Genomic DNA, 56,832 nt, shown 5'->3' on the forward strand with positions numbered 1-56,832 from the left:
GAGCGAAGAAGAGTACCTGGTGTACACGACGGAGGAATCCGAGAAGCTGGAACTGCAACGGCTGGCGGACGGGCTGGACGGCGACCTGGAGCTTGCCGTGCGCCGCCTTGCCGGAAAAAGACGCGATGAAAAGAAACTACCCTAAAAACAGAGACAATCATGAAAAAGAACAAACAACTGCCGAAGCTGGCCGCCTGCCTCATGGGGGCGGCAGCCCTGATGCTGCAAGGATGTGCGGACATCAAGGGGCCGGAAACGGAAAAGCTGTGCGGGCCGTGGACAAGCGTGGAAGGGAAACCCGACGTGCTGGTTTACCGGGAAGGGGATTCCTACAAGGTGACAGTGTTCGCCCGCAGCGGGAAGACTCGCCGCCTGAGACCGCAGACCTACCTGCTGGTGGAAGAGGACGGGAATCTCTTCATCAATACCGGATACCGCATTGACGTGGCCTACAACGAGGCTGCCGACGTGCTGACCTTCTCGCCGGGAGGCGACTATGTGCGGAAGGAGGTGCAGCCATGAGGAACGGAAAAATCCTGGCATTCGGCCTGGCGGCGGCACTCGGCACGTCCGCCGCTCAGGCACAGTGGGTGGTGAGCGATCCCGGGAACCTTGCCCAGGGCATCATCAACATGGCGGAGAACATCGCCCACACCTCGAAGACGGCCGTGAACACGGCGGAGAGCTTTGCAGAGACCGTGAAAATCTACGAACAGGCCAAACGCTACTACGATGCGCTGAAAAGCGTGAACAACCTGGTGCGTGACGCCCGCAAGGTACAGGAAATCATCCTGATGACCGGTGAGGTGTCGGACATCTACGTGACGAACTTCGGGAAGATGATGGACGATGAGAACTTCTCCCCGGAGGAACTGGACGCCATCGCCTTCGGCTACACGAAGCTGCTGGAAGAGAGCAACGGCGTGCTGCAGGACCTGAAACAGGTGATCAACGTGAGCACGCTCTCCATGACGGACAAGGACCGCATGGACGTGGTGGACGGATGCTACCGCAACATGCGGCGCTACCGGAATCTGGTGGGCTATTACACGAACCGCAACATCGCCGTCAGCTTCCTGCGTGCCCGGAAGAAGAACGACCTGGACCGCGTGATGCGGCTCTACGGGAAAGCTGACGCCAAATACTGGTAGCCCATGACGTTGCTTTCAATCGACTTCACCAACCTGCACACCGTGCTGGAAAGCCTCTATGAGGAGATGATGCCCCTGTGCGGCGACATGCTCGCCGTGTCGAAAGGGCTTGCCGGGCTGGGCGCCCTGTTCTATGTGGCCGTCCGCGTATGGCAGTCGTTGGCGCGGGCCGAACCGATAGACGTGTACCCGCTGCTGCGCCCCTTCGCCATCGGCATCTGCATCCTGCTGTTCCCGACGCTGGTGCTGGGCACGCTGAACAACACGCTGGGGCTCATCGTGCAGGGGACGCACTCCATGCTGGAGACACAGACGATGGACATGGAGAAATACCGGGAACAGAAGGACAAGCTGGAGCGGGAAGCCATGCTGCGCAACCCCGAAACCGCCTACCTGGTCAGCGACGAGGAGTTTGACCGGCAGCTGGACGAGCTGGGATGGTCTGTCGGGGACGCCGCCACGCGGATGGGCATGTACATGGAAGTGGGGATGTACAACCTCGAAAAGAACATCCGGGACGCATTCCGCAGCCTGCTGGAACTGCTGTTCGCCGCCGCCTCGCTGCTGATAGACACGGTGAGGACGTTCTTCCTCGTGGTGCTCTCCATCCTCGGCCCCGTGGCCTTCGCCTTCTCCGTGTGGGACGGGTTCCAGTCCACACTCGCCCAATGGTTCACCCGGTACATATCCGTCTATCTCTGGCTGCCCGTGAGCGACCTGTTCAGCTGCATGCTTGCCAAGATACAGGTGCTGATGCTCCAGAATGACATCCTGGAACTGCAGAGTAACCCCGACTATTCGGTGGACAACTCCAATGCCGTGTACATCATCTTCATGCTGATAGGCATCATCGGTTACTTCACCGTGCCGACCGTGGCGGGATGGATCGTGCAGGCAGGCGGAGGAGGGAACTACAACCGCAACATCAACCGCAGCGCCGTGAAAGGCGGCGGGCTGGCTGCAGGAGCCGCAGGCTCCGCGCTCGGCAACGTCGGAGGCAGGCTGCGGGGGAAATAACCCAAGAAAAGACAGATTATGGAATTCAAGTCATTGACCAACATTGAGACAAGCTTCCGCCGCATCCGCCTGATGCTGGCCGTGTTCATCGGCTGCTGCACGCTCGTCACCGGCTATGCCCTGTGGAGCTCGTTCCGCTTCGCCGAGAAGCAGCGGGAAAAGATCTACGTGCTGGACGGCGGGAAGTCGCTGATGCTCGCCCTTTCGCAGGACCTCTCCCAAAACCGTCCCGCAGAGGCCAGGGAGCATGTACGGCGTTTCCACGAGCTTTTCTTCGGCCTCTCGCCGCAGAAGGACGCCATCGAGCACAACATCAACCGTGCCCTGCAGCTCGCCGACCGGAGCGCCTACCGGTACTATACGGACTTCGCCGAGAAAGGCTACTACAACCGCCTGATATCGGGCAACGTGAACCAGGTGCTCCAGGTGGACAGCGTGTCGTGCGACTTCTCCGTGTACCCTTACCGGGTGAAGACCTACGCACGCCAGCTGATTATCCGCGAGAGCAACGTGACGGAACGCTCGCTGGTGACCGGATGCGAGCTGCAGAACACCTCACGCTCGGACGCGAACCCCAACGGGTTCATCATCGAACATCTGGTGATACTGGAAAACAGGGACCTCAGAAGCGCGGAACGATGAACAGGCGGCGGAACTTTTGGAAACGGGCGGACATCCGGCTGCGGATGTCCTGCCGGAAGCTGACGGAAAGGCAACGGGCCGCCGTCCTGCTGGCCCTGTTCCTGCCTTTTCTTGCCGGATGCGTCTACACCGTAGGCACCGCCCTGCAGGGATTCGGGGAAAGGGACGGTCCCGGGCCGGAGGTGGAGCACATCCGCCCCATCGGCATCACATACGGAATCAAAAAAATGAACGAAAAAGAACAAGCGGAAAACAGACATGAAAATGAACATCGGAAAACTCAGGACGCTGCTGAAGCTGCCTCCGCCCAAGGAAGGCGGCAAGCCGCTGACTGAAGAACAGAAACGGAAACGGGCCGGATACATCGTCTATCCCGTCCTGGTACTCCTCTGCGCCGGGTGCGTCTGGCTGGCCCTGTCCCCTTCGGAAAAGGAACAGGCAAAGGCCGGGCAGGGCAATGGCTTCAACACCGAAATTCCCCTGCCGGAAGACTCCCGGATGCAGGAGAGCAAGGTGGCCGCCTACGAGCATGAGGAACTGGAGAAAAAAGAAAAGGAACGCAGGAGCACCTACCGGGAGATGGCCTCGCTGCTGGACCGGAAACAGGCAGACACGGTGCGGTTGCCCGACCTGCCTCCGGAAAAGCCCCGGAAAACAGCCGGGCAGGAAACCGCCCGCTCGCCGTCCGCCGCCTACCGCGACATGAACCGCACCCTGAACAACTTCTATGAGCCGGCCTATGACCGGGAGAAGGAGGAACTGCGGAAGCGCGTGGCGGAACTGGAACGGCGGCAGGCACAGCAGCCGGAGGCTTCCCCGGAATACTCGATGGAAGAGAAACTGGCACTGATGGAGAAATCCTACGAACTGGCCGCCCGCTACAACGGAGGGCAGACGGCACAGGCCCGTCCGGCAACGGAAAGGCGGAAGGCGGAGGCCAGGCCGGTGACGGCTGTCCGGCACCAGGTGGTATCCTCCCTTCCCCGTCCGTCAGACGACCAGGAGCGTGCGACGGCCTTTGCCGGGGAAAGGAACACGGGGTTCCACACGCCGGTCGGAAAGACGCTCGCTTCGGCCAGGAATACTATCGCCGCCTGCGTGCACGGCACCCAGACCGTGGCGGACGGGCAGACGCTCCGCATCCGCCTGCTGGAACCGATGGCGGTGGACGACCGGCTCATCCCGAAAGGGACGGTGCTGACCGGAGGCACACGGATGCAGGGGGAACGCCTGGACATCCTCATCTCTACCGTGGAGCATGACGGGTCAGTCATCCCCGTGGAACTGGAAGTGTATGATGCCGACGGGCAGCAGGGCATAGCGGTGCCGAACTCGATGGAATACGATGCCCTGCGCGAGATAGCCGCCAACATGGGAGGATCGATGAACAGCAGCATCAACATCTCGACGGATGCCGGAGCGCAGATCGCCTCCGACCTGGGGAAAGGCGTGATACGGGGCGTGTCGCAATACGTCACCCAAAAGATGCAACGCGTGAAAGTGACGCTGAAAGCCGGACACCGGGTGCTGCTGTACCCGCCCGGACAATAATATAATGAAGGAGAACCAAAGGACATGGAACAAACGATTATTCACCAAACAAGCAGATTTATGAAGAAAATCCTGATTCTGACTGTCGCCCTGTTGGGCATGAACGCCGCGCAGGCACAGCAAAGCAGCGGCGACTGGTTTGAAGGGCTGAGCCGCAAGATCGGATTCAGCCGGATGATTCCCCCGCACGGGCTGGAAATCACGTACGACAAAACGGTGCACGTCATCTTCCCTTCACCGGTGAGGTATGTGGACCTGGGGTCCACGGACCTGATAGCGGGAAAGGCGGACGGCGCGGAGAACGTGATCCGCGTGAAGGCCACCACGAAGAACTTCCGGCAGGAAACGAACATGAGCGTGATTACGGAAGACGGGAATTTTTACAGCTTCAATGTGAAGTACGCGGACGAGCCCCTGCTGCTGAACGTGGAGATGTGCGACTTCATCCATGACGGGGAAACGGTGAACCGCCCGAACAACGCGATGGAAATCTACCTGACGGAACTGGACAACGAGTCGCCCCGCCTGGTGCGCCTGATCATGAAGTCCGTGTATGAACGCGACAGGCGCCGCATCCGCCACATCGGGTGCAAGCGTTTCGGGGTACAGTTCCTCCTGAAAGGGCTGTACAGCCACAGCGGGCTGCTCTATTTCCACACGCAGGTAAAGAACACCTCGCACGTGCCCTTCGATGTGGATTTCGTGACTTTCAAGATAGCGGACAAGAAACTGGTGAAGCGTACCGCCATGCAGGAACAGGTGGTCTATCCGCTGCGGGCCTACAACTACGTGACCCGTGTGGACGGGAGGAAGTCCGAATGCACGGTGTTCGCCCTGCCGAAATTCACGATACCCGACGGGAAGAAACTGGTCGTGGAAATGTACGAGAAACAAGGCGGGCGTCACCAGACCTTCGAGCTGGAGAATGAAGACCTGGTACAGGCTGAGACCATTAATGAACTGCGTGTGCGATGAAGGGGAAGGTATTGTTTATAACCCTGCTTCTGTCCGTCCTCCTGGCAGGACGGGCGGAAGCCCAACGGTGCCTGCCGGGCATGAAAGGCATACAGGTGTCAGCGGAGATGGCGGACGGATTCTATTCGCAAAGGAACCGGAAGGATGCCGGCTATGCCTTCTCGCTTGCCCTGTTCACCTATGGCAAAGGGGGCCACAAGTGGATGTACGGCATCGGGATGATGAAACGGCATTATCCCTACCGGAAAACCCGGATTCCGCTCGCGCAATATACGGGGGAAGCGGGATACTACTACAATTTCCTGTCCACACCGGGCAAGACGGTGTTCCTGAACGCCGGACTGTCGGGCCTGCTGGGGTATGAGCGCGTAAACGGCGGGAAACGGATGCTGGAAGACGGGGCTGTCCTGCAGGAAAGCGAATCCTTCATTTATGGAGGTTTCGTGACCCTCGAAGCGGAAGCCTACCTGAGCGACTGCACCGTACTGGCTTTCCAGTTGCGGGAACGCATCCTGTGGGGCAGTGCGGCCGGACATTTCCATACCCAATACGGAATCGCCCTCAAATACATATTCTGAACCCTACTTGAAAACAAGAAACAATGATGAAAATGATGAAAAAGACATTTGACCGGATGAGAGCCGCCTGCTGCCTGGCAGCGGCGGTATGTTGCCTGGCTTCCTGTGACGAAGGGCCGGAGGTGCAGCAGGAATACCCGTTCACCGTGGAAGCCCTGCCGGTAACGGATGAACTTATGGAAGGGGAAACGGCGGAAATCCGCCTGGAAATCATTCCTGAAGGGGAATTCAACGGCACCGTCTACACGCTGAGGTATTTCCAGCCCGACGGAGAAGGCACCCTCAAGCTGGCGGACGGCACGGCACTGAAACCCAACGACCGCTATCTGCTGGAAGACCTGAAATTCAGGCTGTACTACACTTCGGAAAGCAGCGATGAGGCACAAGCCATCGACCTCTATTTTGAAAACAACTGGGGGGCCGTCTGCCAGCTCAGCTTCAGTTTCAATGCGGAGGACGGCGCTCCGGAAGAAAGCGTGACGGAGCCTGCCGGGACAGGAACGGAAAACGGAGAGGAGGGCACGGAATGAACATCCTGCTGTATGCCGACATACCCGGATTGCCGGAGTATGTCCTGCTGACCCGGAAGGCGGTGACCGTGCCTGCTATCGGCGACCGGCTCCGCATAAACGCGGACCGGCTTGCCTGCAAGTTCTCCCGGCAAGTGCTGGAAGAAACGCCCGCCTGCCATTGCTTTGAACGCAACGAAAGGACAGAAAGCATGAGTGTGGGGGATTTCCTGAAAGAGTGTGAACTGGCCGTAAGCAGACGGGAATGGAGTTATGAGGGCGGCACGCCCTGCTGCACGCTGGATGTGGAGGTGGTGGAATGGTAAGCAGGATGAAAAGAGCCATACCCGCCCTTTGCCTGCTGGGGCTGTTTCCCTGCCTGCTGGCGGCGCAGGATATGGAGGGACTAAAACGGCTGCCTCCTTTTGAACGCGCCATCCGACTGGTCATGCGGTTTGAAGGCTGGCACGGACCGGACAAGGCGCCGTACATCGCTTACGGGCACCGCATCCTCCCGGGTGAACAGCTGTCCTACGGGATGAGCCGCGAGGAAGGGGAAGCGTTGCTAAGGAAAGACCTGCTGGAACGGTGCGCCCTCTTCCGGCGCTTCGGGGCGGACAGCCTCCTGCTGGCTGTGCTGGCCTATCAGGTCGGCCATAACCGGCTCCTGGGATACGGAAAGATGCCCCAAAGCAAACTGATACGGAAGCTGGAACGAGGGGAGCGGGACATTGGGCAGGAGTACCTGTCGTTCCGGTGCTGGAAAGGCAGGGTCATCCCTTCCATCGAAAGGCGGCGCCGGATGGAACTGGCACTGCTGTATGAACCCTTACCTCAGTAGCTTGAATCCTCCGGAAAAGTTTCCGGGGGATTTTTCATTCCATAACGGTTAACTTAAATCCTTATGAACATACAGACAACCAAACAAATACGCATTGAAGATTATTTGCACATGCTGGGACATCTCCCGGTGCGGCAATGTGGGGCGAACTTGTGGTACCGCTCGCCGCTGCGGGAAGAAACGGACGCATCGTTCAAGGTAAACACGGCCCTCAATAAATGGTTCGATTTCGGCATCGGAAAAGGCGGGGACCTGATTGCCCTTGCCTCCGAACTGTACGGGTCAAAGGACGTGTCCTATCTATTACGGCAAATAGGAAGCCAGGCTCCACACGCCTGTCCTATGACCGACCCATTCCCCAAACGGGAAAAGCCGAAACCGGCTTTTCAGGACGTGGAAGTGATGGAACTGGCATCGCCTGCCTTGTACCGCTACCTGAAAGAAAGGGGCATCGAGGCGGAAACAGCCCGCAAGGAATGCCGGGAAATCCGTTACGGACTGGGCGGGAAACGCTATTTCGCGGTCGGATTCCCCAACATGAACGGCGGGTATGAGATACGGAACCGGTATTTCAAGGCCTGCATTTCCCCGAAAGCCGTGTCGTATATCCGGGAACCGGAAGGGAAAAGGCCGATGTGCTGCCTCTTTGAGGGGTTTATGGATTACCTGTCGTTCCTGACATTACAGAAGAAAGGTGTTGAAGGCTTTCAGCCGGGCTGTGACCATATCGTGCTGAACTCTGTTGCCAACCTGGCAAAGGCTGTGCCGCTTTTGGACGGTTACAAGGAAATCCGTTGTTTTCTGGATAATGACCGTGCCGGGAAGGACGCCTTGAAGAATCTCAGGGAAACATACGGGGGACATGTGAAAGATGAATCTTTTAAGTACTCAACTTGGAAGGACCTCAACGATTATTTGAAAAGTCTACTGTAAATCTGTTGCGAACTTTCCCGCATCCTGTTTTGAAACATAGAAAGAAATTCTGATTACCACACAATTATACCAACCAATCTTTTTATATTTGCAGAAAATAATTGTTGCAAAGACTTTTGCCAACATCCAGCTAACTTATACCTGACAGATATTATGGCCTATCAAGTGACTCTGAGAATGCAAAATGGTGTAGAAAGAGATGTGGCATGCTACGGCTATGAATGCCATATCGCCCACAGTGACCGTCCTGATATCGGACGGATTATTGCCGCGCATATGGAGGTCTGTCAAAAACTTGGCACCGTAGAGTATCTTCCTGTAGAGGGGGATTTGATTGCACTGACCTTTGAATCGACCGATCATGACAACTTTTTCTATGAATGGCTACTCCAAGGTAATATGGCAAACGGTGAAATCGAATTTGCCACAGGAGATGACATCGTGGACATATTCCGTTTTTGGGATTGCTATTGTATAAGTTTGAAAGAAACCTTGTGCACAGGAGAAATGCCCATGCTGATGACTGTGCTCCTGTCACCTGGCATCCTCAAACGTATGAATTGTGAACCGCGAGAGAAAGTGTGGAAAGTTTCGGATATTAGCGTGAAGCCAAGGGTTGTGAATAATGATGAAAAGCAAGAAATCTTCATAACGGATGCTTATTGGATTGATGAATATGGTAACAAGCAAAGGGATTTTATTCTAAACAATCTTGTTACATTATATGTCACATTTGATCAAGAATTACCAGAACAAACAATATCCTTAGAATTTGTTTTATGTGAAGATGGTAAAGAACGACATGCCAAATGCTCTGGGATGATGAATAAAAACAAAACACTGATTTTTGAAAATTTTAAGTTTGAGTGATATGGCGAGAGTAAAGATTCGTGCACAAAATTCCAATGTCCTAGGACACGCTTACATCAATATTATAAATCCAGAAATAAATAATGGATACTGGGTAGATGAACAAGGGAAACAAATAGTACAAGCTTATTTGGGAGAAACTGTGAGATTTAAATTAGCAACAAAAGATTTAAGAGGAAAAACTCTGTTATTATCTTTATACGATTCCCAAAAAGAAACTTTTAATGGAACTATAAAAGAAACTATACGGGTATCAACTGATTCATTTGTCTTTTCTATTAAACTGGATAAAGAGTGGAATGATAAATTGTTACAAAATGGAGGAAAAGCTTTTCTATATTGGGACATAAAAGTGAAAGAATACCCTAATGTAAAGAAACGGCTACCTGACAAGAAAGAAGATTACCTTGAAATACGTCCAAAATGTTTATATGTTAATTCATATGGAAAAGATAATTTACCGTATATTTATTCTAGAAGTGGGGAAAAGTTATCTTTGGGAGAATTATCAGGAAAAGCGTCAAGTGCAATAAAAGATGTTTTAAAAGATGATATAGACAGATTTAAAGATAATGCATTTGAATATTTTATAACAAGGAATGAAGGGACTAAAATAGCTAAAGGGTTAAAAGTCTTTCGTAAAGTTCTCAATGCTGCAGACAAATTAGAAGATACAAAAGACATTGTCAATATGGTCTTGACTAAGGGGAAATCTGTTTCAGATATGACCTTACCTTTAGTCGGTCCATATTATCCTATAGCAGTAGCTGCAAAACTGGTTATAGATGATATGGATGAAGACATAAAAGAGTTTTGTGAAAAAGCAGAATTGGAGAAATTAAACCATTGTATAGAAGAAGGATTATGGACCGTTAGAAATTATGTTTCAGATATTGATCCTTATGAGAATAAATATAAATTAATCAATATATCTGTTGATGTTTTTATTGACATTTTAAATGGTAAATTCAATTCTTTAAATGAAGTTGAGCGTACATTTATGTCACAAACAGAATATGATAGAGATATTGTTATGCTCTGTTATACATTTGATCGTGACGAAATTGCAATTACTATTATTAGAGCATTTTTTACAGAAAACATATGATACGTTTTTTTTAATCATAGTATTTTTTCCTTTTATGGGATTAGCTTCTCAGGAACAGATTGTTCAGAAGGTTTCTGAGAGATTCCCAACATTTGGTTATAATTCCAACAAAGAAAAGGTAGTATGGATTGATTTTCCTATTGAGATTATTATAAGGAATAAAACAAATAGTAATCTTTTTGCAAATTCAGCTTCATATTATGGATATGTGAAACATTTCGATATACATCACAAAAGATGGGATTATCGATTACTATATATATGCAATAAAGATTCTATTATTGGCTATGTTGATAATAACAGCTACATATCTCCCGGAAATGAAAAAGAATATTTAATATTAACACGACATCCTATGGAGAAAAAAGAAGAGTTTCAAAAAATATTCAAAAACATTATTGATGAAAAATCAAGTAGTATGACAAGCTCTATTTGGAAAGTCTCATCCTCTATTTTATCAAATTATCAAATAAAATACTTACGGAGAATGATTTCAAATGATTCAATAAGAATCAAACTATATTCAGAAGAAAAAGATGTACATTATATAAATATACCGATAGATGTTGACAAAGTTCTTCCGGAAACAAACTAAATTGTAGGTTATTAATGTAAAAAAACATTCCTTTTTTTAACATGAATACAAAACGTTATTATTTGTATTGAAACTAATATCAACATTGTTATTGAAAACTGATTATTTTTTGATAATGACAATTGGTTTTGAAATATTATCTCAATTTTGAATTGAGCCTTAAAAATGTTGCATTTTTTAGATTTCAGTTCAAAATTGAGATTCTTTTTATGCTACAACTACAACATCAGGTATGTATGCTCCATCCGTGAAAAGGCTCTAACAGAACCGCAAAGGACTGGTCCGGCCTGCCATGATAGAGCAGTCCGCCCTCAATGCCAATCCTGCCATCCGGGTAACGCTCTCTGAAACCGAACGAATAAGGAGCAAAGTCATAATACAACTCAATCTCACAGGGACGGTTCGGATTTTTTTCCCAACTCTTCAGCCGCTCCAGACATCTTTGAAGCGTAGTGTCGCCGATGGATTCGGCATACTGCACCACCTTGTCGTAGTGCTCTTGGCTACATAAAATTTTCATACCCGTTTTCTTTATAAGGTTTATACTCAATCAAGGACAAATTCGTCCTCATAAACTTCCAGTTCCAATCCGCTTCCGCAGATACGCACCAGCCATGTGTACGGCAGGTGCTTGATCAGCTCGATGTTGCGGTATCCCTTATAAGGGCGTACCAGCGTGGCAAAGTCCCCGGCTTTCATTTCCGCATCCGTTTTTCAGTTCACCTTTACCCGGTTCAGCAGCTGGCCGGAAATCTCATGAAGTTCGCGGCAGCGTTCCGGCTGCTGTGCCCGTGCGAATGCCGTGATGCCCTGGGTCAGTTTCCAAAGCGTGGCACCGCCCGTCACCCCGTCGTCCGGGTTATTGTTCATCAGCAGCTTTTCCACCTCGCGGCCCTCGTTCTTCAGCAAGGCGCCCCGCTGTACCAGCTGTTTCAGTTCCTTATCGAAATCCACATCCACCTCAGCGGCTCCCTGAATCTCCACCGCCTTTTGCATAAGGGTGTCCCGGCTGTACAGCCCTTTGGTCAGGTCGGAAACCGCAGAGACGGTAGTCTGCGTGTCCAGTTCGTAAGTCTTTTGGGAAAGGGCCATTGAGTCCGGCAGTTTCGCTCCCAGATGTACCTGCCGCATGACGGACTCACGCACCATCCCGTTGAGGCATGCCCCGTTGAGCAGGAAGGAACGCATGTCCACCGAACCGTTTCCGTAATCGGACGTGGAGAAACGTGCCCCGGCAAAGATGACGACCGTACCGTTCTTGCGGGTAGGAATCTCTATGGGAGCGGGCAGGATGGTCTCACACCAGACCTTTGTATCGTTCATGTAGGCATCTGAAACGACAGCCCCCTGGTTTGCCGCTTCCCGGATGAATGCGGTCAGGATCTCCACCGAATTGAGCCTCCGGTAGGAATCGGACAATATGCCCCGTACCTCGGTCCCTACCGCCCGGACCAGCACACGCGTTCGTTCCGTCCAACCCGAATGCTCGTTCAGGATGGTGGCGCACAACTGTTTCTGCCATGCGGCTCCCGCCGAAAGTTCGCGGAGGTATTTGGCCGGGATGCCCATCTTTTCGGAAACCTGGCCGATGGCATTGGCGTGCAGGCTGAAATCCCCTTCGGGCATCGAAAGCTGTACCCGGTCCGCCGCCTTGAACGACACGACAGGACGCTGTTCGCCATTTCTGCGGCTGACCCCGATGGGGGCCATGTAATCTTGTGCAATTTTCCCTTCTTCGAGCAGGCGGGTGATGGCGGCCATCACATCCGGCTGCCTGCCTTCGACCATCCGCCGTACCTTGTTGATCACTACCTGATTCAGTCCCTGCTGCTTCTGTACCGGCGCAGCTGCCGGCATTGTCAATGTTGCTTCCATCATGATTCTTGTTTTAATATTGTTAGATAAAGTCTTTCTTCAACGGTTTTCGGGAGCAGCCGTTTTTGAACCACCTCACCATCCGCTGGTATTCTTCCTCGCTGTACCCGCTGATGCCGAATGCTTCATAATATCCGGGAAACGGGCATCGTTCCGGTTCCGGCGAATGGACGCTGACCGTCTTGTGCGCAACGATGATATGACGCACTAAACGGTAGCACTTGTACAGGTCTTCCAGTATGGTATATTCACGGTCCGTGTGCGGCTCGTAGTACCCGCAGGAGATATTGGCGCAGGAAACCGGAAGTCCCCTTCTTTTCAGCACATACACGTCCGTCGTGGCGCCTTCGGCCGGCTTGTAGCCGTATTTCGGGAGGTCGGCACATCCGACAAAGTCGCGTGTACAGAGTTCCGTGCCATGTATGCGGGTGATAAAGTCCGAATTCCCCCATCGGTCGCACTGGAGCACGAAGCGGCAGTCCGAAAAGAAAGCCATGTCCGCCCCCCGGCTTCCTATGCAGCCGTTCTCTTCCTGGACAAAGAAAACGCATTTCATCACCTTGAAATCCTCCAGGCATTTCAGGCAGATCCAGATGCCGTTCTTGTCATCGGCACCGATGCCCGTCACACGCTTGTGGCGATGGTCGTAACCTATCACCATGGCATCCGCCACCACGTGTGCCCCGTAAGTGCCTGTCCTGTGGCGGTGCACCTCGTCCACATGCGCCACGACGCACGGATAAGTCTTTGCCCGGCCCTTTACGGCATAAAGATTGCCCTGCCGGTCCTGCCTGCAGGAAATGCCCATACGCTTCAACTCCGCCTTGAGGTAACGGAGCATGGGCTTTTCCTTCCCCGACGGGGAAGCTATATTATAGAGTGTAACCAGTCTTTCCATAAGATTAAGTATTTGAATGTGACACATCAGACACAGGCGTACACCCTTGCGGATATACGCCTGCGACAGCCTTTATGAGATGAAAAGTTTCTCCAGCTGCAAATAAGTCCTGAACGGCGGGATCGGCCGGCCTTTCTTGAACAGCACGGAAGGATAAACCTCTCCTTTGTAATCCCGTACAGTACCTTTGATCACTTCACCGAAAACGGTGCTGGCATAAAGGGAAGACTTGCATGAGGAGCAGAAAACATTCCCGAAACCGCCGTGTATCTTGCCGCAGCCCGGACATACCTGCATTGTACGGACGGCGCTTCCCCCAATATTCCGGCAGGTGGCAATCTGCCCGTCCCCTTCATAATTTCTCAGTTCTATTTTCCCGGCTTTCATGGCAATGCTGTAAAACGTGTCCATATAAGGCACCCCTTTCTTATGCCAGCGGAAAGCCGGCACATCCACGATGAGTGCCAGTTGGAGTTCTTGCCCTGCCACAATGCCTGTTTCTTGCAGGCTGTTCAATGCCACATATTCCTTGGTATGGTGATAATCGTTGAACTTTCTGCGCAGGAGGATCCCGTTCCGGCGTGCCTCATGCTGCATCATTCCTATGACAAACGCATGGGACGAATATATCCGGTCCGTCAGTGAAACCGTGTCCAGCCCGTAATCATTAACCGGACAGCGCACATGCTCCCACACGATGGCACGTCCGAGCACATTGTTGCTCTCGTCCCTTGCCACCAGGATTTTCGCCCCGGCGAAGTTGGCATAGAAATCCGCGGCATTGCGTGCCTTGTCCGGATAACGCATGCAGGAATTGTGCAGGGTTGATGCCGTATCGTCCGCTATCGGGGAATAATTATCCCCGTCATACGCCTCATAAATGTCCTGCATCCCTTCCAACAGGCGCACGGTCACCTTGCTGTCCACGCAGATGGCGCTGGCGAAATAGGCCATGTCTGTTTCCGGATACTCCGGCAGGTTCTTGAACAGCCTGATGAACGTGGACGGCTCCATATCCACCCGGTTTTCCGGGAACAGGGGCGCCTGCGGATTGTTGCGGTCCGGGAAATTCCCGTTGGACAGGTCCTTGTTACAGGCGGTGAACACGATGCGGATTTTCTGGAACCCGTCGCAGGATGTCCGTTTGCGCTTGGTGGAAAAATGGTTGCAAAATCCCCGCACAATCTCTGTGACATCCACATTCTTCTTCAATTCGGCAAGGATGTCCCTTGCGATGACGCTCCCGTTTTCTGCCGCATGGGCCAGACGGGATTTCAGTTCGCTGCTTGCATTTACTTTCATAATTTGTCTGTTTAATAATGGATTATTCATAAATTCAACACATACTGAGCCGTTCGATGAAATACGGGATAAAGTCATGTTCCAGACCCAGGCTGTCGCATGCCTGTGCGAAATCCTCCGCACGGAGGTCATCCGCATCCCTATAGTCCAATAAGTTGCGTATTTCACCGTCCAGATACTCCTTCGCTTCTTCCGGAGTGCAGCCGCATGAGTTGCAGATCCGGGCAATAATGATTGTTGCCATAGCTGTCATTTTTTAGAATTTATTGTTCTGTTTACAGGAAGTTCCCGGCTTTTCCGGTATTCTTCTTCACTCATCTTGCGTATAGTGGGGATGCCGGTATGGGTAAGCACCGGATTGACCAGCCAGCCGTCGTTGAACTTCTCAGGTTGGAGGCTATCGTGCCAGATAACCTCACCCACACCACCGTGAACCAGCATGTTGCATACGGTCATCAGGCAGCAAGTGCGGTTGATGTCCTCACCGACCAGATAGCCGCCGAGGTTGCGTACGTGCCAGGCAAGCAGCAGGCGTCCGCTGCCACAGGTCGGATCTCCCATCCGCTGTCCGGGCTGATGTTCTCCCGTACCGGCACATGCGGTCATGAGTTCGCAAATTGGCGCCGGAGTGAAGAACTGTCCTTGTGCCTGTTTGGAACCGGCGGAAGAGAACGCCATGTAAATGTCACCGAAGGGGTCATACCAGCTGTCATCTTCTTTCAGACGGCTTTGCATGAGCCGCACCCATTCACGCACCATGCCCATGAATGCGGCATTCTGCTGCCGCTTGTATTTCCAACTCTTGAGCGGTGGCGCACCGGGCGAGAAACCGTGAATGACAAATGTCAGGAAATCATTGAATACGGTCAGCGGGTCATAGCCGCAGGCATGGGCAAAATCCGTCATCAGCTTCGCCAAGGGCTGTATTTCTTTGGGAACCGGGTATTGTGCCATAGCCTTCAATTTTTGAGGGTTGTCTGTTTCCGGTTATGAAGGTAAAGCTCTACCTGCCTTGCCACCATGTCACAGAATTTCTGCCCGTTTTCCTCCTCGCTCCTGAAATAGGTCAACATGTCCCACAGGTTGCGGTTGAAGTAAAGCGTCCATTTCTCATAATAGTGCTGTCCGTAGACTTTCCCGAAAGTTTCCTGAAAAAGCGGAAGGGTCAGTCCTTCGCTCGCATGATGATTGTACTGCCATAGGGATACAACCAGCATTTGTCTGTAGTTCATTGTAATCATATATTCTAATTTTTAATGAGACATCTGCCTGCTTGCAGGCATTCTTATTTCTTGTCGCAAATGTTGGCGTTTGACCCGGGACCGCGCAAGGCTTGGCGGGAAAAAATACCGCAGCGGAGCGAGGATGATTTTTTCCCAGCCAACCAGCCCCATGGGGGCCGCCTTGCCCGGTCAGTCGGGCAAACGACTATATTTGCCGCAAGAAATGAGGATGACATTCTATCTTCTGTTTTTTGTGCCTGGCATTTCCTGCAAAAATCTCAAAATGAAGGATGCCTGTTATGTAAAACTCTTCCAGACCGGGAAAAGCGAGTGGCTTGAGGCCTTCCAGTCCGTTGCAATAGAAAAAGAAGCTGTCGTCCGTGTCCGGATCCGCCGTTTCCGAAAGCCGGATATTGACTTCCGGATAGCTGCCGCCGTCATTCCAGGCAATGGAACAGACGGCATAATCCGGTTTGCAGCCGTTATTCCGGACAAACCTCCTGAAACCGTTCTCCATGTCCTTTTGGACCAGGCCCCGGCTTTCACTCGACGGCGGGTCAATGACGGACAGTTCTTCCGCATAAACTTCCGCTTCACTCATGCCGTTCCCTATCAGCAGTACCCGGGAGTCAAAGCCCGGAATTTCCGCTTCCGTTATTCCTGCATTATATTCTTCATTCGTATCAAGCACCTCATAGACGCCTGATGTTTCTCCGGCAGGGTCGTTCCAGTACACTGCCTGTTTTTCCTTGAATTTTCTCATCTTATATTTCCAATCATTATTAGAATTACGAAAGCCCCATCCGGCTGGACAGGGCTTTCGTTTTAATCACACTCAGGTCATTATGCGTTCCGTATGTTCCGTTTCTCTCTTGACGCCCCGGAGGCGCTTCAAGAGGTGCAGGAAAATTTCACGGTCGTAAATACGGTACAGGAACCTTTTGCCTGTTTCCTTAATTTTTCCCGTGAAGGTGACGGACTCCCTGTTTATCGGGTATTGGAAGAATGTCCCGGCTGACAGCAAGGTATAATCGTTCTTTTCCATATAATCCATGAACCGGTCCAGGTCATCGATGCCTTCCGTTCCTGCATAGTAAGTGAAATGATGCCTGCGCAGGCTTCGGAGGATACGGGCAACATCCTTGCGTGCCTCCTGAACGGATTCCGCCTCTCCGGATACGGTCAGGTTGCAGATGAAGCGCTGGCAGCCCTTGTCTGTCACGAAGAAATAAGCGGTGCCCATTCTTCCGCCGTTCCCGTCCGTTCCGGAAACGGCGATGTTCCATTTGCGGATTACCGGCCTGCAGGTGACACGCCGGTAATGTTCGCCTATCTGACGCTGCAGTTCTTCGTAGGGCAGGTTGACAGGACGGATACCGGTAAAGCACCGGCCGGACACTTTGAAATAAAAGTCATGCAACTCCCAATAATAAGGCTCCGCTTCAAAGAAACTATTGCGGTTTTTACGGATGTTTGAATAAAACGACAGTTCCTCGTACCGTTCCGGGGAGATTTCTCTGAACAGTGTACAGAGAGATTCCATATAGATACGTCCTTTCTTGCGCAACTCTTTCACCCCGAAAGCACACAAGTACGGGTTGCGTTCCTTTTCACGCAATTCCATGAGGGTGTGTCCGGAACCGTCACAATGTACTCCGTCAGACATGACGGTCAGGACATCTCCCCGGAAATACCGGGAATCTGCCACATATTTTTTGCTACTGCCCATATTTTATACGTCTTGAAGGTTCAACATCCTTTTTGCCGCCCGCACTGCATTCATGGTCAGCTGCCGTTGCCACGCCTTGTTCTTGGGGGACCAGCGGAAGCCGTTCGACTTCAGCTCCCTGCGTCTGGCATCGTCGGGGATGCCGTCGAAAAGGATCTGTAACCGGTCGGCCTGTCGGTTCCACACCAGCCTGCCTCCTTCAAAAAGGATTTCACTGTTTTCCTCCTGCCTGGAAGCCTGCATTTTCTCCCGTACGCGGACCGCCATTTCGGGGAACTGGAAGAAACGGTTGCGCGGGGTAATGACCGGTTTCTTCACGCCTGCGTTACAGATACGGATAAAATCGACGGCTTTCTGTACGGTTTCCACTTCACCCCGGTTGACGTAGGTCATTACCTTGTTCAGGATGCTGCTAACAAAAAGCGCCCGGTTATACCCACGGATTTTCCCGGTATCCAGTTCGTGAATGGTCCGGACACTGTCTGCGATGTCTCTTTTCAGGCTTTTCCAGGCGGCTTCCAGTTTCTCCTCTTCCGGACGGGCTTCCTCCTGCATCCGCTTCATGGCGGCAAGGAAGCGTTCCCGCCAGTTTTCAAACTCCTCCTGCCTGTTCTGGCAGGCCTGCTCCGCCTTTTCCTGTTTCCGGCGGTCGAAGCCTGCCGGTCCGGTCACAGCCGGGCTCGCACACCGTGACAGGCTGCCGAACAAACCGGCAAGGCGCTTCCGGTAGCCTTCCTTATACTGTTCCCGCTTTTCTTCGGGAATGGAAGTCAGGTCGGCACACAACTGCTCCTCATGGCGGCAGATGTCTGTCTGGGCACGCTCTTCCGGGTCAAACGAATTCCACCGGTAGGCGCTGCATGCACTGCCATACAGGTCTTCCAGATAGCCGGGATATCTGCATCCGGTAATTTCCCAGTCCTTGAAATCTGACGGGCGGATTTCCCGTTCTGTCCCGTCTGCCGCCTCTATGGTATGCACATACGAATGCATGCCCATACAGCGTTTCCGGAAATGAAAAAGGACGGGAGCTTCGTCCGTCCCCGTCCTTCTGATGCTTTTCGCACGATAGGCATTGCTCTCCGTGAGCATGACAGCCTGTTCTTTCGGAAAGCCCGCTACTTGTCCTTCACGGGGTTTCGGTGTCGTTGTTGTCATCATTGTTCTGTTGGTTTAGTTAAACATAAGTCCTGTCGGGCTTTTTATCTTATCGTTTTCATATCGGTCATAACCTGTTGATAAGCCTGTATATTTCCTCGTCGCTCAACGAATGGAACAGTTCTTCATCCAGGAAATAGAAAAAACCTTCCAGTATGTCTATCGCTTCCATAAGGAGAAGGCTGTCACGTCTCAGCACAGACTCAAACTGTTTTGTGGATACATGCCATCCGTCCACTTCCCGGACCGGATACCTGACTCCGAAATAGCACAGGTAGTTTCTGTCCGTTTTCTCTTGATTCTTTTCAGCTTCCATATTTTTCATTTTTTTGATACGGCCGGCTCCCGGAGCCGGTATTTCTGTTTCTTATATGCGAGGTAGTCCCGTGCCGGGATTGTGCAAGGTTTGGCGGGAAAAAATACCGCAGCGGAGCGAGGATGATTTTTTCCCAGCCAATCTGACCTTGCTCAATCCAAAGGCACGGGGCTATCTTTGCTATAAGAAAGAGAAATATAAATAGAATGTCAGGGGTTCATGTCCGCATATTTCGGAGTGATTTGCCGTCATACAGGCTGACGGCCCGTTCTACTAAAGGCTCCCGGTATGTGTCCGACAACTCCGCATAGAAGCGTTCAGCCGCGCCGAATACGCCTTTGTCAGACAACAGGCACCATTTTTCCCAAAAATGACGGGACATGTTTCCGTACACGATTCTGCACTCTTCCTGGCTCCAGGCATTCCACATATAGTAGAAGAAACTGGAAACTGCACTTTCTGCTTGAAAATTCATAATTCTTCTATTTGAGGTTATATATAGTTCACTTCAGAAAAGTTCTTTCTTCCTGTCATATGTCCAGCGGAAAAAGCGGTCTCCCTCAGCCCATTGCATGGCCCGTATGTACAGATAGAACGCTTCTTCCACTGTCAGTCCGTCCGCCGGTACGGATGCCAGCATTTCACCCATACATACTTCACTGTCACCATAACCGGATTTTATTTCCTCCAGTTTCTTATCGCAAAGGGTACTTTGCAGAGGGCTGTTGCCGGAACAATACAATTCTTCTTCAAAATAGCACTGTCTGCTTTCGGACATTCCTGTCCGTCTTGGCTCTGTTTTATTTTCCATTTTATCCGCTTTTGAGAATTATACAATGATTGTCAAATTGGTCAAGAGACAATCCTCAATGTTTCACCGAAGAAGGAGTCACATGCTCCATATACATGTTGAATGGAACATTCGGTCTCTGACTTTTCGTTGTCAAGTCTGAAGCGGAAACCGTAACGGTCTTTTGGTTTCAGTTCCAACTTTACATCCTGTTGCAATTCCATTCCGAACAGGCTGCCGCCACCGTATATGGAACTGAATATGCCGCAATAGTTACCTTTGGGAATAATGACTTCCTTGAATGAGAATCCGATGTCATATAGGTCTTTTAGACTTACTTTCCCGATATAGGTCAGCAAGTTCGCACCGCAACAGGAATTGATAAGTTCCTGATAGAAATGTTCGTAGGTCACCTGTTCCTTACCGTCACGGCTTTTCCTGTTCGGAAAGCAGCCATGTACCGTGTAGCCCTTTTCCACAAGCATCTTCTTTACCCTGGCAGGATTGAGCCTCAAGGCGTCCACCATGTCACCGAAATAGGACTCCTCGTAACGGTACCCTCCTTGTGATTCCCACCAGTTGGAATTGATGCAGTCATAATCGGAAAGCATCTCCACCCGGACCGGAATGTCATCCGTATGTTTGATCAGCTCCATCAAAACGTCTGAATCATCACGGGCATAAATCTCGCCCCGTATCTCATCATCGTGTTCCTCAAAGAAAGATTCCACTTCCTCCTCATCGGAATCATGGAAAAGGACGCATCTTTCCTTGAGCTTTTCCATAATCTCTTTGGCCGCCTCCCATTCGGAATCTCCGCACCATTCTTCCGCCTTTTCCCAAAGAGGTTCCGGACTTCTCTTATCCAGGCATTCCTGGAGCAGGTCGCGGTTGCCGTCAAGATTGTCCCGGTAATCCGTCCATACCAGCGTATAGGATTCTTCCATCAGTGATTTCACCAATTCCATTGTCAGTTTTTTCTTCATCAGAGTTACCTGTGTACGGCAGGATTTGATTTCCCGTACATGATGTGTATGAAAGTGCATAAATGAAAAAAGGCGGCCTTGCGGTCGCCCTTCCGTTATTTTTCTTCTAGCCTTATTTTGACAAGCTGCCTGAAACGTGCGGCTATTTCCCCGCATTTGCTCCAGGCAAGTTCCTTATACTTGCGGCGAATGGCGCAATATTCCAGCCAGGATTTGCCCCTGAGTTCATCCCGGTAGGAATCCATGCGCAGTTCGGGGTATTCCCGGAACAGCGTTTCAAATTCCTTGTGCCATTTGCGTGTCTGCCACGAGCCTTCCGCCACCAGGGTAATGAAGCGGAACAGCTGTTCGTCTGTCCTTACATCCAACGCACGGAAGTGGTCAATCCTTGGCCATACATTATTGGAATGCTGCCACGTTTCTATTTGGTGGGTATGGGCGTTATAAACCATTTGGGTAATTATCTGATAACTCATATTTGCCTGTTTTAATTATATTGTCATTCCTGCAAATCTTCATAGTAAGGGACATTAAAATGCGCCGCCGCTTCGTCCATCTCCTCCAAACGGATTGGTTCCATATCCGGTGTTTCACCGGCATTGCCGTTTATCCGTCCGTTAATCTTCCGGTGCATACGGCGGACTATCTTGCGCATTGCCTCATCATCCGTATCCTTTGTACAGAACGGGCAGGAAAGGTTTTCAAGGTCGTAACGGGTCAGGACGGTAGTGCCATAGCGGAAAGGCTTTTTGTAAAAGGCATCGTCCGTGTCAGCCGGCTGGGGCTCGGGCGCGGGATCGAGGCTGTGGCTGAAAACAATGTAATTGGCGCCGCCCCGTTGGGTCTGGTTGTTTTCCCGGAAGAAGTCCAGGTCCCATTGCGTCAGCCGGAAGCGCTTGCGGTTGCCTGTCAGGTAATCCGTCACGGCTTCCTTGGAGGAAAAGGGCGCGACCAGTTCCATGCTGGCCGTGCTGAGCCAGGCATCGCAACGGTAGAGTAGCCAGACTTCCTTTTCTTCTGAAGAGGACTTGCTTGCCCGTTTGCTAAATTCATAAATCGCGTTGTCCATGCTGCCGAATACGAAACGGACCTTGTCTATCAAAGGAAAGTCCGCTGAATGGATGCTAAAACGTCTTTCGACAAAACTGCGGAAAGTGCCGTTGTTCAAATATTCCTGCGCCTCCTTGTCTTCGGGAGCCAACACGATATCAACACCGATGAAGTCATTTTCGGAGAGTACGTGTCTTGTTAAATTATATTCCTCCTCCACTTCATATACGGCAAGTGTGGGATTTTCCGCTTCCACCGTCACTACACGTCGGAGCAGTTCTTCAATGGCGATTTTATATTCCATATTACTTTGTTTTATGAATGGATGATTTCAAGTATTTCTTTATCACTCAGTGCGTGAATGTCCTCATCGCTCAGGAAACAGGCGAATTCTTCCAGCATTCCGGCCGCTTCCATCAGCAAAGAACCGTCAAATTCCAGTCTGGCTTCCAGCCGTTCCGTGGAAACCTTATATCCGTCCACTTCACGCACAGGATATGCTATTCCGAAATAATATACGCTGCCTGTAGGATACTTGCCGTTAATTCTCGTTTGGTTTACTTCTGTTCTCATATTTGCTATCTTTTATACAGTTAGACATGACCGGCTCTTGGAGCCAGTATTTCTGTTTCTTACGTGCAAGGTTGCTTCCTGCCGGGATTGTGCAAGGCTTGGCGGGAAAAAATACCGCAGCGAAGCGAGGATGATTTTTTCCCGGCCAACCCCAACGGGGCATGGCCTTGCTCAATCCAAAGGCAGGGGGCTAGATTTGCTGTAAGAAAGAGAAATGCAGGATTGATTTTGTAAATAATGTGAAGGATAGAATGAAGGGATGTTTTGCAGAGCTGACTGCAATATACAGATTCAACAAAACAATAGCGACTACAACTATTTGGTTTATAGTGACAGTCGCTATTGTTGTATATAAAGGTTTTAATACCTGTAGTTTACCAAATGCTTACCGGTATACTCTATTGGAAAAATATCTCGTTAGCATATACTTTTCAATGGATGACTAATTCGCAATAATTGGTGGCTAATTCTATAGTATTTACAGAATGTCCCTCGTTAAGGACTTGCACCAGTTAGATGATACTGACAGGCAAACAAAAATATCCGTTTATGGATACTGCGAACAGCTGAATCTTCCTTGACATATTTTTTAGCGAACAGCAATTATATTGAATTCTCATTATCAATAATTTCTAAAGTCATTCATTTTTAAACATATCTCAACATTGTGGAGAGTTGCCTAAAACATGAACAAAATAGAACACAATTACCACATTTTACGCAATCTCTTTTTTATTTTTTCTTCGGACGATATTTTATCTATTGCATCTTTATCAAAACCGTTACTTTTCAAGTATGACGCAACTCCTGCGCAGAGTTTCTTGCATTTGTCCCACTCAAAGATGCTTCCACGGTCTTCAGTGAAAGGTTCAATCCTTTCCCATTCCTTTTGAGGGAATATGTTTTTACTTAACGCAATGTAAATCCTATCAAATGAATGAGATAAGAACAATAGCGAGTTTTCATCATGCCAATTAAATGACAGGGAAAAAATGAAACTATAATAAGTATAATCCAATCCCTCTTTATCCGAATTAAGATACACCATCCACATAGAAGGATGTGATTGTCTCACCTCTAAACATGATGGCTTTATAGTGTTGGATACAAAACGTATAGTATTGATGCCGAATGAACTTTGGTGTTCTATCCATTGTAGACATTTTTTTACATATAACTTGCATTCCTGCAAGAGATTTTGAGGCACATCTTTTACATTGGCATAATCCAATATCTTAATCACTGAATCATCCGCATGCTTTACTATATAAGCAGCCCATTCCTCTTCAGTTGCACAGTTAACAGAAAGTATCTTGTCAAGCAATTCATTCCACTTCGTGATTCCATCCGCCACATCTAAACTTAATGAGCGGAAGAAAATGCTGAAATGCTCGTTGTTAAAGTCTAGCCAATAACATTTTAATATAAAATCCTTGTCTTTGGAAATTAGGGGAAACATTGTCTCCCAATGCGATTCAATGATAGGATTTATGGTTTGCTGATTCAACTGCTCTAATGCATAGGTGAGGATTTCTATAGTTGCATCATTGATTTCTTCTATGGAAGCCACATCATTAACTAAACTATAGAAATCAGATATATCATCATCTTTCAGATTCTGAAGCCGTTTAGTGAAGCTCATCAAAGCCATATTTGCTTTGTCCATGCCCTTATATGTGACGACATCATATAAGAATTCACTTTCCGAACAGAATAACTTTACTACACGTTCGCTAAGAAAATTATCTTTAACGATGATGCCATCTTGTGATTTTGGGAATGCTGTAAATATATAATAAAGAACATCATTATAGTCCGGACGCTCAGTGTGAACATCATGCGTCATTGCTGCATCAAGTAGACGCAGTAGATTGGCAACAGAAATAAACTTATTTTCACTGCTTCCAATATCTTTGGAAAACAGACGGATTAGATACGGGGTTTCATCATCATTCTTTAAAGATTCATTTATAATATAGCGAATTCCTTCATTGAAATTTTCTTCACTTACTTTCCCTTCCCATGGGGAATCTTTGTCTATGGACACAGCCCGTCCCCCAGTAACAAATTGCAAAGAAAATAATTCGTTTTCATATTTCCTTGGGGTATCTGTTCCTGTACATAGCGACGTATATTGTAGATATTCTACAGGGAGGTATTGAAGAAAGGATAAGATCAGTTCTTGCAATTCACACTGACTACGCTCAATCTTCAAACAAGCACCCTTATTTTTTGAAATCAGAAATGTATACAAGAATATTATTGATAAAAAATCAAAGTTCTTGAAAACAGAGTTCTTATTCAAACTTTTCATCTTTCTGTCCTCAATTTCAATCGACAAATTATAATCAGAGAAATTTTTGTTATTGGGTCTGTGAAATAAATCAATGATTGTTCTGAAATCAAATTCTTGCGATATGCCGTCAATAGGTATCAGTAATGTATGTGTCCACACGCATCCGGACCTTTCCATTTCATCCGCATACCATGTTTTCGCTATGGCATAATATTTCTTGCTGGGTAGGGGGTAGGCTGTCAGATAGCAATCTTCCTCATTAGCATTCAAGACATGGAAGCCAGTCCAATCACTCAACTTGAATAAAAGAGCCTGGTCTTCTGGGGCAAGATTTGGCAATGAGGAAGCCAACAGCCCATGCCCCATATCGTATCCATGAAGTGTTTGTTCGATAACCATCATTCGTTTATTAACATATATAGCGGCAATGACAAGTCATACTTAATTTCATCGCCAATCTCCACAAAAGCACGTTCCCCGGATTTGGTTTTGTTGGTGATGACAGCATCATCGTCTATTCCTTCATAGTCAAGCCCTTGAGCACTTATGCCAATAATTAGGCTATCAGGCTGTTGGTCTTTAAGAAAATTGTATAAAACTGGTGAGTGGCTCTTCAACCAAGATTCAGGATTTTCAGGATTTATTCCATTTCCAGTCACTTTATCCCAGCATGATATGGCAAAAATCATTTTCTTAAACTGCTTTCTTCCCAAAAGATACTTCAAGACCATAATGTTTTGCGCACATGCAGACATTTTCTGCGAATTGAAAGGTGGCACTTCATCATTCTTCTTTTCGCCTTCAACTGTGCCTATATTGTCATCATCTTCAAAATGTCCTGGGTCTAAATTATTTGCCATGTAAAACAGGGTATCGGCAGCTTCACACCAGTCGTCCAAGTCCTTACTATTCGTCATCTCGATGATTTGGCGGAAAGTTTCACCGGAGAAATCGGGAATGTTGATGTTCAGAACATTTCCGTTGTCTTTCTGCTCTATCCTCAGTTCTACACTGGATGACTTGTCTTCTGTCGTTCTGTCAACCCTTACACCTTCTAACCATTTGTCACTCAAAGATTCCAAATGTTGTGTGTCATCAACCAACTCCCGGCTTGCTTTCATCTTCATTTTCGAGGATTGGTTTTCCAGGTTGTACCACAACCCACCAATATAAGTTGATTTTCCTGTGTCAGGTAATCCAGCCAATAGGCAATTCATCTGTTTCATAGTTCCCTAATTTTTGTATTAATCCAATCAACATCAGAGAGAGTAGGAATATTTATAAGCCTGCAACTTTCTACGAAATAATCAAATACCTCGTATAAATCATGATTATTCTCCATATTGTTCGAACAGATTTTAAATTGCTTATTGATTTTGGTTTGTGAAGTTTCTTCTATCATTTGTATTATTTCTTTTGCATTTGATTCAAATAATTGACAAACGTTTTTATCTTCCTTATTCAATAGGTCTATCTTGTTAAAAATCACGTCAATAATCTTCTCGTTTTTAAATACGCCTGCACTATAGAACCTTGAAATTAAGGTGTTGAATTTACTTTTAAATCCCAAGTAATTTTTGTCTATTATTAAAGCCGAAACATCTATAAAGAACACGATATGTTTGTTATAGATAAGTGACTTGTCTGCTTTTACAGCATTTGCATTGGTCGTATATTCATTTCTATAAGTTTCACCGGCTCTGTCAGAAATCACCAAAAGCAGCTTTTCATTTCCCTTTTTAAAATACATGTTTAAGAAATATCCTTCCGTATTGGTGGTTCTGTTAAACCTCTTATTAAGCTTTAATCCCACATCTCGTATGTATGCTCTTCTTTCAAAGCCAGAGAAAGTATCAGAATCATAAAAGTCATATCCGTCTATTTGTCCTTGCGTCATAACCCTATGATACATCGAAGCGACAAAAGTTGATTTTCCAAATTCAGAAAAGCCTATCAGTGTTATCAGATGTGGATTGATTGAACGGATGATGCCGTTTATTTGCGAATCGTCCAAGGCGTCTGAATAAAACCTGCCGGCAAGATTCGGTTCTGTTGCAAGAAGTTCACTTGTATTAACCCCTACAATGGATTCTTGAGATTGCTCGCTTCCCTTTAATATGGCTGATTTATTGTTTTCCATTTTTAATTCAGTATAGATTCCAACAATAGTTCGTAATACACACAGACAAAGAATTCTTTTGGAGTGAATTTCTCCTGAAGGAATGTGTCGTCTGTTATATGTTCTTCAGATATTAGTCTCAATATGACTGAGGACTTTGACCGTTCAGTCTCTTCGTTAATAATTTCTGCATCCCTTATGGTTTCAAGTATCCTGTCCAAAGTTTCTTTTTTCTGACTCTGTAGGAATTTGGATTCTCGAATAAGTTCAAACACACCGTCATGAATGAATACACTGGGACGATTCTCGAATAAATATTGAAGAAACACCATAGCTTTCAAGTATGGATCTTGATATTGAATTTCTCCATTCCTAATCATTTCTTCCAAGTGATGTTTCCAAGCATATTTCCCTATGATTTTTAGCTTCCTCTGCTCTTCCTCTGTATTTAGAGTTGTCTTTAGTGAATTAATGTCACCAAACATTTTTCCTAAAAAATCATTGGGAAAGTCGCCACTACCGACCTCGTTGTTTTTTAAGTATGCATCCATGAAACCATATAGTTTCAATAGATAGGATGGAAATCTCAATTCTTCCCAATGTCCTTTACGTTGCACGAGGATATTTTGCAACATACAGGAGTAGATGGCTTTCTCTTTCTCATCCTCTTTATCAATAATAGCAATATAGATAATGTAAAAAACCAATGTGTTCCACACGCATGGGGAAAGTTTCTCGTTTTCATCAATTAGTTCCCATATATGGCTTTTTAACAGGTCTGGACAACTGTTTTTTGTGTAGTTCATAGCCAAATCTGCAAAAACATCAAAGTTCAATTTTTCATCAATAAAATTTCTACATCTTTCTTCCATCACTAAAGTAAAACTCTTATTATAAGGTATAATGAGTCCACTTTGCATGAGAAGTTCGTTTAATACGTTCTCTTCATTTATTTCATTTTGTTCCATAACTCTATCCATTTATTGTCTTCATTAATCTTTTTCAGAAAGTTCACATTGTTCGTATGGGATGTTTGTGTTTCATCGAAAAAGCCGTGATAAACACTATTGATGATACGTTTGGTGTCAAGTCTGCTCACAAATTTTACACGTATATCCCTTATAGTTACGCCATCAGGCAGTTTTGGCAGTACGGGAGCTGGAGCATTTTCCCAACGGGATGGATTAGCGTTTATTTCTATATCAAACTCTTTGGACGCTTTCTTATCATCTTCAAACTTCTTCGTTGCGTCATTCCAGCGGTTTACTCTGAGATTCATATGCAGAAAATCTCTTCCATCCATATTTTTATTGATAGATAATTCTACAATGTTGAAAACAGGGCAATATTGACAATCTTTTTTGTCTAATGCGCCTGGAGGCTGCATGGCTCCAGAGAATACCCTAACAGTACTTTTATCAGCATTTTGGAAAGCATTAGAAATATGTACATGCCCATAAAACTGTAGTTGGAAAAACTTATCAAATTCTTCCTCAATCTTACTTCCGTTAGCCAAGTACTTGGTTGGATGATGCATCATTGAAATATAGATGTGTTTCCCTTTTTTCTTATGAAAACCATTGTAAGCGAACTTGGGCAAAAACATCTTATGGCCATTTCTCTTTGTTTCCCAATCGTCCCAATCATATTGGTCACAACTCAAAGAGGTGTTAAAGCCGTACAAGTGAACTTGATAACCGTCTAAGTTGTCGGATATTATAGCCTCCCAATACGTGTGGTCGTTGTCTGCGTCTATTTCCTTGCGTTCGATACATTTGTCCATCATCATTTCCACACTATCATAACCCGCGCTGAAATCACGATACTCTTTAAAAGGAACGAATAGATCGCGAAATGTTTCAATATCCCCTTTCATCAGATCATAGAACATTTTGTCATTGGCTGATTCGCACGCCAATCCCGATTGGATAAGATTTCTTAATGCAGGTTTTCCTGCATTCCTTTGTTTGTCATGGTTGCCAGGAACAACATACACCTCCGACTTTTTAAGTTTGATTTTAGTGCAAATATTTTCAATGTAAGTTTGAGCTTTTGTATACTGATCTTTTTCACCACTAAAAGCTATATCTCCGCAGATTAACAAATGGTCAAAGTTCCCATTCCCATTCTTGCAAAAACTTTCTATATCTTCCAAAAACTCACGACGCATCAAACTGTAATCGTCTATTGCATCGGGAATGGATAACCAGTGAATATCGGAAATTTGTAAAATTTGTATTTTCCCCATATATTCCTCAACTAAAATTATTTCAAACCTGCCCTAAATAACGGTCGTAAGTTCGATAAAATTAAATTAAAAATAGAAGTTGGTAAACAACAAAATTTGTTGTATCATTATAGTATGAATTACAAATACAAACAAGCAACACATAGCTATATAAACCAATGGCAAAGTTACAAAAAATCTCTGGAATAACCTCGAAAAACGGGTGAAATGACGCTAAACGACTTAATATCAGAGTTGTTACGGTGTCAAATGATGACAAGCCGAAAAAGCGGAAAACGCAAAGAAAAGCGGATTTAAGAAGAAGAATGGTTTGCAAATCATTACCCGTGAAAGAGTAAGATTTAACATATGGGAGATGCTATTGCACCGTTTGTCACCGATTTGCATATCAAGGTCTAACTCGTTGATATTTAACTTTGCAAACAAAAAAAACGAGTATGGCAAGAAGTACATTCAAAGTGCTGTTCTACGTGAACGGCAGCAAGGAGAAAGACGGTATTGTCCCCATCATGGGACGAGTGACAATCAACGGTACTGTGGCGCAGTTCAGCTGCAAGCAGACCATCCCGAAAACCCTTTGGGATGCGAAAGGCAACCGAGCCAAAGGCAAGAGTGCCGAAGCACGGAACGTCAATCTGGCATTGGACAACATCAAGGCGCAAATCATCAAGCACTATCAGCGCATATCCGACCGAGAGGCATACGTAACGGCTGAAATGGTGCGCAATGCCTACCAAGGGGTAGGAAGCGAGTATGAGACACTGATAAAGGCTTTTGACAAGGATTGCGCCAACTTCCTGAAACGTGTCGGTAAAGACCGCAGCATCGGCACGTACAAGGTCATGGTAAGGGCAAGGAACTATGTCGCAGCCTTTATCAAGTCATTCTACAGACGGACGGACATGTCCATGCTGGAACTTACACCCGACTTCATCAAGGAGTTTGCGGCTTATCTTACGGCTGAACGGGGACTGAAAAACGCCACCATCTGGCTGAACTGCATGTGGCTGAAAGGGGTGGTCATGCGTGCGCACTATAACGGACTGATACCGAGAAATCCGTTTGCGCAGTTCCATATCAGCCCGAATGTTAAGGAACGGGAGTATCTGACAGAGGACGAAATCAAAAGAATCATGGCGCACGAGTTTGACAACCCCACCCTCGCATTGGTGCGGGATCTGTTTATTTTCGCCTGTTTCACCGCCTTGTCTTTCGTGGATATGAAAGAACTCACAACGGATGAAATAGTGGAGGTGAATGGTGAGAAATGGATATTGTCGAAACGGCACAAGACAAATGTCCCGTTCCAAGTGAAGCTGCTGGATATTCCCTTGCAGATAATCGAACGGTACAAGTATCTGTCGGAAGACAAGCTGGTTTTCGGGAAAATCAACTATTGGACGATGTGCAAACAGCTGAAAAAGGTAATGGCGGAATGCGGAATAGAGAAGCAAATCTCCTACCATTGCGCTCGTCATACGTTTGGAACACTGGCTCTTAGCAAGGGGATGCCCATTGAAAGCGTGAGCCGTGTTCTGGGACACACGAACATTGTCACGACTCAAATCTATGCGAAGATAACCACGCAGAAACTTGACAATGACCTGACGATGTTCGGCAACAAGCTGAACGCATCGTTCGGAAGTGTAACCCCATAACCAAGCATAGCCATGAAACGAAGCATCATAACAACAGACGGTAACGGCAACATCATCATGCCGACCGACATTAGCGCAACCGCCATGAGCGAATGGGAACTTTGCGACCTGTTCGGAGTAACCGCCCCGACATTCCGTGCAGGGCTGAAGGCTCTTTGCAAGAGCGGAGTTTTAAGGGAATACGGGATAAGGCGAAGCATACGGGTATCCGATAATTGCTGTATGGAGGTTTACAACCTTGAAGCGATAGTTACCCTCGCTTTCCATATCGGCACATTCGGAGCGGAACGGGTACGCAATGCCGTTCTTGAAATACTGTACCTGCGAAAAGAGAAAACAAGCATCTTCTTCTCGCTGAATACCAACGGTATATCCAAATCCGAATACTTCTCGTAGCTGAATGCCTGACATAATTCACTCGGTAAGTCAGTAATTCATTAAGTCAGTACGACAGACGCTCTGATTTTTTCTCCCGAAAAGCGTAATCCGACATTCGCTTTTCGGGAGTTTTCCGTTTGCACAACCCGTTTCCTGTCCCAAACCATTGAAAGTTTTTGTTTCGGGGGCTATTTGTCACCATTCTGCCGTGTTTTGCATAACAACCTATCCGATAATTGATTATATTTTTGCAGCTGGTAATTTTCAAACTTAAAACCATTTGATTATGTCAGCTATCGAACAACAGGACAGCCACAGACCGCCATCGGATGGCGGCATGGCAAAGGAAGAGTTTATCCGAGTGGGGACAACGCTCTATAAGATTGTGGAGCAGCCCAAACTGAACGGAGGGTATATAAGGAAACGCATCGCATGGAACAACGAGACCCTGCGACAGGATTACGGCAAGGATTACATCGGCAGAGTTCCCAAGTATGACGGCTTCTGCACAGTACCCGAACACATCGGCTACCGTTCCGTGGTCGGCAAGTTCCTTAACCTCTACGAACCGATAGACCACCGACCGCAGGAGGGCGATTTATCGCATATCCAATCTTTGGTACGGCACATCTTCGGGGAACAGTACGAGTTGGGGATGGACTATCTGCAACTGCTCTACCTGCAACCAATTCAGAAGTTGCCTATCCTGCTGTTGGTGTCGGAAGAACGCAACACGGGCAAAAGCACCTTCCTGAACTTTCTGAAAGCCCTTTTTCAGAACAATGTGACTTTCAACACCAACGAGGATTTCCGCAGCCAGTTCAATTCCGACTGGGCTGGCAAGCTCCTTATCGTGGTGGATGAGGTGCTGCTCAACCGCAGGGAGGATAGCGAGCGGTTGAAGAACCTCAGCACCACACTTTCCTATAAGGTGGAAGCCAAAGGCAAAGACCGTGATGAGATTGCGTTCTTCGCCAAATTCGTGCTGTGTTCCAACAACGAGCATCTGCCCGTAATCATAGACGCAGGGGAAACACGCTATTGGGTGCGCAAGATAGACCGCTTGCAGTCCGATGATACCGACTTCCTGCAAAAGCTGAAAGCGGAGATACCCGCCTTTCTCCATTTCCTGCAACACAGAAAACTGTCCACCGAAAAGGAAAGCCGGATGTGGTTCAACCCCACATTGCTGCATACAGAAGCCTTGCAGAAGATTATCCGTAGCAACCGCAATCGGCTGGAGATAGAGATGTCGGAACTGCTGCTTGACATTATGGTTGCAATGGATGTGGATAGCGTTTCATTCTGCCTTAACGACCTTGTCGTACTGCTGGTGCACTCGCAGGTAAAGGCGGAAAAGCACCAAGTGCGTAAGGTGGTGCAGGAGTGCTGGAAACTGACACCTGCACCAAACGGGCTTACCTACACCACCTATCAGGGCAATTACAACAGAAGTTGTCACTATGAGCCGATAAAGAGGGTGGGACGCTTCTACACCGTCACAAGGAAGCAACTCGAATCCCTGTAATACTATCATTTTTCTGTTGAATTGTTGAATATGGGTATAAATACACTGACAATAAACGATATACATTCTCAACAAAATCTCAACAAGCCAAAAGAGAAGTTGAGAGACCACCGACACCCGTTTGTGGATTTCTCTTTTGGCGAGCGGTTTGTTGAGAAGATGTTGAGAGGTTACGAGGCTGTATATAAACATATTACATTGACAATTCATCAAATCAACAAATTTTCATCAACTTCAAAACCGTATGTAATATGACAATCCAAGATGTAAAGCAAATCAAACTGGCAGACTATCTGCAAAGTCTGGGCTATACGCCTGTAAAGCAACAAGGCAGGAATCTGTGGTACAAATCACCGTTACGGGAAGAAACGGACGCATCGTTCAAGGTAAACACCGAGCTTGAAAAATGGTATGACTTCGGCATCGGCAAAGGCGGAAACATCCTCGCATTGGCAGCGGAACTCTACCGTTCGGAAGATGTAGCCTATCTGTTGAGACGCATAGAGGAGCGGACAGCATACATCCGCCCTGCATCGTTCTCTTTTGGCAGACAGCATTCCGACAATCGTACTTATCAGGGATTAAAGGTTGGAGAATTGTCCTCCCCTGCTCTTATAGCCTATCTGCAAGAAAGGGGAATAAACATCGGACTTGCCAAAAGAGAATGCAGGGAGCTTCGGTTTATGAATGCCGACAAACCCTATTTTGCCATCGGCTTTCCGAACATGGCAGGAGGATATGAAGTGCGCAACAGATACTTCAAGGGATGTGTCGCCCCGAAAGATATCACCCATATCCGACAGCAGGGCGGACAACGATGTATGTGTTACCTGTTCGAGGGGTTCATGGATTACCTTTCATTCCTTACCATCCGAGTAGAAAACAATCCGCAACACCCGCGATTGGACACACAGGACTATATCATATTGAACTCCGTTTCCAATCTTGCAAAAGCGGAAAGCATATTGGAGACCTACACCCAAGTCGGCTGTTTCCTTGACAACGACACGGCAGGACGGAACACTTGCAAGAAGCTGAAAGAGAAGTTTGGGGAACGGCTGCTTGACAAGTCAATGTACTATCGTGAGTATAAGGACTTGAACGACTACCTGTGCGGTAAGCCCTTGTCCCAATCGGCAGAGCCGATAAAGGAGAAGAAGCAAGTCCAATCCGCAAGGCGGATGATGCAGCCACCGAAAAAGAAAGGGGGATTTCATCTGTAATGTGCTCGTCTGCTTTCCGAAAGGTATTTAGACAGAAATACCATAGCTCAATAGGGCGTTTTCTTCACGCATTACTCCGTAACGCTAAAAACACCCTATCGAGCCAAAGGGAAATCCCTTTGGAAACCCTGTGCAAACGAGAGCAGAAGCCAAACTCGTTTGGATTATGCCGAGTGCAGCAAGGGTTCATTTGCATAATAAACCCTGTGAGCCGATGCCACAGGCAGAGAGAAGAAACATAACGATAACCGCAAAATAGAAATAAAATGGGATATTTTTCATTGGACATTAAGAAAGCAAAGGGTACATCGGACACCACTCAGTCCGACCATATAGAGAGAAAGATAATACCTAAAAACGCAGACCCGACAAGGACACATCTGAACAGGGTGCTTGTCGAATACCCCGATGGCGTTCACGGCAGGGATGAAGCGATTGCCCACAGACTGAACACGGCAGGCATCAGACGGAAAATCACACACGACCAAGTCCGTGTCGTTCGGGTGGTTTTGTCGGGTACGCACGAGGACATGATGAACATACAGGAAAAAGGAGAACTCGATGAATGGTGCAACGACAGCATCCAATGGCTGCAAGCCACATTCGGCAAAGACAATGTGGTTGCCGCACATCTGCACATGGACGAGAAGACTCCGCACATCCACGCAGCCGTTGTTCCCATCGTGACGGGTGAAAGGCGCAAAGCCAAGAAAGAGCAAACGGACGGTAAGCGCAAGTACCGCAAGAAAACAAATTCCGTCCGCTTGTGTGCCGATGACCTGTTCAACCGCCAGACCTTGGTCGCCTACCACGACAATTACGCAAGGGTGATGGCGAAATACGGATTGCAGCGTGGGGTACGGGGTTCGGAAGCACGGCACACCACCACCATGCAGTATTATAGGGACTTGAAAAAGAAGAATGAAGTCCTCGAAACTGAAACCAGACTGTTGCAGGAGAAGAAAGCCGAGGCGCAGGAGGAACTGAAGCAGGTGAAAGCGGAAATCCGTACCGACAAGCTCAAAAACGCAGCCACCGATACGGCAACCGCCCTTGCAAGCAGTGTGGGCTCTCTTTTCGGAAGTGGAAAGATGAAATCGTTGGAGCGCAGGAACGAGGATTTGCAAGACCGCATCCTTGAACTTGAAAACGAAGCCCGACAACGGGAACGGCAACAAGCCAAGCAGATACAGGAGATAAGAAACGCTTACGAGCAACAGCACCGCAAGCTGTCGGAGTTTGCGGATTTTGTCAGACGCTACTTTCCATATGTGGAGAAGCTGATGCCTATAATAAACTTCCTGCGTGACCGATTGAAGTTCAATGACGGAATAATCAGAAGACTGTGCGAGTTCAAGGAGGTCGGGATAAAAGGCGAACTCTATTCTTCCGAATTTAACCGAAGTTTTGATACCCGACACTCCGTCTGCTCTATCAAACAGGATGAAAACGGTAAATTCGATTTCAAGATAGACGGGGTTTCTCACGTGAACTGGTTCAGAAAGAAGATGAATGAGTTTAGAGAAGCCATCGGAATACCGAAGCCAAGACAGAATAGAAGTATGAAACTGTAAATCAAAAAAATCCGTGATAGTAGAATGGTATATCACGGATTTTTCATACTTTTGTATTGGATTGAGGCTACTCTTTCCAAAACATATTAGAATTAAGAAGAAGCGTTATGCTTATCTTGTACTTGAAAACGTAGGAAATTTTCAATTAGATGCAAGGATAGCATAGTGGTTCTCACGCATATAGCGTGGGCTACTATTGTTACATCTGCATCTATGGTTTCCTACGACCTTCAAGTAAGAGTGTGGCTTTGTAGTTCACGCTTTTTCGTAGGTTGGACTAAAATGTTTATTAAATATAATACAACAAATTATGAAGAAGTTGATTGTATCATTCGCATTTGTTTTAATTGCTTTGACATCGTATGCTCAAAGTAGTTCCGAACACCTTACCTTTAAGGGAATTCCCATTGAGGGAAGTATGACTGAATTTTGTCAGAAGTTAAAAGCTAAAGGATTCACTTCTATTGGCAGTGAAAACAATCTTGCATTGTTTATGGGAGACTTTACAGGTCGTAATGCAACTATAGGTGTAACAGCTACAGATGATGGGAAAAGTGTATTTGCCGTAGCTGTGTTGTTTGACCCAAGTGGTGAATGGAATACGCTTGTTAATACTTATAACTATTATAAAGATTTATACACCCGAAAATATGGCAATCCGACTATTTCAAAAGAGAAGAACCCTGCCCATTCGGATTCCAATACAGCTTTAATGGCAGAAGTTCATCAAGGAACTGTTGTTTGGGGTAGTGCTTGGGAGGTAACAGGAGGAAACATTGAATTATCGATAGAAAAAACTTCTGGTATTTATGAGGGTATGGTAATGATTCGTTATCGTGATTCTCAAAATGTAGAAACTAAAATTCAAAAAGATTTAGAGGATATTTAGTATCCAATGTATGCGACTTATTCAAAATGTATCTGGTACATGAATAAGAAATACAATCCGTTAATTGTCAAATAATAACATAACAGAATTATGAAAAAGCTTTTCGTATTATTCGCTTTAATGGTTATAGCTTTTACATCATATGCTCAAGTCTATAAAATGTATAAGACTCGGAACTATCATAATCAACTTCGCTTAAATACAATGACAGGCGAAGTACAACAAATTCAAGATGATGGTCAGTCTTGGGAAATTTGTAGTGCGAGAGAAATTTTAGGAGATAAAGAAGGACGATTTCGCCTTTATGAAACACAGAATATGTGGACATTCATAATGCTTGATACATATACAGGTAAGAATTGGCAAGTCCAGTTTAGTGTCAAGGGTGAGGATTACATGTTTGCTGCACCAATCAACATATTTTCTCTTGCATATCCTGAGAAGTCGTCAAATTGGACTAATAGATTTCAGATGTTTGCCACTGACAACATGTGGACATTTATATTGTTGGACTCATATAATGGACGACTATGGCAAGTTCAATATAGTACACAAGATTTAGACAACCTATTTTGTATTCCTATAAATAAATACGAATTAGTAGAAAATAACGAAAGGTGTATATTCTCTATTCAGCCACTGACAAGTATGTATCAATACTATCTTATAAACGATAATACAGGTGATATGTGGAAATTTCAGTGGAGTACTAAGGGGGATGATTATAGATGGATTGAAAGATTCAGATAAATATTACTTCCAATATGCAGCCATTGTTCATTTGGGTAATTTGTATAATTGCTATTTCGGTTATTGTAATAGCGATGGTACGAACACGCCTAAAAAACAAATCCAAAGAGCTTGCAGAAAAGCTAAACCATATATCTGCATATAGCGAGAAATCAAATTATGAGCAAGCAAAAGAGAGATTATCGGCTCTTAAGGAGGGGGCGTTTATAGATATTCCCTCAGACTTAAATAATGGCTTTTATGGCAGGGTAATCTCCGCAACGCAAGAAAAAGATTTCATCAATCATTATAAGGTACATTTCCAAGAGGCATATTCACTTCTGAAGAAACTTAAAGCCTTTAACATCACTCCATCAGAAACCATATCCAAATTCATTAACGACTTTGGAAGAATCAACAAACTTGTAAAACAACATAATGATGGTGTTATAACCTTTCTACTTGACACGCACAGGGACTTTTTCGACCATTGCCTAAAATACCCATTAGACAAGCAACAAAGACGCTCAATTGTTTCAGAAGAGGATAATTGTTTAGTAGTCAGCAGTGCAGGTAGTGGTAAAACCTCTTCAATTGTCGGTAAGGTTAAATATCTCACCGAAATCAAGGGTATAGCACCTGAAAGAATTTTACTTATCAGTTATACCAACAAAGCAGCAGCCGAACTAACCGAAAGAATGGCGACCAATGGATTGAAAGGTTACACATTCCATAAGTTAGCCATTGATATTATAGGCAAAACGACAGGTACAAAACCATCTATTTGCGACAATACAGATTCATTGTTTGTAGATATATATCACAAATTGTTAGATAAATCGTCTTTCAAGAAAAGTATAGTGGAATACTTTATTGATTACCAAACGAATGAAGCTGATTGGGAACAACGCAAGAATGAAAGACGGGAGCAATTATCAGGACTAAAGAATGTGCAGCTAAAGGCGATGTTCCCCGATATGGACGGCAGAGCCATATATGTGAGAAGTGAACAAGAACAAAAAATATGTTTTGCTTTGTCCTCGCTGGGAGTGAAATTCAGATATGAAGAACCATACGAACATCAATTAGCAGATGAGATGCACTCACAATATCGTCCCGACTTCTCAATATATTTTAAGCAAGGAGGAGTAACCAAACGCATCTATCTTGAACATTTCGGAGTTGATGAACACGGGCTTGTTCCTGCTTGGTTCGCAAAAGATAAGGGTATAACCTACGAAGAAGCCAATCAGAAATACAATGATGGTATAACTTGGAAGAAAACTGCTCACGAGAAATTTGGCACACAACTTTTAGTAACATCAAGTGCAGATTTCCATTATTCTGATATTAGGGATAAACTCCGTAAACTATTAGCTGAAGCAGGTGTACCAATTCAAGAAAAGACCGATGAGGAGTTATACGATTTAGTACTACCCAAAGGCAGCAAGCAGGAAAAGGCGTTTATACGACTTGTTGTTACTTTCGTTACATTGGTAAAATCAAGTTGTAAATCAGTTAAAGAGGTTTTAAAACAAGCCAAAAATGCAGATGATGAACGAAGTGTGTTTATCATCAAGAATATATTTCAACTTGTATATGAACGCTACATAAATGCGTTAAGCGATAGTAACCAAATTGATTTTACCGATGCTATTCTTCAAGCCACTGAGATATGTTGTACTTCACACCCTGTTGAATATGATTATATCATAGTGGATGAGTTTCAAGATATATCTGTTGACCGTTACAACTTCTTGAAAGTATTGCGAGAGGGTAATCCTCCTGCAAAGTTGTATTGTGTGGGTGATGATTGGCAGTCTATTTATCGTTTTTCGGGAAGTGATATGGCTCTATTCAATCAATTCCCCGAATATTTTGGAGCAACGGAGATAAACAAGATTGAAACTACATACAGGTTTGGAGAGCCTTTGGTTTCTTTATCGTCGAACTTTATACAACGCAATAAAGCCCAAATACAAAAGAATATCCATTCGTTCAGCTCAGAAATGAGAACCGAGTTGGAATTCTATGCTTATGATAGACGAGATTACTGCAATACGATAGGGCAACTTGTGGCTTCTATTCCATCGGATAAATCAATATTCCTATTGGGGCGTTACTCTTTTGATGATTACTACCTCTCTTTTATGTACCAATCAATTAAAGAGGGTAATAGATTCTACTATGTGATAGGAGGACGAAAAATAGAGTTTTTAACCGTACATAAGTCAAAAGGTCTTGAAGCGAATTATGTAATACTCTTACAATGCAATAAAGATACATACGGTTTCCCATCACAGGTGAGTGACGACCCTGTGCTTAACTATGTGCTCACTAAGAGCGACCAATTCCCATACGGAGAAGAAAGAAGATTATTCTATGTTGCAATAACAAGGGCTAAGATAAAAACGCTTGTATTATACGATAAGCGTTTCCCGTCTGTATTTGTGGATGAATTCTTGCACCCCGAAAAGGTGTCAGAAGAAAGCTATGTAAAGCACCCTAACGCCAATAAAAGATGGACAAGAAGTGCAGACCAATTTTTATTGAAACTGCACAATGAAGGTAAGAGTGTCAAATATATTGCAAACAAAATGGGTAGAAGTCAAACTTCGATTGTAATGCGATTAAACAAACTAAAAAAATAGTCGAACTTTTTCTTTGATGTACCTTGTGTACATCGGACTATTCTATTATTTTTGTACACAGAAACGAGTTACTTGAAAGCAATTCAAGGTAGAACGCAGCAGATTGTACCGTTGCCAAGTCATTACCTCAAAAACGGGTAATTATCCCAAAGTCCTTTGTATAAGGTACTAACAGAAGTTTTCCAGAATTACGAAAAGATTTCAATTTAGCCAAAACCTACGTGAGTTCGGGACAAAAAATCCCCTAAGATAGGTAATCACAGTTGTTTCTCTTGATTTTTATCTGGGAAATAGCAAATTAATGAAATTAGCAATATATGATTACCCAAGATAAAATTATAGATATATTCTGTACATTGGATGAATTCAGTAAGAAATTTGATGCGGAAGTAGCAAAGAGCGAGCTCTTATCCTCTACCGACATTCGCCACCGACATCATAAGACATCGCTATCCGATAATTAAGTTATGACCATTTACTTGTGTTTCAATTTGGCCATTCATCAATTTCAAGCACTATTACTTTCATTATATAAGTGCACTTGCAGCGAAACTTCTCCGATACAGTATTCTACAACAGGTTTGTTGAACTGGAAAGCCGTGTGTTCTTTAAGTTGAAATTTTTCTTGAAACTTTACGCCTTTGAAAGATGCACAGACATTAGCTTTGTGAACAGCACAATGATTCCTGTGTGCAACAATCTAAGAAGGTATGCCAACAAGGTTTTCAAGGGCATGGACACCGACAAGAAAGGAACAATGGACTGGTGTCATGATGTCAAACTGCATTTCATCTATAACAAGCGCGGGGAAATCATCACCTTTTCAAAGCCAATGTAGATAATAGGGCTTCTGAAGTGTAGAATGTCCTAGCGAAAGAATTGTACGGCAAAGGCTGTTTGCCGACAAAGGCTACATCTCACCGATACTTTTTGAGTCCCTTTTCGAGGAGGGCATTCATATAATTACGGGAATAAGGTCCAGTATAAAGAACAGGCTTATGCCATTCTATGACAGGATTATGTAAGCAGGTGTTCAATTTTAGTTTATACTATGCAATAGAGAATTTAGAATTCAACACAGAGACACAGAGGTACAAAGTTTATTTCTACCCATCCTTTTGCGTTACCAACAGGGAAGAGGGCACAGAGTCTGTGACTTCGTCACTGCTGCCGGGTTGTAAATTTTCCGTGTTCTCCGAGCGGCAATGCCGCCCCTCTGTGTTCTTTCCCGGCGTACAAGAGGTTGGAGCTGAAAAAGCACACTCTGTGCCTCCGTGTCTCTGTGTTCAATAAAATACCGCACGCGTGTCGTAAAATAATTTTACATCATTGCTTGGCGTAAACGGTATTTTATCGAATGTATTACTGTCAAACTATCAAAACTATTGACTTTATGGTAATTTAAAACTGAACTACATAATAATCATCAATTTGAAGAAGAATTATTTCGGCAAATTATACACTTAGAATTACACGCAATTAAAATAAAAACCGTATCTTTGCATAAAATATTAAGTATGGATATGTCACAGACAACTCAAAAATTAGAGCGTTATCATTTTCTCAGGGGAAAGAGCACCACGCCGTCCTTGTATCACTGGAAGAAACAGGGAATGGTGGCGCATGTGCGCAAAGGTATCTATTTACCCTCAGATTTACAGGACAAGTTCAGAATAGCCTGCAACGCTGTCGAGGAAGGTTGCCTTGTATATCATGCTGCCTTGGAATATTATTCACTACAGACACAGGAATTCAACTGGCTATATGTACATAGCACTTCCATTTTCCGTACATTCACCTATCAAGGAGAATCCTATGTTTACAAGCCGATCAAATTCTTGTATAAACCGCTTATTATGGATAAAGACAATCCGTATCCTATCCGGGTAACATCTATCAACCAGACTCTTATAGACTGTTTATACAATATAAATCTATCTGGAGGATTGGAAGAACTGTTGTATGCCATATCAGAACTTGACCATACACTTGTCAATGAGAAAGATATGCTGCACTGTCTGGAACTGTATGGAAGCAAGAGCCTCTTTCAACGTGCGGGATTTGTTTTGTCTCACTTTAAAGATGATTTGCGCTTGTCGGACTATTTTTTCAAAGTATGCAAGGAAGGTATGGGAAAGAATATCAGTTACTTGTTAAATCCATATTACTGCAATTCATTTTCCAAGGAATGGAAACTGTGTATCCCGGCAAATGCAATGAAAGAAATTCAAAAAGATTGCTATTATGAAATTTGAGCTTCAGAAATCTGAAATACAAAAGATTGCCGCAGAACATAATTATACGGTCAATAATGTTGAAAAAGTCATTCGGCTGTCTTTTATTCTGAATGACCTGAATACGCATACGGAATTTAGAGGGAAATTATTGCTAAAAGGAGGCACCGCCATCAATTTACTTGCCTTTGCCGAACCACCCAGACTCTCGGTTGACCTCGACTTGGATTTTGCGGAAAACATATCGAGAGAGCAGATGCTGGAGGAAAGGAACAAAATCAATCAGGCATTGATCCAATATTGCCAAGAGAACGATTATGAAGTTACACAGCGGAAATCATTCTCATTGGACTCTTATTCTCTGTATTATATAACAGTAACAGGGAGTAAAGATAAGATAAAACTGGATATAAATTATCATAACAGGTGCCATATACTTCCCTATGTGATAACTCAAATACCTTTTCCTTTTTCAGTAAAAGATGGTATGCTGAATGTTGCCCATTTAGCTATGCCGGAACTATTCGGTGGAAAAATCAAGGCGTTTTATGAACGTTGCAAGCCAAGAGATATCTATGATATATATTCTCTTGCCCAATCGAATATCCTATCAACTCCGGAAGAACGTGCCTTGCTCAGAAAATGCATCGTTTTTTACAGTACTTTGGGGAATCCGGACAATCCTCATCTTTTAAAACAGGATGTAAGGCATATTTTGAAAATGCCGTTTCAGGATGTCAAGGCACAACTATTGCCGATGCTTCATATCAATGCGGGGAAATACCCAAAGGATGAAATAAATCATTGTGTAATAAACTATCTTTCTACACTGATGGCACTGGATGAAACAGAACAAAAGTACATAGATGAATTTTATAGAGGCAATTATTGTCCCGATTTGCTGTTTGATAATGAAACGGCCATTAAATTGCTTGACCATCCAGTAGCGTTACGGACACAACAACAAATTATGAAGGACAAAGATGAAATCGAAAGCAACTAATTTTTCAGATTGTCATTGCCATATCAACAAGATTTTGTATATTTGCCAAACGGAATAAGGCAAATTCCTAACAGAAGAATATAGAGGCTATATAGGTGCAAAATCGGGGACCTTTTTCAGATATGGTTTTACAACTTACTGAATATCAAATATTAAATTTGAGGTGGTTAGTCCCGTCCGCACCGCAAGGCTTCAGAGACATCTGAAAGCCAGCGAATGACAAAGTCCACAAAATCAATGATTTGTGGGCTTTGTTTTTTCTTTTTAGAGTCACTCTGAAGACAAACAAATTCCCCAAACAGACAAAGTTGAGTTACCAAATCGAGCATTTCAAAAGCAAGATTGTAATAATTAACGTAACTCACTGAACCACACGTGCAAACTTCCCTATTCCTCAGTTCGCTGCCAAGTGGCAAAAATGCAAAATATGGCGGATGTACGCAGACTTTCCGTTACGAATACATTACCTGTTTACTATAAAAGAGGGTGCTCTTTTTGCTCTGATAACAAGCTACCAGACAACGGTTTGAACAGAATGTATCAGAGATTTGCAACGAACAGGTGAAAATAATGGCTTGACGGATTTTCCTGCACCCGTCCGCAGTGTTTTGCAAAAGGATGATTAGCTCTGAACAATGTAGTTTTGCGAACAAAAAAAGAGCTGATTATGAACGAACTGAAAGTAACATTCTACCTGAAAAAGAACGAGGAAAGAACCGACGGGACGATACCCATCTTGGGACGAATCCGCATCGGCAAGTCAATGGTGCAGTTCAGCACCAAGGTGTATGTCATCCCCACCCTGTGGGATGTTAAGTCGGGCAGAGCTGTGGGAAAGAGCAAACCTGCCGCTACCGTGAACAAGGAACTTGACAGAATTTCACTGGACATCCATTCCGCCTGCAAAGATTTGCTGGCGAAAAAGGAAAACGTATCGGCGCTGGAAGTCAAGAACGCTTTTCAAGGCATATCTTCCGAGCAGGAAACGCTAATCTCCCTTTACGAGAAGTGCAACGACAATTTTTATAAGAAGGTAGGCATAAACCGTAAATTGGCGACCTACAAACAGTATTGCGTGGCATTGAACCACCTGAAGGACTTTCTCCGACAGAAGTACAACGTGAGGGACTTGCCGTTCCAATCGCTCAATCCGGCTTTTGTATCCGCATACGACTTATACCTGCGTTCCGACCTCAAAATCGGACGTGCCAGCGTGACAAGGATGATGGGATACCTGCACCGTGTGCTGAAATCCGCCATCAACAACGGTCATTTAAGGCAGGACCCTTTTGCAGGCTATACGTTTGACTATGTCCCCATTGTCCCCAAGTTCCTGTCGGAAAAGGAACTGAAACGGATGATAACCACACCGCTGCCCAAATCCAACCTGAACCTTGTGCGTGATGTATTCCTCTTTTCGGCGTTCACCGGCATCTCGTTCAGCGACCTGCGCAACCTGACGGTAAAGAACCTCGCGCAAGCGGAAGACGGCACTTGGTGGATTCACAGCGCACGGCAGAAGACCGGAACACCATTTCACGTACCCCTGTTGGAATTGCCGCTTGAACTCATCGGCAAATACCGTGGCATTGCCAAGGCGGACAGGCTGTTCCCAATGTACAGTTGCAGCAAGACAAACATATACCTGAAAAAGATTGCGGAAATATGCCAAATCAAACGCCGGGTGACCTTCCATCAGGCACGCCATACCTATGCCTCAGTAATCACTCTCTCTCAAGGAGTTCCGCTTGACACGGTACGTGAACTGATGGGACACCGCGACTGGAGAGCCACCCGAATCTACGCCCATCTGACTTATGATAAAGTAAATGAGGATATGAGCAAGCTGCAAAAGCGAATAACAGATAAATTCAAGCTGGCAGAAGATGAACATGCAGAAACCGTCATACGGAAAGAAGTCAAACACGCTAAAAGAATGAAACCATGAAACAGGATAAGAAGACCACTTACAATACTTTCGCAGTATTGTTCTATATCAACCGTCAGAAAGTGAAAAAGAACGGTCTGTGTCCGCTTATGGGCAGGATTTCCATCAACACCGAAGTCGCACAGTTCTCCACGAAAATGGAGGTGCAGCCTGATTTGTGGGATGCCAAGGCATACCGTCTGACAGGCAAAAGCCGTACCGCCAAAGAGACCAATGCCAAGATAGACAGGCTTGAAGAGGATATACGACGTTATTACAAAGAAATTCTTGACGAACAGGGGTATATCACAGCGGAGCTTGTCAAGAATGCCGTGAACGGCATCGGGTTGCATAAACGAAAATTGTTGGAGTTGTACCGCGAGTATATGGAAGATTATGCCAAACGTATAGGTATCAACCGTGCTCCCGGCTCCTTAAAAGGACATAAGGCTTCTTACAAGACACTTCAAAAATTTGTAAATGACTGCTATGGCTTGGAGGACATACCATTGAAACAACTTGACTATTCGTTCATAGAGAAATATGACAATTTCCTGCGGACGGGTATGGGGTATTCCGTTGCTACCGTGGAGGGATATATAATCAAGCTGAAAACCATGACACGGACAGCACTGGCACAAGGTACAATCCGGTACAACCCGTTTGCATCGTTCATTCCCGAAAAGGCATTACGGAGACATCGCCACCTGACAATGGATGAGTTACAGAAGCTGATGAACACCCCCATTCAGGACAAGTTCCTGTGCCGTATGCGTGACTTGTTCATCTTCAGCACCTTCACTGGCATCTCATACATTGATATGTGTAATCTGAGTATGGGAAATGTAAGCAAGGACACAAAGGGCAACCTTTGGCTAAAATTTAAACGGCAGAAAACCAAGAGTGAATGTGTAATACGCCTGCTTGACATTCCACGTAGGATTATGGAGAAATACGAGGGAGAGCGTATCGGGAATAAACTCTTTAATATGCCGTGTCGTTCAGCCCTGACCAACAATATGCCGAAACTTGCAAAACTCTGTGGCATAGAACGTCGGCTTACCTACCATATGGCAAGGCATAATTTCGGAACTCTGATTACTCTCTCTCAGGGAGTTCCGTTGGAAACCGTATGCCAGATGATGGGGCACAAGAACATGAGTACCACCCAAATCTATGCCCGTCTGACCCATCAGAAAGTGGACGAAGACATAAAGAAGCTGACCAAACGCATCGGAAGCAAATTCCAGATGCCCGAATGGAACAAGGATAAGGAAAACATCAAAAACATACATTATGGAACGAGGAATTATTACAATCACTGAAAACGGGGCGGTCACGATGCCGACCGCTCCCGTATGGATGACGCAACAGGAAATATGCGATGCGTTCAATATGTTCGGTTACGACATCCGCAAGGCTGTACACGCCATTTACAAAAACATGGAGTTGTTGGAAAGCGAAACGAAGCGGTACATCAGGCAGGACAACGGGATAAACTATGATGTGTATAGCCTTGAAATGGTGATAGCCGTTTCCTTCAAGTTGAGAAGTCGGGAGAGTATGGCTTTCCGGCGGTTCATCATGGACAAACTCTGTTCTTTCAATAGAGGAAATTCCATCCATTTGTTCTTTTCGCTATCCGATACCCATTCACAATGCACGTGTTAGAATGAAGCGAAACGACCTTCCTGTACAGAGAAAGCCGATGGTCGGACAGTTATCCTGCCGCCATCGGCTTTCTCTGTTTTTGCATATGTCTAATCACGTATCCAAGCGGTAGGCGTTCCGATACCCACTCATCACCATTTTTTCGATGTCAGACTCCTTGTACAGAATTTTTCCGCCTAACTGGTAGTAGGACACTATCCCATTGTTGCGGTAGTCCTGCAAGGTGCGTCGGCTCACCTTGAGCCATGCCGACACTTCCTTGTCCGTCAGGAATTGTTCGTTACTTGACGAGGCCTTATGGCTTGCGTCCATTCTTTCGATGCCTTCGAGCAGAGCATCCAGTTGTCCGATGAAGCCGACCTCCAGTTCACGGTCGGCAAGAATCAAGTCGTTCATAATTTACAGTGGATTTAGTGGTTGTACATTGTGTTGTCTGATTAGATGCTACAGCCACGATAGGCTGCATCCTTACGTCTGTCCTCCACAAGCCGGACGATGCGCTGTACATCCTCCGGCTTGTAGAAAATCTTATGCCCGATTTGCGAGTAAGCCAGTGTTCCGTTATCGCGGAGCGTCTGCAAGGTGCGCGGACTGATGCGCAACTGTTGGCAGACCTCCTGGTTGTCCATCCAACGGCTGAGCCGTTTTCCCTCCCTTTTGCAAAGGATTTCATTTACCCGGTCGGACAGGCGGTTGAGCTTGCCGACCATTTCTTCGTACTTTTCTTTCGAAATAATTACTACATTCATGTCTTATACTGATTTTAGTGTTAATAATCCGTTTTGCCTGCAAAGTAAATCCGTTGTTCGCATGGAACAATGGAATTGCAATGAGGTGGCAGCTTGTGGCAGCAGGTGGTCGGGAGTGGCGTTATCCGTCGAACCCGTGACGTCTGTTCCAAGCGTCCGTGATGCAAAGAAAAGCGAAGTCCGGCATAATCCGACCACTTCACATCTGCGTGGCAGCATTTGGCGTCGGTGTGGTAGCCTGTGGCGTTCTTCGGATTCCTATACTTCTTGAAAGGAGCTTCATCTGTTTCACGCCAAGCCATGTCCTTAAATCTGTTCCAACCATTCCAATTAAGCCCTTAAAAATCCTAATGCCATTTCTCGCACAATGGCAAAACGATGCAGCACGCACCGTTCCGACAATGCGTAAAGTGCAAAACCATACATTGTTGCCACAGTCCGCCCATTCGTTTGACAGCCTGCAATACAGCCATTTCCTTTGCAACTGATAATCGGTCAAATGTGCGCACAACGACCCACATTGTTAAACACTAAATTCAAACATGTATGAAGAAGAATTTAAGCAGCCAGAGCATGGATGCAGCATTACAGGATTTTTTAGGCAACAAGCCGAGTATGGAAACACCGAAGCCCGACGCACAACCTGCCGACACGCAGGAACAGGCAAGTGGGGCTGTGCCGGAACAAGTGGATGAAACTCCGCAGGTGGTACGCCGCATCAGCGGCAAACAACGCCGGGCATCGTTGGAGGAATACAAGGAGGAATTTCTCCACGTTCCGTCCATCGAAGACCGTAAGCCCGTATTCCTCAGCCGCAGCACGCGCGATGCCCTTGACCGCATCGTCCGCATGTTCGGCGAACGGCGGATGAGCGTGTCGGGACTGGTGGAAAATATCACCCGGCAGCACCTTGCCATCTACGGGGAGGACATCGAGGCATGGCGTAAACTCTGAGAATTAAGGGGCTAATTGACGGGATGTAGTTCGGAGTTACTCTGAACCAGTCCAACGGAGTTTTGAGGGGAGCAAGTTTGTGTTTCGGGCATACCGAAACCGCCTGCTCCCACTCCGAAACTCCGTGGAAGCTACATCCCGTTGGTCTAATGGGTATCCGTATTATAAACAGTAACAAACGTATGGAGCATAAGCAAAAAACAGTAAGAAGAAACAAGGGAGGTCGCCCCAAGAAAGGAGCGGCAGACAAGCTGAAATACCGCCTCACGGTGAAGATGGCGACATCGGACTACTATACGCTGAAAGGCAAGGCACGGGGTGCGGGCATATCCGCCGGGGAGTTCCTGCGCCGTTGCATGAGGGACGGGCAGGTGAAGGAACGGCTCACGCCGGAACATACTGGTTACGTCCGCCAACTCTGCGGCATGGCGAACAACCTGAACCAGCTTGCGCACAAGGCGAACGCCGCGGGTTTCGTCACGGTGAGGATGGAGTGCCGCATACTCGTGGCACGGATTGAAGAACTTCTTAACCTTATCCTCCTATGATAGCTAAAATCGTAAAGGGAAGCAGTTTCAAGGGTGTGGTGAACTACATTCTTGACAAGGAAAAGGACGCTAAAATTCTTGTCTGTGACGGTCTGTTTGCCGAGGACAAGGACACGATAGCCATGAGCTTCGAGGCACAATCGAAGATGAATCCAAAGGTTACGAAGCCCGTCGGACACATCTCGTTGGCTTTCTCCAAGGAGGACGAACACCGCCTGACCGACCGCACAATGGCTGGAATAGCGTTGGAATACCTGAAGGAAATGGGAATAACCGACACGCAGATTCTCATCGTGCGCCACTTTGACAAGGAGCATCCGCATGTACACATAGCGTTCAACCGAATCGCCAATAATGGCAGGACAATTAGCGACCGCAACGAGCGGATACGCAGCGCACGCATCTGCAAGGAGATTACAAGGAAGTACAGCCTTTATCTCGGCAGCGGCAAGGAACAGGTGAAACGACACCGCCTGAAAGAGCCGGACAAGACCAGGTACGGGCTTTATACTATCCTTAAATCGGAGGTTTCAAGGTGCGGAAACTGGCGGCAATTAGCCGCTAATCTGAAGAAACAGGGCGTGGATATGCGGTTCAAGTACAAAGGTAAGTCGGACGAGGTGCAGGGTGTAGTTTTCACCATGAACGGCTATTCGTTCAGCGGTTCCAAGATTGACAGGCGGTTCAGCTATTCCAAGATAGATGCGGCATTGGAACGGAACAGACGTACCGAGCGAATGGAAATGCAACGGTCTTCGCACCATGAAGAACTGCCCACGTTTCAACCTGAATCAAGGGGCAACGATGATTTGTACAACAGCTCGATTGGTCTTTTCATGCCGGACAATGCAAACGCTCAGGCGGATGAAAACTATTTTGAGGAAGAATTAAAACGCAGGAACAAGAAAAAGAAACAACGTAAAATAAGATTCTAAATATGGATAATAATGAAGTATATGCACTCTTCGAGGACATCAAGAATGACCTCAAGGGTATCAACGGAAAGTTGGAGAACAGTCCCAAAGTAACAAATGACCAGTCAGGCGGACAGCCTCCGACGGTGGACTTGACACCCATAAAGGTGATGTTCGATAGTTCCGCAAAGGAGCATCAGGCAGAGACCAAAGCCATGTTGACCAAGTTCGCGGAAGCGGAAGTTTACGCGTCGAACAGGATTCTGCACTTGTTACGGAATTTGAAAGAGTCGTTTGCCCTAAGTTCGGAAGAACGAGATACCGAGCCGCAGGAACATATCCACCGCCACAGCTTTGACATCCGGTCAAGCAAGGTATTTTCTCTTTTGGTCGGCATGGGCATCGTGTGCAGCCTTTCCATCTGGGGAAACATCGAGCTATGGAAATCCAAACAGCAATATGCGGACGATGCGTTGAAGTTCCGTGTCATCCGTTCATGGGGAGGCTGCAATGCCAATCATATTCTTTGGCTGAATGACGTGTTCGACATCCACCGCAACGAAGAAACCATTGACTGGATACGACAGGAAGCTGACGGCTACGACAAAGGGTTAAAGACCTTGTCGGACAGTCTGATGCAGGAGAAATTGAAAGTGACACGAATAAATAGTAATAACAAAAAGTAACGTGAATGGCATCGGTAAAAGTGAAATTTCGTCCTTCTTCCGTAAACGGCAAGGAGGGCAGCATCTATTATCAGGTGATACACAACCGCGCGGTCCGCCAGATTACGGCAGACCTGCATGTACATGAAAATGAGTGGAACACCGGGACATCGTCCGTAATGATTCCCACTTGGGCTGATGTGGACAGGAAGTACCATCTTCATATTATCCAAAAACACATCAGCCGTGACGTATTGCGGTTGGAGAATATCATCCGCAACCTGACGCTCAAAGGTGTCTGTTCGGCAGATGCCATTGTGGACGGTTATCGAAAACAGACAAGCCTGCAATCGTTCTTCAATTTCATGGATTCCGTCATTGGGCAACTGAAACGCCTGAACAGGGAACGCACATCGGAAACCTATGCGTCTGCTTTGTCCAGCTTCATGCGTTTCAGGCGGAACAAGGATATACAGCTGGATGATATGGATGAGGACTTGGCAATGGAATACGAGGCATGGCTGAAAACAAATGACGCATCCTTGAATACCATATCTTTCTATATGCGCATCCTGCGCGCCACCTACAACCGTGCCGTGGAAAAGGGGCTGACCACACAGAAACATCCCTTCAGGCATGTCTATACGGGAATGGACAAGACCGTGAAACGCGCCATATCCCTGAAGGACATCCGGCGCATCAAGGAACTTGACCTGACGGGAAAGCCGCATTGGGAACTGGCAAGGGATATGTTCCTTTTTTCGTTTTACACCCGTGGAATGTCGTTCATTGACATGGCTTATTTGAAGAAGTCGAACTTGAAGAACGGCATATTGAGTTACCGGAGGCACAAGACCGGACAACAACTCCACATCAGGTGGGAAAGCTGCATGGAGGAAACCGTGAAGAAATATGCCGCAGGATGTTCCGGTGATTACCTGCTCCCCATCCTAAAACTGCCTTCCAAAAAGCTACGCAGTCAATACAAGAGTACGCTGTTCCGCATCAACAAGTACCTGAAAGAGATTGCCCGGCTGTGCGGCATTGCCGCGCCGCTTACCATGTACGTGAGCAGGCACTCTTGGGCAAGCATCGCCAAGAGCAAGAACATACCGATTTCAGTCATCAGCGAGGGCATGGGACATGATTCGGAGGAAACCACACGTATCTACCTTGCATCATTGGACGGTTCGGTGATAGACAAGGCGAACTCACTTATTCTGAAAGACTTGTAATCGGAAGTTGTTTTGGAACAATGACGGTACTTCTGTCGGGAGAACATAATACCTGATAACCAAGCCGTTTATTTGTCACTTGTAAAACAACAGCCGTTTCAATACTGCTTTAATGCTTGTCTGACGCATTTTTATGGAGTGCAAATTGCCCGTTTTTCACAAAAATGTGTAATTTTGCATCCGATAGTGTATCTCCCGACAGGAGATACACTTTAACATGAGTGTATCAACGTGCCTGAAACAGCCGACATATTGGAGAACAGCATCTTGCAGGCTTCCCCCGGATTGCTGTCCACCCTGCTCAAAGACCATACGACGAGCAGGGGCGATGCCGTGTGCAACATATTTTGGGCGACTTCCGACTATGAACACCTTGGCAAAGGGTATGGCTACCGTGACCCGATATTGCCCGAACTCATCACGGGTGACAACGGTCAGGTCATCATGCCCCGTGTCCTGAAGCACAAGGACGCCCAGTCGGCGCGTGTCCGCGATATGGCGGAGGTGTTCACCCCTGCATGGGTGTGCAACGCGCAGAACAACCTGATTGACGAGGCGTGGTTCGGCAGGAAAGACGTGTTCAATATGGAATACACGTCAGAGGACGGTACGCACGGCTGGAAAACGAATCCTGAAAGAATCTCTTTCCCCGAAGGAAAGACATGGAAGGATTATGTCCGTGACACCCGTCTTGAAATCACCTGCGGCGAAGCACCCTATATCGTCAGCCGCTATGACGCCACCACAGGTGCGGTCATTCCGCTTTCTGACCGTATCGGACTGCTCGACCGCAAACTGCGTGTCATTAGCGAAAATACCGGGACTTCCGGCGAATGGCTGGAAGCCGCACAGGAAGCCTACAAAAGCCTCTATGCCTACGAATGGCAGGGCGACAGCCTGCTTATCGCCCGTGAATCCATGCTTGCCTCTTTTGTCGAATACTACCGTGCCAAGTTCGGGAAAGACCCGTTGGCAAAGTCCGTGAACTACATCGCCTACATCATTTCATGGAACGTGTGGCAGATGGACGGGCTGAAAGGTGTCGTGCCGGACAGTTGCCATGACAGGGTGGAAACATCCACAGACCTTTTCGGAGAAACCACGCGGACTGTGACCGCCTGCGAGGGATGTCGCACGGACAACATTTTCAGGCACAACGGCACTTACTGCCTTATAAAGGACTGGCGCGCCAAAGACCCGCAGACCGGGCGTAAAGGCAAGCGCGTCCGATACATCGACCTCCTAAAATAAATGCCTATGAAATACTTTTCTTCCCTTAAACTGAAGTTGGTATACGTGTTCCGCATCAACGATGCCGAGCACGAAGGTTGCCTGAAGATAGGCGAGGCTACCTGTGACGATGAGAACGTCATCGGGCTGGCACCGAACAGCAAGCCGCTGAACGAGGCGGCAAGAAAGCGCATTAACCAGTACACGCAGACCGCAGGCATACGCTACGACTTGTTGCACACCGAACTGACGCTGTACAACCGTGGCGGCTTGCGCTCGTTTAACGACAAGGAGGTACATGCCGTATTGGAGCGTTCCGGTGTGAAGAGGAAGGTGTTTGACAAGGAGAACAAGGCTAACGAATGGTTTGTAACGACGCTTGATGTGGTAAAACGTGCCATTGCAGCCGTCAAGGAGGGCAAGGAATCCCTGTCACCGGGAGAGGTAACAAACGGACGCAGCCCCATCGTGTTCCGTCCCGAACAGCGAGAAGCCATTGAGAAGACGGAAAGACAGTTCAGGAAAGGCAACCAGATGCTCTGGAACGCCAAGATGCGTTTCGGCAAGACACTCTCCGCCTTGCAGGTGGTCAAGGACATTGATTTCAGGCGAACGCTCATCCTGACCCACCGCCCCGTGGTGGACAGCGGATGGTTCGAGGATTTCGGCAAGATATTCTATGACCGCAACGACTTTGCCTACGGCTCCAAGAACAACGGGGAAAGCCATGAAAGCCTTGAACGAAGGGCAAAGACTGACGGACTGCATTATGTCTATTTCGCTTCCATGCAGGACTTGCGCGGCTCTGAACTTGTCGGCGGCAACTTTGACAAGAACAATGAGGTGTTCGCCACGCCTTGGAACTTGGTTATCGTGGACGAGGCGCACGAGGGAACGCAGACCGAACTCGGCAAGGCGGTGATGGCAGAACTGGTCAAAGAGGATACAAAAGTTTTACGGTTGTCTGGTACGCCGTTCAATCTCTTAGACGATTTCAAGGAAAACGAAATCTACACATGGGACTACGTGATGGAGCAGCGTGCCAAACTGGAATGGGACAAGACCCACTTCGGCGACCCCAACCCTTATGCGGCGTTGCCTGCCATGAACATCTATACCTATGACCTCGGACGTTTGCTCAAGGAGTTTGTCGATGAGGACGTGGCTTTCAATTTCCGTGAGTTCTTCCGCGTGAACAAAGACGGAGGCTTTATCCATGAGCGTGACGTTTCCGCTTTCCTCAACTTGCTTACCAAAGAGGACAAGGAAAGTTGTTATCCTTTCGCCAGCGAGGAATACCGCAATGTTTTCCGCCATACGCTGTGGATGGTGCCGGGCGTGAAGGAGGCAAAGGCGTTGAGCGCCTTGTTGCAGCGGCATCCCGTGTTCCAGCATTTCCACATCGTAAACGTGGCGGGCGACGGCGACGAGGACGAAGAAAACCGCGGCGCGCTTGAGATGGTAAATGAGGCTATTGGAAAAGACCCGGACCAGACGTGCACCATCACCCTGTCCTGCGGACGCCTGACAACAGGCGTGAGCGTTCCGGCGTGGACAGCCGTGTTCATGCTCTCAGGTTCATATAACACAGCGGCATCCAGCTATATGCAGACCATCTTCCGCGTACAGACACCTGCCACCATCAACGGACGGGTGAAGGAGCAGTGCTACGTGTTCGACTTTGCGCCCGACCGCACGCTGAAAGTCCTTGCCGAGACCGCGAAGATTTCCGCCAAGGCAGGTAAGACCTCGCAGGACGACCGCAAGACGATGGGCGACTTCCTCAACTTCTGCCCGGTCATTTCCATCGAAGGCTCGCGCATGGACAAGTTTGACGTGCCGCGTATGTTGGAACAGTTGAAGAAGGTCTACGTGGAGCGTGTGGTGCGCAACGGATTCGAGGACAACAGCCTCTACAATGATGAGTTATTGAAACTGGGCGATTTGGAGTTGCAGGAGTTTGATGACCTGAAGAAAATCATCGGCCAGACCAAGGCTATGCCCAAGACCAATCAGGTGGATATTAACAACCAAGGGCTGACAAGCGAAGAATACGAGGAAAAGGAGAAGCTGGAGAAGAAATCCAAGAAGGAACTGACCGAGGAAGAGAAGCGCAGGCTGGAGGAACTAAAAAAGAAAACGAAGAACCGCGAGGCGGCTATCTCCATTCTCCGTGGCATATCTATCCGCATGCCCCTGCTCATCTACGGTGCGGAGCTGGATAACGAGGACGAGGAAATCACCATTGACAACTTCGCCGAGAAGATAGATCCGCGTTCCTGGGAGGAGTTTATGCCCAAAGGGGTGAGCAAGCAGAAGTTCAATGCCTTCAAGAAATACTACGACCCGGATATCTTCCGTGCCGCTGGCAAGCGCATCCGTGCAATGGCGAAAGCGGCTGACAAACTGAGTGTGGAGGAGCGCATCGGGCGCATCACGGACATCTTCAGCACGTTCCGTAATCCCGACAAGGAAACGGTGCTTACCCCGTGGCGTGTGGTGAACATGCACCTCGGCGACTGTTTGGGAGGCTACTGCTTCTTTGACAAGGATTATGAGCATACCATTGACGAGCCGCGCTTCATTGACCACGGACAGGTTACGGAAGAAGTGTTCACCTCTGATAGCCATATCCTTGAAATCAATTCAAAGTCGGGTTTGTATCCGCTTTACATGGCTTACGGTATCTATCGTGCGCGGCTGAAAGATAGCCTTTTTTCTGCCACCACATTGGAGGAACAACAGGCGGTATGGGACAAGGTCGTGTCAGAGAACATCTTCGTGGTATGCAAGACGCCGATGGCGAAAAGCATTACCAAACGGACACTCGTGGGTTTTCGCGGAACAAAGACAAATATGTATGCACCAGATGACCTTATCAACAAAATTAAGAACCAACCGGAACTTTTCATCAAAAAGGTACATGATTTAGCTGGAAACAATATGAAATTCAATGCAGTAGTGGGAAATCCACCATATCAAGAAGTTGTGGAACAGAAAGAGAGTTCTAATGGTCAAAAAGTAAGCATTAGTATTTTCCAATATTTTCAAATGATTAGCGAAAGACTTGGAAAATATACATCCTTAATCTATCCCGGCGCAAGATGGATTCATCGTTCAGGAAAAGGACTTGAAAAGTTTGGAATGGCGCAGATAAATGATTGTCATTTAATGATGTTGGAGTTTTTCCCATGTTCTACAGATGTATTCAAGGATGTTGCTATCGCGGACGGACTTTCCATCGTGCTAAAAGATATGGGTAAGACAGAAAAAGGCTTTACGTATCGTTATTCAAAAGAAAGTAAGGTTATATCCATACATGCAGATAATCCGGGGGAGAACTTGTTCCCACTCAATCCTAATGACGATGAGATTGTCAGGGAATTGGATAAGGCTATTAAGGAATATGGATGTTTGCATGACTCCGTTCTTCCTCGTAGTTTATTTGGCATTGAAAGCGATTTTGTTGAAAAGAATCCTTCTCTTGTCAGGGAATATAACGATGGAGATTATTTCAATCCAGATACGGAAATAAAGCTATAGGCATAGGCGTTTAAGTCGCACTACGCAATTTATTGGTTTGCAGTCTAAAAGGTTCTGAATTAGCCATCCGTCTGATAAGCACATCGAATATTGTGTCCATGTTATTGCGTCTATTGTATCGAAAATGATACTCGTCAAGATAGCCTTGGAGCTGCGCTTTTGAACAGTGATGATGTATTCCCCTCAACCATCCCTT

63 protein-coding genes and 1 pseudogene (2 of these 64 running past the window's edge) are annotated in these 56,832 nt (G+C 46.6%); 38 read left to right on the top strand and 26 right to left on the bottom strand.

The genetic code is table 11. The features are described from left to right. From BACSA_RS05595 to BACSA_RS05670, 16 genes are all read left to right on the top strand, one after another. A protein-coding gene (locus tag BACSA_RS05595) for a TraG family conjugative transposon ATPase (RefSeq protein WP_013617144.1) crosses the window boundary here: on the top strand, positions 1 to 145 show its 3' portion. It extends 2,369 nt beyond the left edge of the window; the window shows 145 of its 2,514 coding nt (coding positions 2,370–2,514); its start codon lies off the left edge, out of view; its stop codon occupies positions 143 to 145. A 14-nt stretch (positions 146 to 159) separates the two neighbouring features. Then, positions 160 to 522, top strand: coding sequence for a DUF3876 domain-containing protein (locus BACSA_RS05600; RefSeq protein WP_013617145.1), 363 nt, complete (start codon positions 160 to 162; stop codon positions 520 to 522). After that, positions 519 to 1,151, top strand: a complete 633-nt coding sequence (locus tag BACSA_RS05605) for a DUF4141 domain-containing protein (RefSeq protein WP_013617146.1) — start codon at positions 519 to 521, stop codon at positions 1,149 to 1,151. Before BACSA_RS05600 ends, BACSA_RS05605 begins: the two co-directional genes overlap by 4 nt. Positions 1,152 to 1,154: 3 nt before the next feature. Continuing rightward, complete coding sequence (traJ, locus tag BACSA_RS05610) at positions 1,155 to 2,168, top strand: conjugative transposon protein TraJ (RefSeq protein ID WP_013617147.1); 1,014 nt, start codon at positions 1,155 to 1,157, stop codon at positions 2,166 to 2,168. 18 nt (positions 2,169 to 2,186) lie between these two features. Continuing rightward, positions 2,187 to 2,810 carry a conjugative transposon protein TraK gene (gene traK, locus BACSA_RS05615; RefSeq protein WP_013617148.1) on the top strand — a complete coding sequence of 208 codons (624 nt, stop codon included), beginning with the start codon at positions 2,187 to 2,189 and terminating at the stop codon, positions 2,808 to 2,810. Beyond that, complete coding sequence (locus tag BACSA_RS18870) at positions 2,807 to 3,145, top strand: TraL conjugative transposon family protein (RefSeq protein ID WP_013617149.1); 339 nt, start codon at positions 2,807 to 2,809, stop codon at positions 3,143 to 3,145. Before traK ends, BACSA_RS18870 begins: the two co-directional genes overlap by 4 nt. After that, entirely contained in the window at positions 3,069 to 4,361 is a 1,293-nt protein-coding gene (gene traM, locus BACSA_RS05625) for a conjugative transposon protein TraM (RefSeq protein ID WP_041583902.1), read from the top strand. Before BACSA_RS18870 ends, traM begins: the two co-directional genes overlap by 77 nt. A gap of 60 nt (positions 4,362 to 4,421) precedes the next feature. Further along, a complete protein-coding gene (gene traN, locus BACSA_RS05630; protein ID WP_013617151.1) occupies positions 4,422 to 5,336 on the top strand; it encodes a conjugative transposon protein TraN in 915 nt (304 codons plus the stop codon). Next, entirely contained in the window at positions 5,333 to 5,914 is a 582-nt protein-coding gene (locus BACSA_RS05635; protein ID WP_013617152.1) for a conjugal transfer protein TraO, read from the top strand. Before traN ends, BACSA_RS05635 begins: the two co-directional genes overlap by 4 nt. Before the next feature lie 32 nt (positions 5,915 to 5,946). Continuing rightward, positions 5,947 to 6,444, top strand: coding sequence for a DUF3872 domain-containing protein (locus tag BACSA_RS05640; protein ID WP_052306021.1), 498 nt, complete (start codon positions 5,947 to 5,949; stop codon positions 6,442 to 6,444). Continuing rightward, entirely contained in the window at positions 6,441 to 6,749 is a 309-nt protein-coding gene (locus BACSA_RS05645; RefSeq protein WP_013617154.1) for a hypothetical protein, read from the top strand. Before BACSA_RS05640 ends, BACSA_RS05645 begins: the two co-directional genes overlap by 4 nt. Positions 6,750 to 6,754: 5 nt before the next feature. After that, positions 6,755 to 7,264 carry a glycoside hydrolase family protein gene (locus BACSA_RS05650; RefSeq protein WP_013617155.1) on the top strand — a complete coding sequence of 170 codons (510 nt, stop codon included), beginning with the start codon at positions 6,755 to 6,757 and terminating at the stop codon, positions 7,262 to 7,264. Positions 7,265 to 7,327: 63 nt separating this feature from the next. Beyond that, positions 7,328 to 8,197, top strand: a complete 870-nt coding sequence (locus BACSA_RS05655; RefSeq protein WP_013617156.1) for a toprim domain-containing protein — start codon at positions 7,328 to 7,330, stop codon at positions 8,195 to 8,197. A 153-nt stretch (positions 8,198 to 8,350) separates the two neighbouring features. Beyond that, positions 8,351 to 9,067 (top strand): type VI secretion system tube protein TssD, encoded by a 717-nt coding sequence (gene tssD / locus BACSA_RS05660; protein ID WP_013617157.1) that lies wholly within the window; start codon positions 8,351 to 8,353, stop codon positions 9,065 to 9,067. A 1-nt stretch (position 9,068) separates the two neighbouring features. Next, positions 9,069 to 10,175 carry a hypothetical protein gene (locus tag BACSA_RS05665; RefSeq protein WP_013617158.1) on the top strand — a complete coding sequence of 369 codons (1,107 nt, stop codon included), beginning with the start codon at positions 9,069 to 9,071 and terminating at the stop codon, positions 10,173 to 10,175. A 34-nt stretch (positions 10,176 to 10,209) separates the two neighbouring features. After that, on the top strand, positions 10,210 to 10,770 hold the full coding sequence (locus BACSA_RS05670; protein WP_041583903.1) for a hypothetical protein: 561 nt from the start codon (positions 10,210 to 10,212) through the stop codon (positions 10,768 to 10,770). A 226-nt stretch (positions 10,771 to 10,996) separates the two neighbouring features. Here the strand turns inward: BACSA_RS05670 and BACSA_RS05675 are convergent, their stop codons facing one another. The 23 genes from BACSA_RS05675 to BACSA_RS05780 all read right to left on the bottom strand — a co-directional run bounded on the left by BACSA_RS05675 (position 10,997) and on the right by BACSA_RS05780 (position 29,333). Continuing rightward, the gene (locus tag BACSA_RS05675; RefSeq protein ID WP_013617160.1) at positions 10,997 to 11,290 is read right to left on the bottom strand and encodes a DUF4120 family protein; all 294 of its coding nucleotides are present in this window, start codon (positions 11,288 to 11,290) and stop codon (positions 10,997 to 10,999) included. Positions 11,291 to 11,316: 26 nt separating this feature from the next. Further along, positions 11,317 to 11,469: a hypothetical protein gene (locus tag BACSA_RS20110; protein ID WP_013617161.1), complete on the bottom strand. Its 153-nt coding sequence runs from the start codon at positions 11,467 to 11,469 to the stop codon at positions 11,317 to 11,319. Positions 11,470 to 11,484: 15 nt separating this feature from the next. Further along, positions 11,485 to 12,645 carry a hypothetical protein gene (locus BACSA_RS05680; protein WP_013617162.1) on the bottom strand — a complete coding sequence of 387 codons (1,161 nt, stop codon included), beginning with the start codon at positions 12,643 to 12,645 and terminating at the stop codon, positions 11,485 to 11,487. A 22-nt stretch (positions 12,646 to 12,667) separates the two neighbouring features. After that, entirely contained in the window at positions 12,668 to 13,543 is an 876-nt protein-coding gene (locus BACSA_RS05685) for a hypothetical protein (RefSeq protein ID WP_013617163.1), read from the bottom strand. A 72-nt stretch (positions 13,544 to 13,615) separates the two neighbouring features. Continuing rightward, positions 13,616 to 14,845, bottom strand: a complete 1,230-nt coding sequence (locus BACSA_RS05690) for a hypothetical protein (RefSeq protein ID WP_013617164.1) — start codon at positions 14,843 to 14,845, stop codon at positions 13,616 to 13,618. Between the two features lie 34 nt (positions 14,846 to 14,879). Further along, a complete protein-coding gene (locus BACSA_RS05695; RefSeq protein WP_013617165.1) occupies positions 14,880 to 15,089 on the bottom strand; it encodes a hypothetical protein in 210 nt (69 codons plus the stop codon). A 5-nt stretch (positions 15,090 to 15,094) separates the two neighbouring features. Beyond that, positions 15,095 to 15,799: an N-6 DNA methylase gene (locus BACSA_RS05700; protein WP_013617166.1), complete on the bottom strand. Its 705-nt coding sequence runs from the start codon at positions 15,797 to 15,799 to the stop codon at positions 15,095 to 15,097. Positions 15,800 to 15,804: 5 nt separating this feature from the next. Continuing rightward, a complete protein-coding gene (locus tag BACSA_RS05705; RefSeq protein ID WP_013617167.1) occupies positions 15,805 to 16,086 on the bottom strand; it encodes a hypothetical protein in 282 nt (93 codons plus the stop codon). 187 nt (positions 16,087 to 16,273) lie between these two features. Next, the gene (locus BACSA_RS20115) at positions 16,274 to 16,831 is read right to left on the bottom strand and encodes a hypothetical protein (protein WP_013617168.1); all 558 of its coding nucleotides are present in this window, start codon (positions 16,829 to 16,831) and stop codon (positions 16,274 to 16,276) included. 72 nt (positions 16,832 to 16,903) lie between these two features. Continuing rightward, entirely contained in the window at positions 16,904 to 17,797 is an 894-nt protein-coding gene (locus BACSA_RS05715; protein ID WP_013617169.1) for a hypothetical protein, read from the bottom strand. A gap of 3 nt (positions 17,798 to 17,800) precedes the next feature. Beyond that, entirely contained in the window at positions 17,801 to 18,958 is a 1,158-nt protein-coding gene (locus BACSA_RS05720; RefSeq protein ID WP_013617170.1) for a hypothetical protein, read from the bottom strand. A gap of 64 nt (positions 18,959 to 19,022) precedes the next feature. Beyond that, positions 19,023 to 19,271: a hypothetical protein gene (locus tag BACSA_RS05725; RefSeq protein WP_013617171.1), complete on the bottom strand. Its 249-nt coding sequence runs from the start codon at positions 19,269 to 19,271 to the stop codon at positions 19,023 to 19,025. 217 nt (positions 19,272 to 19,488) lie between these two features. After that, positions 19,489 to 19,746 carry a hypothetical protein gene (locus BACSA_RS05730; RefSeq protein WP_013617172.1) on the bottom strand — a complete coding sequence of 86 codons (258 nt, stop codon included), beginning with the start codon at positions 19,744 to 19,746 and terminating at the stop codon, positions 19,489 to 19,491. A gap of 33 nt (positions 19,747 to 19,779) precedes the next feature. Continuing rightward, positions 19,780 to 20,082 carry a hypothetical protein gene (locus BACSA_RS05735; RefSeq protein ID WP_013617173.1) on the bottom strand — a complete coding sequence of 101 codons (303 nt, stop codon included), beginning with the start codon at positions 20,080 to 20,082 and terminating at the stop codon, positions 19,780 to 19,782. Positions 20,083 to 20,123: 41 nt separating this feature from the next. After that, positions 20,124 to 21,047, bottom strand: coding sequence for a hypothetical protein (locus BACSA_RS05740; RefSeq protein WP_041583904.1), 924 nt, complete (start codon positions 21,045 to 21,047; stop codon positions 20,124 to 20,126). Positions 21,048 to 21,142: 95 nt separating this feature from the next. Beyond that, positions 21,143 to 21,523, bottom strand: a complete 381-nt coding sequence (locus tag BACSA_RS05745; protein ID WP_013617175.1) for a hypothetical protein — start codon at positions 21,521 to 21,523, stop codon at positions 21,143 to 21,145. A gap of 23 nt (positions 21,524 to 21,546) precedes the next feature. Next, positions 21,547 to 22,401, bottom strand: coding sequence for a DpnD/PcfM family protein (locus BACSA_RS05750; protein WP_013617176.1), 855 nt, complete (start codon positions 22,399 to 22,401; stop codon positions 21,547 to 21,549). 11 nt (positions 22,402 to 22,412) lie between these two features. After that, positions 22,413 to 22,670 carry a hypothetical protein gene (locus BACSA_RS05755; protein ID WP_013617177.1) on the bottom strand — a complete coding sequence of 86 codons (258 nt, stop codon included), beginning with the start codon at positions 22,668 to 22,670 and terminating at the stop codon, positions 22,413 to 22,415. Positions 22,671 to 23,376: 706 nt separating this feature from the next. Further along, positions 23,377 to 25,368, bottom strand: coding sequence for a GAP1-N1 domain-containing protein (locus BACSA_RS05760; protein WP_041583905.1), 1,992 nt, complete (start codon positions 25,366 to 25,368; stop codon positions 23,377 to 23,379). After that, entirely contained in the window at positions 25,365 to 26,192 is an 828-nt protein-coding gene (locus BACSA_RS05765; protein ID WP_013617180.1) for a TRAFAC clade GTPase domain-containing protein, read from the bottom strand. Before BACSA_RS05765 ends, BACSA_RS05760 begins: the two co-directional genes overlap by 4 nt. Continuing rightward, the gene (locus BACSA_RS05770) at positions 26,189 to 27,106 is read right to left on the bottom strand and encodes a TRAFAC clade GTPase domain-containing protein (protein ID WP_013617181.1); all 918 of its coding nucleotides are present in this window, start codon (positions 27,104 to 27,106) and stop codon (positions 26,189 to 26,191) included. Before BACSA_RS05770 ends, BACSA_RS05765 begins: the two co-directional genes overlap by 4 nt. Positions 27,107 to 27,108: 2 nt before the next feature. After that, positions 27,109 to 28,053, bottom strand: coding sequence for a hypothetical protein (locus BACSA_RS05775; protein ID WP_013617182.1), 945 nt, complete (start codon positions 28,051 to 28,053; stop codon positions 27,109 to 27,111). Next, complete coding sequence (locus tag BACSA_RS05780) at positions 28,035 to 29,333, bottom strand: metallophosphoesterase family protein (RefSeq protein ID WP_013617183.1); 1,299 nt, start codon at positions 29,331 to 29,333, stop codon at positions 28,035 to 28,037. The genes BACSA_RS05775 and BACSA_RS05780 overlap by 19 nt, the downstream gene beginning before the upstream one ends. A gap of 437 nt (positions 29,334 to 29,770) precedes the next feature. Here BACSA_RS05780 and BACSA_RS05785 point away from each other — a divergent pair, with 437 nt between their 5' ends. The 14 genes and pseudogenes from BACSA_RS05785 to BACSA_RS05855 all read left to right on the top strand — a co-directional run bounded on the left by BACSA_RS05785 (position 29,771) and on the right by BACSA_RS05855 (position 46,798). Beyond that, positions 29,771 to 30,991 (top strand): site-specific integrase, encoded by a 1,221-nt coding sequence (locus BACSA_RS05785; RefSeq protein ID WP_007855984.1) that lies wholly within the window; start codon positions 29,771 to 29,773, stop codon positions 30,989 to 30,991. A 12-nt stretch (positions 30,992 to 31,003) separates the two neighbouring features. After that, positions 31,004 to 31,387 carry a hypothetical protein gene (locus tag BACSA_RS05790; RefSeq protein ID WP_013617184.1) on the top strand — a complete coding sequence of 128 codons (384 nt, stop codon included), beginning with the start codon at positions 31,004 to 31,006 and terminating at the stop codon, positions 31,385 to 31,387. A gap of 268 nt (positions 31,388 to 31,655) precedes the next feature. Next, positions 31,656 to 32,897 carry a primase-helicase family protein gene (locus BACSA_RS05795; RefSeq protein WP_007855986.1) on the top strand — a complete coding sequence of 414 codons (1,242 nt, stop codon included), beginning with the start codon at positions 31,656 to 31,658 and terminating at the stop codon, positions 32,895 to 32,897. A 251-nt stretch (positions 32,898 to 33,148) separates the two neighbouring features. Continuing rightward, entirely contained in the window at positions 33,149 to 34,120 is a 972-nt protein-coding gene (locus BACSA_RS05805) for a toprim domain-containing protein (protein WP_007855988.1), read from the top strand. Between the two features lie 266 nt (positions 34,121 to 34,386). Next, the gene (mobV, locus tag BACSA_RS05810; protein ID WP_007855989.1) at positions 34,387 to 35,694 is read left to right on the top strand and encodes a MobV family relaxase; all 1,308 of its coding nucleotides are present in this window, start codon (positions 34,387 to 34,389) and stop codon (positions 35,692 to 35,694) included. A 310-nt stretch (positions 35,695 to 36,004) separates the two neighbouring features. Beyond that, positions 36,005 to 36,583 (top strand): hypothetical protein, encoded by a 579-nt coding sequence (locus tag BACSA_RS05815; RefSeq protein ID WP_007855990.1) that lies wholly within the window; start codon positions 36,005 to 36,007, stop codon positions 36,581 to 36,583. 90 nt (positions 36,584 to 36,673) lie between these two features. Beyond that, positions 36,674 to 37,333, top strand: coding sequence for a hypothetical protein (locus BACSA_RS05820; protein ID WP_007855991.1), 660 nt, complete (start codon positions 36,674 to 36,676; stop codon positions 37,331 to 37,333). A gap of 14 nt (positions 37,334 to 37,347) precedes the next feature. Beyond that, positions 37,348 to 39,963 carry a UvrD-helicase domain-containing protein gene (locus BACSA_RS05825; protein WP_013617185.1) on the top strand — a complete coding sequence of 872 codons (2,616 nt, stop codon included), beginning with the start codon at positions 37,348 to 37,350 and terminating at the stop codon, positions 39,961 to 39,963. Between the two features lie 317 nt (positions 39,964 to 40,280). Further along, positions 40,281 to 40,985, top strand: a pseudogene (locus BACSA_RS20920) (transposase); the annotation flags it as partial. A gap of 501 nt (positions 40,986 to 41,486) precedes the next feature. Then, positions 41,487 to 42,218, top strand: coding sequence for a type IV toxin-antitoxin system AbiEi family antitoxin domain-containing protein (locus tag BACSA_RS05835; RefSeq protein WP_245546583.1), 732 nt, complete (start codon positions 41,487 to 41,489; stop codon positions 42,216 to 42,218). Then, on the top strand, positions 42,208 to 43,200 hold the full coding sequence (locus tag BACSA_RS05840) for a nucleotidyl transferase AbiEii/AbiGii toxin family protein (protein WP_013617187.1): 993 nt from the start codon (positions 42,208 to 42,210) through the stop codon (positions 43,198 to 43,200). Before BACSA_RS05835 ends, BACSA_RS05840 begins: the two co-directional genes overlap by 11 nt. 667 nt (positions 43,201 to 43,867) lie before the next feature. Beyond that, entirely contained in the window at positions 43,868 to 45,148 is a 1,281-nt protein-coding gene (locus tag BACSA_RS05845) for a site-specific integrase (RefSeq protein WP_013617188.1), read from the top strand. Further along, positions 45,145 to 46,452, top strand: a complete 1,308-nt coding sequence (locus BACSA_RS05850) for a site-specific integrase (protein ID WP_013617189.1) — start codon at positions 45,145 to 45,147, stop codon at positions 46,450 to 46,452. Before BACSA_RS05845 ends, BACSA_RS05850 begins: the two co-directional genes overlap by 4 nt. Next, positions 46,424 to 46,798, top strand: coding sequence for a hypothetical protein (locus BACSA_RS05855; RefSeq protein WP_013617190.1), 375 nt, complete (start codon positions 46,424 to 46,426; stop codon positions 46,796 to 46,798). The genes BACSA_RS05850 and BACSA_RS05855 overlap by 29 nt, the downstream gene beginning before the upstream one ends. 93 nt (positions 46,799 to 46,891) lie before the next feature. On the opposite strand, the gene BACSA_RS05860 is transcribed toward BACSA_RS05855, so the two are convergent. Together BACSA_RS05860 and BACSA_RS05865 are read right to left on the bottom strand one after the other, a co-directional pair. After that, the gene (locus BACSA_RS05860) at positions 46,892 to 47,194 is read right to left on the bottom strand and encodes a helix-turn-helix domain-containing protein (RefSeq protein ID WP_013617191.1); all 303 of its coding nucleotides are present in this window, start codon (positions 47,192 to 47,194) and stop codon (positions 46,892 to 46,894) included. Between the two features lie 41 nt (positions 47,195 to 47,235). Then, entirely contained in the window at positions 47,236 to 47,547 is a 312-nt protein-coding gene (locus BACSA_RS05865; protein ID WP_013617192.1) for a helix-turn-helix domain-containing protein, read from the bottom strand. A gap of 61 nt (positions 47,548 to 47,608) precedes the next feature. Here BACSA_RS05865 and BACSA_RS19805 point away from each other — a divergent pair, with 61 nt between their 5' ends. From BACSA_RS19805 to BACSA_RS05900, 8 genes are all read left to right on the top strand, one after another. Beyond that, positions 47,609 to 47,818: a hypothetical protein gene (locus BACSA_RS19805; RefSeq protein WP_013617193.1), complete on the top strand. Its 210-nt coding sequence runs from the start codon at positions 47,609 to 47,611 to the stop codon at positions 47,816 to 47,818. A gap of 275 nt (positions 47,819 to 48,093) precedes the next feature. Further along, positions 48,094 to 48,501: a DUF3408 domain-containing protein gene (locus tag BACSA_RS05870; RefSeq protein WP_013617195.1), complete on the top strand. Its 408-nt coding sequence runs from the start codon at positions 48,094 to 48,096 to the stop codon at positions 48,499 to 48,501. 182 nt (positions 48,502 to 48,683) lie between these two features. Beyond that, positions 48,684 to 49,049, top strand: coding sequence for a plasmid mobilization protein (locus BACSA_RS05875; RefSeq protein ID WP_013617196.1), 366 nt, complete (start codon positions 48,684 to 48,686; stop codon positions 49,047 to 49,049). Next, positions 49,046 to 49,984, top strand: a complete 939-nt coding sequence (locus BACSA_RS05880) for a relaxase/mobilization nuclease domain-containing protein (protein WP_013617197.1) — start codon at positions 49,046 to 49,048, stop codon at positions 49,982 to 49,984. Before BACSA_RS05875 ends, BACSA_RS05880 begins: the two co-directional genes overlap by 4 nt. A gap of 2 nt (positions 49,985 to 49,986) precedes the next feature. After that, positions 49,987 to 50,649, top strand: coding sequence for a hypothetical protein (locus BACSA_RS05885; RefSeq protein WP_013617198.1), 663 nt, complete (start codon positions 49,987 to 49,989; stop codon positions 50,647 to 50,649). Positions 50,650 to 50,654: 5 nt separating this feature from the next. Beyond that, the gene (locus BACSA_RS05890; protein ID WP_013617199.1) at positions 50,655 to 51,863 is read left to right on the top strand and encodes a site-specific integrase; all 1,209 of its coding nucleotides are present in this window, start codon (positions 50,655 to 50,657) and stop codon (positions 51,861 to 51,863) included. A gap of 231 nt (positions 51,864 to 52,094) precedes the next feature. After that, positions 52,095 to 53,114 carry a hypothetical protein gene (locus BACSA_RS05895; RefSeq protein WP_013617200.1) on the top strand — a complete coding sequence of 340 codons (1,020 nt, stop codon included), beginning with the start codon at positions 52,095 to 52,097 and terminating at the stop codon, positions 53,112 to 53,114. Between the two features lie 6 nt (positions 53,115 to 53,120). Beyond that, entirely contained in the window at positions 53,121 to 56,636 is a 3,516-nt protein-coding gene (locus BACSA_RS05900; protein WP_041584252.1) for an Eco57I restriction-modification methylase domain-containing protein, read from the top strand. A 10-nt stretch (positions 56,637 to 56,646) separates the two neighbouring features. On the opposite strand, the gene BACSA_RS05905 is transcribed toward BACSA_RS05900, so the two are convergent. Further along, positions 56,647 to 56,832 carry the final stretch of an IS1595-like element ISBasa1 family transposase gene (locus BACSA_RS05905; RefSeq protein WP_013616151.1) on the bottom strand. Its footprint extends 729 nt past the window's final position, so only the last 186 of its 915 coding nucleotides appear in the window; the start codon falls outside the window, past its right edge; it ends in the stop codon at positions 56,647 to 56,649.

This window comes from Phocaeicola salanitronis DSM 18170 (assembly GCF_000190575.1).
Taxonomy (GTDB): domain Bacteria; phylum Bacteroidota; class Bacteroidia; order Bacteroidales; family Bacteroidaceae; genus Phocaeicola; species Phocaeicola salanitronis.

Excerpts from the sequence above, each read along its gene's own strand:
- BACSA_RS05645 (WP_013617154.1), top strand. The coding sequence starts at position 6,441 with ATGAACATCCTGCTGTATGCCGACATACCCGGATTGCCGGAGTATGTC.
- BACSA_RS05760 (WP_041583905.1), bottom strand. The coding sequence starts at position 25,368 with ATGATGGTTATCGAACAAACACTTCATGGATACGATATGGGGCATGGG.
- BACSA_RS05900 (WP_041584252.1), top strand. The coding sequence starts at position 53,121 with ATGAAATACTTTTCTTCCCTTAAACTGAAGTTGGTATACGTGTTCCGC.
- BACSA_RS05705 (WP_013617167.1), bottom strand. The coding sequence starts at position 16,086 with ATGATTACAATGAACTACAGACAAATGCTGGTTGTATCCCTATGGCAG.
- BACSA_RS05725 (WP_013617171.1), bottom strand. The coding sequence starts at position 19,271 with ATGGAAGCTGAAAAGAATCAAGAGAAAACGGACAGAAACTACCTGTGC.
- BACSA_RS05700 (WP_013617166.1), bottom strand. The coding sequence starts at position 15,799 with ATGGCACAATACCCGGTTCCCAAAGAAATACAGCCCTTGGCGAAGCTG.
- BACSA_RS05870 (WP_013617195.1), top strand. The coding sequence starts at position 48,094 with ATGAAGAAGAATTTAAGCAGCCAGAGCATGGATGCAGCATTACAGGAT.
- BACSA_RS05765 (WP_013617180.1), bottom strand. The coding sequence starts at position 26,192 with ATGAAACAGATGAATTGCCTATTGGCTGGATTACCTGACACAGGAAAA.
- BACSA_RS05735 (WP_013617173.1), bottom strand. The coding sequence starts at position 20,082 with ATGGAAAATAAAACAGAGCCAAGACGGACAGGAATGTCCGAAAGCAGA.
- BACSA_RS05845 (WP_013617188.1), top strand. The coding sequence starts at position 43,868 with ATGAACGAACTGAAAGTAACATTCTACCTGAAAAAGAACGAGGAAAGA.
- BACSA_RS05860 (WP_013617191.1), bottom strand. The coding sequence starts at position 47,194 with ATGAACGACTTGATTCTTGCCGACCGTGAACTGGAGGTCGGCTTCATC.
- BACSA_RS05740 (WP_041583904.1), bottom strand. The coding sequence starts at position 21,047 with ATGAAGAAAAAACTGACAATGGAATTGGTGAAATCACTGATGGAAGAA.
- BACSA_RS05720 (WP_013617170.1), bottom strand. The coding sequence starts at position 18,958 with ATGATGACAACAACGACACCGAAACCCCGTGAAGGACAAGTAGCGGGC.
- BACSA_RS05650 (WP_013617155.1), top strand. The coding sequence starts at position 6,755 with ATGAAAAGAGCCATACCCGCCCTTTGCCTGCTGGGGCTGTTTCCCTGC.
- BACSA_RS05865 (WP_013617192.1), bottom strand. The coding sequence starts at position 47,547 with ATGAATGTAGTAATTATTTCGAAAGAAAAGTACGAAGAAATGGTCGGC.
- BACSA_RS05640 (WP_052306021.1), top strand. The coding sequence starts at position 5,947 with ATGATGAAAAAGACATTTGACCGGATGAGAGCCGCCTGCTGCCTGGCA.
- BACSA_RS05825 (WP_013617185.1), top strand. The coding sequence starts at position 37,348 with ATGCAGCCATTGTTCATTTGGGTAATTTGTATAATTGCTATTTCGGTT.
- BACSA_RS05785 (WP_007855984.1), top strand. The coding sequence starts at position 29,771 with ATGGCAAGAAGTACATTCAAAGTGCTGTTCTACGTGAACGGCAGCAAG.
- BACSA_RS05605 (WP_013617146.1), top strand. The coding sequence starts at position 519 with ATGAGGAACGGAAAAATCCTGGCATTCGGCCTGGCGGCGGCACTCGGC.
- BACSA_RS05745 (WP_013617175.1), bottom strand. The coding sequence starts at position 21,523 with ATGAGTTATCAGATAATTACCCAAATGGTTTATAACGCCCATACCCAC.
- BACSA_RS05770 (WP_013617181.1), bottom strand. The coding sequence starts at position 27,106 with ATGGAAAACAATAAATCAGCCATATTAAAGGGAAGCGAGCAATCTCAA.
- BACSA_RS05840 (WP_013617187.1), top strand. The coding sequence starts at position 42,208 with ATGAAATTTGAGCTTCAGAAATCTGAAATACAAAAGATTGCCGCAGAA.
- BACSA_RS05670 (WP_041583903.1), top strand. The coding sequence starts at position 10,210 with ATGGGATTAGCTTCTCAGGAACAGATTGTTCAGAAGGTTTCTGAGAGA.
- BACSA_RS05855 (WP_013617190.1), top strand. The coding sequence starts at position 46,424 with ATGGAACGAGGAATTATTACAATCACTGAAAACGGGGCGGTCACGATG.
- BACSA_RS05730 (WP_013617172.1), bottom strand. The coding sequence starts at position 19,746 with ATGAATTTTCAAGCAGAAAGTGCAGTTTCCAGTTTCTTCTACTATATG.
- traN (WP_013617151.1), top strand. The coding sequence starts at position 4,422 with ATGAAGAAAATCCTGATTCTGACTGTCGCCCTGTTGGGCATGAACGCC.
- BACSA_RS05755 (WP_013617177.1), bottom strand. The coding sequence starts at position 22,670 with ATGAGAACAGAAGTAAACCAAACGAGAATTAACGGCAAGTATCCTACA.
- BACSA_RS05655 (WP_013617156.1), top strand. The coding sequence starts at position 7,328 with ATGAACATACAGACAACCAAACAAATACGCATTGAAGATTATTTGCAC.
- BACSA_RS05665 (WP_013617158.1), top strand. The coding sequence starts at position 9,069 with ATGGCGAGAGTAAAGATTCGTGCACAAAATTCCAATGTCCTAGGACAC.
- BACSA_RS05690 (WP_013617164.1), bottom strand. The coding sequence starts at position 14,845 with ATGAAAGTAAATGCAAGCAGCGAACTGAAATCCCGTCTGGCCCATGCG.
- BACSA_RS05805 (WP_007855988.1), top strand. The coding sequence starts at position 33,149 with ATGACAATCCAAGATGTAAAGCAAATCAAACTGGCAGACTATCTGCAA.
- BACSA_RS05820 (WP_007855991.1), top strand. The coding sequence starts at position 36,674 with ATGAAAAAGCTTTTCGTATTATTCGCTTTAATGGTTATAGCTTTTACA.
- tssD (WP_013617157.1), top strand. The coding sequence starts at position 8,351 with ATGGCCTATCAAGTGACTCTGAGAATGCAAAATGGTGTAGAAAGAGAT.
- traJ (WP_013617147.1), top strand. The coding sequence starts at position 1,155 with ATGACGTTGCTTTCAATCGACTTCACCAACCTGCACACCGTGCTGGAA.
- traK (WP_013617148.1), top strand. The coding sequence starts at position 2,187 with ATGGAATTCAAGTCATTGACCAACATTGAGACAAGCTTCCGCCGCATC.
- BACSA_RS05880 (WP_013617197.1), top strand. The coding sequence starts at position 49,046 with ATGATAGCTAAAATCGTAAAGGGAAGCAGTTTCAAGGGTGTGGTGAAC.
- BACSA_RS20110 (WP_013617161.1), bottom strand. The coding sequence starts at position 11,469 with ATGAAAGCCGGGGACTTTGCCACGCTGGTACGCCCTTATAAGGGATAC.
- BACSA_RS05815 (WP_007855990.1), top strand. The coding sequence starts at position 36,005 with ATGAAGAAGTTGATTGTATCATTCGCATTTGTTTTAATTGCTTTGACA.
- BACSA_RS05795 (WP_007855986.1), top strand. The coding sequence starts at position 31,656 with ATGTCAGCTATCGAACAACAGGACAGCCACAGACCGCCATCGGATGGC.
- BACSA_RS05850 (WP_013617189.1), top strand. The coding sequence starts at position 45,145 with ATGAAACAGGATAAGAAGACCACTTACAATACTTTCGCAGTATTGTTC.
- BACSA_RS05790 (WP_013617184.1), top strand. The coding sequence starts at position 31,004 with ATGAAACGAAGCATCATAACAACAGACGGTAACGGCAACATCATCATG.
- BACSA_RS05715 (WP_013617169.1), bottom strand. The coding sequence starts at position 17,797 with ATGGGCAGTAGCAAAAAATATGTGGCAGATTCCCGGTATTTCCGGGGA.
- BACSA_RS05680 (WP_013617162.1), bottom strand. The coding sequence starts at position 12,645 with ATGGAAGCAACATTGACAATGCCGGCAGCTGCGCCGGTACAGAAGCAG.
- BACSA_RS05635 (WP_013617152.1), top strand. The coding sequence starts at position 5,333 with ATGAAGGGGAAGGTATTGTTTATAACCCTGCTTCTGTCCGTCCTCCTG.
- BACSA_RS05885 (WP_013617198.1), top strand. The coding sequence starts at position 49,987 with ATGGATAATAATGAAGTATATGCACTCTTCGAGGACATCAAGAATGAC.
- BACSA_RS18870 (WP_013617149.1), top strand. The coding sequence starts at position 2,807 with ATGAACAGGCGGCGGAACTTTTGGAAACGGGCGGACATCCGGCTGCGG.
- BACSA_RS05775 (WP_013617182.1), bottom strand. The coding sequence starts at position 28,053 with ATGGAACAAAATGAAATAAATGAAGAGAACGTATTAAACGAACTTCTC.
- mobV (WP_007855989.1), top strand. The coding sequence starts at position 34,387 with ATGGGATATTTTTCATTGGACATTAAGAAAGCAAAGGGTACATCGGAC.
- BACSA_RS05835 (WP_245546583.1), top strand. The coding sequence starts at position 41,487 with ATGTCACAGACAACTCAAAAATTAGAGCGTTATCATTTTCTCAGGGGA.
- BACSA_RS19805 (WP_013617193.1), top strand. The coding sequence starts at position 47,609 with ATGGAACAATGGAATTGCAATGAGGTGGCAGCTTGTGGCAGCAGGTGG.
- BACSA_RS05695 (WP_013617165.1), bottom strand. The coding sequence starts at position 15,089 with ATGGCAACAATCATTATTGCCCGGATCTGCAACTCATGCGGCTGCACT.
- BACSA_RS05890 (WP_013617199.1), top strand. The coding sequence starts at position 50,655 with ATGGCATCGGTAAAAGTGAAATTTCGTCCTTCTTCCGTAAACGGCAAG.
- BACSA_RS05750 (WP_013617176.1), bottom strand. The coding sequence starts at position 22,401 with ATGGAATATAAAATCGCCATTGAAGAACTGCTCCGACGTGTAGTGACG.
- BACSA_RS05675 (WP_013617160.1), bottom strand. The coding sequence starts at position 11,290 with ATGAAAATTTTATGTAGCCAAGAGCACTACGACAAGGTGGTGCAGTAT.
- BACSA_RS05600 (WP_013617145.1), top strand. The coding sequence starts at position 160 with ATGAAAAAGAACAAACAACTGCCGAAGCTGGCCGCCTGCCTCATGGGG.
- BACSA_RS05875 (WP_013617196.1), top strand. The coding sequence starts at position 48,684 with ATGGAGCATAAGCAAAAAACAGTAAGAAGAAACAAGGGAGGTCGCCCC.
- BACSA_RS20115 (WP_013617168.1), bottom strand. The coding sequence starts at position 16,831 with ATGAGAAAATTCAAGGAAAAACAGGCAGTGTACTGGAACGACCCTGCC.
- BACSA_RS05685 (WP_013617163.1), bottom strand. The coding sequence starts at position 13,543 with ATGGAAAGACTGGTTACACTCTATAATATAGCTTCCCCGTCGGGGAAG.
- traM (WP_041583902.1), top strand. The coding sequence starts at position 3,069 with ATGAAAATGAACATCGGAAAACTCAGGACGCTGCTGAAGCTGCCTCCG.
- BACSA_RS05780 (WP_013617183.1), bottom strand. The coding sequence starts at position 29,333 with ATGGGGAAAATACAAATTTTACAAATTTCCGATATTCACTGGTTATCC.